This window comes from Ancylomarina subtilis (genome assembly GCF_004217115.1).
Lineage (GTDB): Bacteria > Bacteroidota > Bacteroidia > Bacteroidales > Marinifilaceae > Ancylomarina > Ancylomarina subtilis.
Genome location: NZ_SHKN01000001.1, coordinates 1,883,896 through 1,941,566 on the forward strand (window position 1 = coordinate 1,883,896; position 57,671 = coordinate 1,941,566).

The following is a 57,671-nucleotide window of genomic DNA, read 5'->3' on the forward strand; positions in this document are numbered from 1 at the left end:
CTCACCCTGACAAGCCGTCTGATTATCAATAGGTGCAAGGGTAGGTATTGGATGAACATCCTGAAATCCCAAACTAAAGTCGGTTCCACAAGCATTTGTAACTTCCACTCTATAATTACCTTCGTCTGCAAAATCAGCGTTAGCTAGATTTAAACTTTCTGAAGTTTCACCAGCAATAACTCCATCATTAAACTTCCAAAGAATACTTTCACCTGTGGTTGCATCGTATATAATTGGTCCTAAAATCAATGGTTCGTTCACACAAACACCTGTTAAAGCTTCAAGTCCTGCGGTAATATTTGGCACATCGTTGATAACAATATCAACTGTATAAGTTACATCTGTACCACAAGTTCCACTTACAACACAGGTATATGTACCTGCATTTTCCAAAACAACTCCGTCAATCTTAAGAGTCGCAACATTTCCAGGATTCGTACTTCCTGCAGGAATGGTCCATGTATATGTCGGATTATCCCCCGTCACCTTAGCTTCAAGTAACAAGGCGTCACCCACACAAAGAGGTCCATAATCCCAAGTTTCAGTCTTAACTATTTCATCAAATACATTTACAAAGCGTGTTGAACTCTTAGTTCCACACCCATCAGTCACTTCAACTTTATACAAACCCGTCTCAGAGTTATCAAGCCCCTTGATGTTATATTTTGCTTCATCAGTCGTTCCTGTTAAAGCTCCTCCGTCTTTAGTCCAGGCATAAGTCACAGAAGAATTAAATACTGGATCCAAAGCAATATCAACCTCAATATCTTCAGCCACATTATGACAGACAGGGTCGATATCTGTGATACCATTAATAACTAAATCATCGAAATGAGAAATATTAAAGTTCTTAATTTCAACAGGACAAACCCCAGCTTTTACTCCAATCGAATAAGTCCCATTTGTAGCTTCAGTTGCAATTAAGTTTAAACTTGAGTTAATACCAAGATCATCTCCAATATTATCTGCTCCTCTAATCCATTGATAAGTGTAAGGTGTAGAACCTGATAAACCATTCACACTAAAACTAGCACCCGAACCAATACAGATCTCTTTATCTGCAATAGGATCAAAACTTGCGGGAACATCAACCTGAACACTAACCTCACTTGAATAATTATCCGGAGCTGTAACTAATGCTCTAAATCTCCAACCATCCATAACAGCAGTAGCATTAGAAACAGTCAACGTACTCTTATCAGTCGTTCCATCAACACTCGACTTGACAGCTGTTCCTACTGTTGCAGCTGAATAGCTAACTCCATTATTTATACTGTATTCCCAAACACAATCGGTTGCTGAATTTTTATAAACAACTACAAATTTATAATCGGCCCCTTCACAAATAACTATAGGTACAGGTTGCTCTGTAATTTTAATGGCAGGATCAACTGTTAATATCGCTTCAGCACTTGCAACATCAGTTGAACAGGCATTACTCACTAAACATTTGTATTTGTGACCATCAAGACCTATAGTCGCAGGATCAATTGTCAAAGTTGCTGATATTTCTCCTCCCATCGGAAGATTATCTTCATACCATTGATAAGTAAAAGGTCCTGTCCCTTCAGCTTCTACGGTAAATGTAGCGACACCATCTTCGGCAATTGTTATGCTCACTGGATCTTTCTTAATCACCACATTTTTATTAACAGTCAAACTTGCCTTTTCAGAATCTATCGGATCACAATAATCCCCACTTACTTTACAATGATAAGATTGATTTTCGTTCCCCAATAGATTTGAAACAGTAAGATCTGTAGTTGTCGTACCAACAAAATCACCTCCATCGCTAATTAAGACATCGTCTTCATACCACTGATAGGATGGTGCATCTTCTGCTGTTCCCATAACTTTAAATGTTACTGAACCATCTCCCTCACATGGTGTTTCATCTGTCGGCTGTAATGTAATTTTAGCATGTTCGCGCACATCGACTGTAAAATCCACATTTACATTTCCACAACCATTTCCAGATATCAGTTCACAACGATAATCTCCTTCGTCAATTAATTCAGCAGCTCCTAAATCAAGGACCGTACCGGAGGATAATGTAACTGCTGGATCAGCTATATTAAACCAATTATAGGACAAGTCATCTCCGGTTCCCTTCACAATTAGACTTAACGGCTCACCAACACAAGGTTTAGGTGTAAGATCAGAGTTTGAAACAACTGCAATTGGTTTATAAATATAAACTTGAGCAGTCGTCTTTACATCACTACAAAACGCTGTGTTTGTAACTGCAGTATAAGTTAAAAGGTTACCCGAATATGTCATTCCAGATAAAGTATGATTTAATCCATCAGCTACCTTAGCTGATTCATCTGAATTCCACCAGGAAGATGTCGCAGGATCAATACTTGTAACAACCATATTTAAATCCACATCACCAACACAAGCATTAATCTGAGCAATTGGAGCAATGCTTGGCTTAGCATGAACCGTAACAACAAAACTACCTTCAGGATTTTCACAATCTCCTGTCAACTTATACGTGTAAGTATAAGAACCCGAAGCACCAATAATTCCAGTTGAAATTCTTGTTTCTCCCTCATAGGCTGTTAGCTCAGTATTGCCATTATCAAACCACTTAATAGAAGTTGGAGTGCCGGTCACATCAATTATTAACTCCGTTTGATCCCCCTCACATATGTCCAAAATTGCTGAAGGATCTTTAACAACAGAAATATGATCGTTCACGACTAATTGTCGTTGATATTTCAATACAGTCCCACAAGCAAGAGTTATATCACAATAGTAAATTCCCTCATTTGCTTTTTCAACAGTTGGGATTGTATAATGATCTAAAGTTGAAAGAGGAGCTCCAGTAGTTGTATTAAATCGCCATTCGAATGTTGGTGTTCCAACATAAGCAATATCAAAACTGTAATCTGTTGTTCCCTGACAAACTTCAACAGCTGGCGCTGTTAGAGCACTTGTCACACATTCAACACTTAAAGTCGCCGTAACAATTTTCTTATAACCACACTTATTTTCTATTTCACAAGTATAAATCCCTAAATCTTCTAACTGAACATCAAGGATATTAACAACATTTTTAGGATTAGGGTCAGCAACAACAATTGGATCACCATTGGGGTCTGTCCAAGTATATGTAAGTTCGGAACCAGTCGGTTTTGTTGCAATTTGCACTTCGAACTTTACATCTTCGCCATAACATGTTGTGATATTATTTAACGATGGATCAGAAAAATTATCTAATAAATTAATTGTAAAAGGTTCCTGATAAACCGTTCCACAATTGCCCTCTGCTGTAATTTCCCACTGACCTCTATTGACACTATTAGCTGCAAAAACAAATGGGTTAGCCATGGGATTAATTATTTGCTCCTGGCCTACAGTTACATTTTCTGCTTTATAAAAGTTTGCGTATCCATTATCAACTACGGTTATCGTCACATTTTCTCCATCGCAGTATGGGCCGACCTTATCAATCGTAATATCTGTCACCTCCATTTTTGGAGTAACAGTCAATAAACTTGTCGAATTCGAACTACCACAACGGTTAGTTACCGTTACTTTATAATTACCTGCCATTGCAGGTTTTATATTGATTAAATTAAAATCCGCATTTGTTTTATCCCCTGTTACTCCAACTGGCACCTCCCAATTATATATATAATAATCTCCGGATGTTTCTAATTCTGTTTTGTATAAATAAGATAATCCTTCACACAAAGTTACAGGCTCCAAAGCTGTCAATACAACCTGGGGATAAACCGCGTCTGCTGCTAAATTACTCACCAATTCATTTCCAACACAGGTATGTTCATCTAAACCTCCAATATTATAACGTGCCGCGACAGCTACTTTATAATAAGCATCACTCATATCCGGTATAATTGAAAACACCGCTAAATTATTGGTCTCAATTAAATTATTGTCTCGATACCATGAGTATTCCATCGTAGCGTCTGCCGGAACTGAACAAACAGCAGTTAAGTTCACTGATTCTTGATCACACAGATTAGTTGGAACTTGCAAATCCGTTAAATTAGGTTTTCCAAAAATCTCAATCTCGATTTCTCTTGATAAAGGTTGACAAGCATTTTCAACATCACAACGAATTGTATAAACCCCAGCTGAATAAGCCTTGTCCAGATTAAAATCGAAGACTTTACCTTCTGCTTTTTCAACACCATTTACTGACCATGCTATCCGACTATACTTGCCCTCAACATTCACTTCCAAGGCCTCAAATTCACCTTCACATAAATTAGATCCTTCTGTAAGTGATAAGATTTGAGCAAGCTCATCAACAACAACCTCAACCTCTACCTGGGCTGGCTCTAAAGCCATTCCACATTGCTGATATTCTTCCTTAAAATTAATTGAGCATCGGTATACACCTGCATTATCGTTAGTTATATTATTAAAAACCAAATTGTAACTATCAGTACCAGACACATTTGTTTCAGCAATCGGAATATAATCATTTTCCCCGTTTTTTCTTTCCCACACATAGGTATACCAACTGGTATCCCCGTTAGAAATATCAATATTCCCGGATAACTGCCCCAAGCAAAAATGTTGGGGTTTATTATAGGGTGTAAAACTGTAATTAGGAATAACTAAAGCATTAAACTCTGCGGAATCCTGAACTGCTGGAACAAAAGTGATACTATCAATTGCAAAAACACCGATATTACCACTGGCATTCGCATCGATTAAAGAAATGGTTGCTTTTTGATTATCCTTAGATTTCCAAAGAGCGGATGTTGACTTCCATTTACTGGCATCATCTATTAAAAAGTTGGATTTAACCCGTTCATCATTAATATAGACATCCAAAGATTGAGGTGCGACCTCTGGATTGGCTTGTGCCATTCGACCATGAACTTTTATAATATAATTCGAATTCCTTTCAATTGGAATATCCAATTTCTGATAAACAGTATCACCCGGGACACCACCCGACATAGCTAGAAACATCAAGCCCCCACCTTCCATATCATCAAAATCGACAAAAGAAGAATTTTCACTTTGGGGACTAAACGTTAATGCAAATTGACCTGGATATCTTAAATTTCCACTCACCTCTTCATAGTCTGTCTCGAAATTACCTCGACCACTACTAAAATCACCATTATATAATATATCTAAAGTCGGATCTCTATAGTATGCTTTCAGGATATATTTTGTAGGAACATCAGGCGCTAACTCGTTTAATTTTTCATTTTCGAATATTAAACTATCCGGGGTGACCTCATTTCTATACCACTCATAAAAATCCGGATCTGGGATTGACACAAAATCAACTACAATATTATCGTTATAACTCTCACAAATGACCGACAAATCCGTCTCAAGGTCAACATGCAGATCCGGAATTATTTTAGGAATTGCTTTAGAGAATCCAGAATAATATCCAGCAGAACCAACAACTCCCGTCTGAACCGTCCAGCATACATTCAATGCACGAGAACTTTGAAAACGAATATTACCCACAACAGCATCCATTCTATAACTAACCCATTCTTCAGTACCTAGAATTGTAGAAGCTTCTGAGGGCAAAAATTCTCTTTCTGTCGTTACACCATCTATAATATTTTCATACTTAACGGTAGCCCCTTTTTGTGCTAATATTGTTATCACTGAATTCACACTTTCTATCGCCAACTGATCTGCAAAAGGAATATCAACCTGATGCATCCCGGTAGCAGAAAGGGGAGCTATAAAATTCATTCCTACAGTAGGACCAATTTTAGATGAACTCCCGGACAACGTTTGATACACATAGACATTCTTCCCCTTGGTATCTATATACATCTTATCATTATAGTAATTACCTGTTGTTACAAGAAAAGGCTCTCCCGCATTCAATGGAAATGAATTGATGGGTGTCGAACTTCCATTCAGATAAATATCAGTTCCATCCTCCGTCGGCACAACGATAGGAACTTCAGTAGAACTATTTCCCTCTCCTTTGAGGACAATATATTTATCTCTGATTTGTTCGTAAGGCACAATCTGATCAATACCCATATCCTGCCCGGCACTTGATCCTGATGTCCAGGAACCTGTATTGACTACAATATCTTTATCTGATAGAATATGTGTTCCGTTCAAGGCATTCATATTACCTGTTCCGAATCCTTTTATGTCATGATCAATACCTATAACATAACTTTGCCCCTTTTGCAATAATACCGTAATGGTATCAAGTGCGGAGATGGCAAGAGGCTCTAAACTTCCAGCTATTAACTGAGTCAAAACTTCTGTTTTAATATCCGTGAACTTGACTGTGGTATTATCTTCGGTCGCCATAACTGAGAAAAAGTGAGCCCGTCTAAAAGTTGCTCCGACATTCGCCGTGTAAACATGACCTGTCCTAAATTCTTTTCCCATTGCAAAACGCCCCTTGGTCGTCAAAGATCCACCCTGGTCTTGTGTTATATGCCTCATATTAACATATATAGGCGCATCATAGGATATAAACTTAAGCCCTGCATCATCCAAAACTGTATTCAGTTCATTGGCACCCACAACACCTATTGGGAACTCATAATCCGTTGGATACGAATAAATCTCTCCATAATTATCCGCACGAGAGGTTTCAAAAACATAACGATATGGCTCAAATCGAGAAACTTGTATTTGAGCTAATAAATTATTATCCCCCTTATAAATCCATACATCAATCAACTCTCTACTATCAGTCGTAATTACGACCACATTTCTACCAATATCTTTATTGGTATTAGATCCATTATAAAGTGGTGGCACATAGTGGATATAATCCAACTGAGCAAAAACTTTGGGAGCGAAGAGACTCAATACAAAAAATGTAAAAAGTTTAAATAGAAGCGTAGAAGGTAACAACGTTCGCTTGTCATTCACAGTATTAGTATCCATATCCAGGTAGAGATGAGGTTAAAAATTACTCTTATTTAAAATAAATGATCGAAATAATAGATCTCAAGAAGACATAATTTATGTTAATACAATGTATTCAAAAAAAAGAGTATTCGTCTAATTTCTTACATAAAAAGCATATTCATGGTGATCAACAATTAATTTTATCGGACTAACTGATATAAACAAAGATACACAATTTATAGATTATATGACCTATAAAAAAAAGAGACATCCAAAAATGGATGTCTCTTCTAATTTTATATAATAGGAAAACCTAAGAAAGCACGGTGCTTTCTACTTCTTCAACTGTTATAGGAATTCTTTTTCCAATTAGCTGACAACCGTCTTCTGTAACCAACAGGTCGTCTTCGAGACGAATTCCACCAAAATCACGATACTCATTAACCTTATCGTAATTGATATAATCCAAATATTGCTTTTCATTCTGAAACTTATCGATCAAAGCCGGAATAAAATAAATACCGGGTTCATTTGTAATTACAAAACCGGGCTTTAACTCCTTACCTAAACGCAAATATGCAGTTCCAAACTCACTGGCACGCTGAATCTTATCATCATAACCAACATAATCTTCACCAAGATCTTCCATATCGTGAACATCTAAGCCCATCATATGACCTAAACCATGTGGCATAAATAAAGTGTGTGCTCCGGCTGCAACAGCAGCATCAGCATCACCTTTCATTAGCCCAAGCTTTATAAGACCAGAAGCAATAACCTTACACACTTCAAGGTGGATAGAACGATAATCTACACCAGGTCGAACCAATTCAGTCCCTTTATTTATTGCTGCCAAAACAATTTCATAGATCTCCTTCTGCTTTTGAGTAAACTGACCTCCAACAGGAATGGTACGTGTATTATCCGAAGCATAATGCGTATCCGTTTCAGCACCACAATCAACAAGTAGCAAGTCGCCTTTCTTCAACAAATTGCCATGTTCATGATTATGAAGCGTCTCTCCTCGCTTAGAAACAATGGCAGGGAATGAAAGCATTCCACCAGCACGTAGACTTATAGCCTCAACCTCACCAGCAACTTCTCTCTCGTAAACCCCATCCTGAGCCATTTTCATAGCTGTAACATGCATTTGATAACCAGTTTCAGCAGCTCTCTCAAGCTCTACAATTTCACAAGGCTCCTTAATTTCACGCAAAGCAACAATCGCTTTAATAAACTCTTCAGAAACATTCGCTTTAATATCGGCTGGCTTCACACCAACCAACTCTTCCAATAAAATTTTATTTTCTGCGCGATAAACTGGCAAGAAATGAATTTTACGACCCGCTTTCATTGCATCAGCAACAAAAGTGTTCAAATCTGAAAAAGAAGCCGTATTCTCAACACCAACCTGAGCTGATTGATCTTTTACTGAAGGCTGTGGTCCCATCCAAATGATATCATCAATATCGACATCATTTCCAAAAATGTAGTCTTTATCATTATCAATATCACAAACACCAGCGAAACCTGGATGATCTAAACCGAAAAAATACAGAAAATTACTATCCTGACGGTAGTGATAAATATTATGAGGACAATTCATTGGTGCATCCGGGTTGCCAAGGAATAATGCAATTCCATCTTTCATGGATTGACGCAATTTTTCACGTCTGTTAATATAAATTTCTTTTGAAAACATGATATGTTGTTTAAAGGTATAATTAGTTAAATCGATATGAGACTCCAATATTTTTCTTGCAAAAAAAGTACTCATTCCTGTCAAAACAGACGAAAGATAAAAATTTACTTGGAATATTCCTTATTAAAAAAGCTTAATCAAGACCTACAAAAAAAAGACTTCCTCAACGAGAAAGTCTTTTTATATATCATTCAGTTTTTAATTAACTACAAACGAATCTCCCTGTCAATAATTTGATCCAACGAGATAAATGTTTCGGTCTTAGAAACCCCAGGAACATTCTGAAGGGTATTAATCAACACATCCATAAGGTGCTGGTTGTCGCGACAGAGCATTTTAACCAGAAATGTGAAATTACCCGTCGTAAAATGACATTCAATAATTTCAGGTATAGCTTCGATACGGCCAACGACTTGCTTATACTGATGAGCATGATCGAGAAAAATCCCGACATAAGCACAAACTTCATACCCTAAAGCCCTTGGTTTCACAATGAATCTCGATCCATCAATAATTCCAGCATCTTCGAGTTTTTTTACTCTCTGGTGAATCGCAGCACCGGAAATACCACACTCACGTGCAATCTCTAAAAAAGGAATGCGCGCATTCTTTATCAGATAGGATAATATTTTCTGATCAACATCATCAATTTGAACCTTCATTCTCTTTTGTTTTTATAGCACCAACTGACATTTACAGCCGTCAGTTGTTAATTACAATTCATTACTTTAAAAGCAAAAATAGTAATAATTCATAAGCCCAACTCACTCCGAATTTGATTTTATGAAATTTAGAACGAATACAGGGAAGGTTTAATCTCCTGAATACCAACTCTGATCAATATTAGGTTATGATTAAAACGAATTTTAGAAATTCTTAGTCGAGTTCAAGGTCTCATATCCAATTAAACGATCGTAATTTTTTGCAATATCATGATAATAGACATAGATCATGTAGTCATTTTCAGTCTGCCAATGACTCCCCTCGATATAGGACAGATCTGGTTGACTAGCCCCCTTTTCAAGTAATGCGTAGGCATAATTATAATAGCCCTGCTTCAAATAAATACTTTTCTGATATGCCCTCAAATCATAATCGTAAACCATCCTATTGTTCTCGTTGCATTCCCAATTATTAAAAGCACCATATACGTACATATCGCCATGTTTTAACTCATTTTTAAAAGGCAAAGTAAAAACAACACGTGCATAATCGGCTTCGGTACTCGGTTCTTTTCTCTCATCTACTGAAACAACAGAGATACCATTATTATCTCTCCGATATATATAAGGATCAAACTGGCGAAGTTTCCCAGGGCTCAAATTTACCACAGTTTCATTATCAATATTTTCAATAGATCGGATATAGATCGATTGATAACGAAAACTCTTTAAATCGAAATAATGGAACTCATTATTCCCGGGAAATACATAGGCCATATTATTATCAAACACCATTTCGTCCTTACGGATAAACACAGGCTGAACCTTCATTTGACTTCCATCCGATCGATCATTCTGCCTTAAAATAACCGTAAGATCAGACTGTGGATTATCAATCATGAAACCTGGATGCAGAATACTGAACAAGACTTCCTGATGGGTCTTTCTGAGATCCATACTTATAGGATGCTTTACCTTACCTTTTAACTCCACTTTAGAATCTAAAAGCATAAAGCGTTGCCGAAGAACAACATTCTCGGTATCAAAATCCTGATAGACTTCAAGAATATAATTTCCAGACAGTTTCAAATTCACATCGTCATTGGGAAGCTTAAGCGAATAATGCACGTAGTCAACATTGGTATTGAAAGAAAATTCATAAGTCTGAATCTGATTTTCAGAAAAGCCTTCTAAATAGTCAAACTCACTTAAACCCGATGATTTCCAATCAGCATCACAATGAATTATTCGATAGGAGTAATCTTGAATATCTCTACCAATTTCATCGAAGGAAAACTGAAGTTGATTTTCTCCTTTTAATTCAATAATAGGGGGTGACATTTCCCACCCCATAGGAAAACATTGAACAGTATGAATACTAACTTTCTTTATCTCATTCTTATAAATGCTGATTCCTTCGGAGCCAAAAGCGCTTAGACAATAAGAGATACAGAAGTATGATATAAAAAAGACCTTTGAGAGGAACCTAAACATTTGGATATCTATATATGAAGTTTATAAATTATAAGAATTACTACAAATATATAAAATTGCTTTATATCTTTGTTTTCGATTTCCCAAGGCATTCTATCTAGTTATTAAGAGCTTTTAAATAGCATTTAAATGCCGATTTCTTTATAGAAATATTGCCTTGGATTTAGTTAATTTTTAAACAAATTAATCATATCAAATAGTTTAACATGTCTGAAGTTAAAAAGATCAAAAAAGGCTTAGATATTAAGCTGATAGGAAAGGCTGACAAAGTACTTGAAAAGGCTGATCGTTCTGAGACATTTGCAATTAAACCTACCGATTTTCCTGGACTTACTCCAAAATTAAAAGTAAAGGTTGATGCTGAAGTTAAAGCAGGTTCTGCTTTATTCTTCGATAAGTATCGCCCTGAAATTAATTTTACCTCTCCGGTTAGTGGTAAGGTTGTTGCCGTGAATCGTGGCGAAAGAAGAAAAATTCTTGAAGTCATCATTCAGGCTGACAATGAATTGCAATACGAAGAATTCAAGAAAGCTAATCCTGCTGACTTATCTCGCGAAGAAGTTAAAGAGCAGTTGTTAAAATCAGGTTTATGGGCTTTCCTTCGTCAGCGTCCTTACGACGTTATCGCAAATCCAGCTGATGCACCCAAAGCGATTCACATATCTGCTTTTGATTCTGCACCGCTTGCTGCCGATTTCGATTATTTAGTTGAAGGTGAAGCTGAAGCTTTCCAAATGGGTCTTGATGCTTTAACGAAACTTACCGATGGAAAAGTTCACTTAAACATCAATGCACAGAAAACGCAGTCGAAGGTTTTCACTGAAGCAAAAAATGTTGTTATCAACAAATTCGCAGGTGTACACCCAGCGGGTAATGTTGGTGTTCAAATCCACAAACTGGATCCTATTAATAAAGGAGATGTTGTTTGGGTGATTCGTCCTCAGGAAATTCTTTTCATGGGTAGACTATTCCAAAAAGGGATTTATGATGTGAGCCGTAAAATCGCTCTTACAGGATCTGAAGTAAAAAAACCTTCATATTACGATACCATTCTTGGAGCTTCAGTTCGTAACATTCTTAAAGCTCAGCTTAAAGATGATGATAAAATCAGAGTCATCTCGGGTAATGTTCTGACAGGAACACAAATTCCTGAAGATGGCTTCTTAGGTTTCTATGATTCACAAATTACGGTTATTCCTGAAGGAGATGAGTACGAATTCTTAGGTTGGGCACTTCCAGGCTTGAAGAAATTCTCTATGTCGAAGACTTTCTTCTCATGGTTGACACCAAATAAGGAATACCGATTAGATGCAAACCTACATGGAGAGCACCGTGCTTTTGTAATGACAGGTGAGTACGACAAGGTATTACCTATGGATGTACTTCCTCAGCAATTGATCAAATCTATTATGGTTGAAGATATCGATCAAATGGAACAATTGGGTATTTACGAAGTAGCTCCAGAAGATCTTGCTTTGTGCGAATTTGTTTGTACATCAAAAATTAATGTACAGGATATCGTTCGTCAGGGAATTGATCTGATGATTAAAGAAATGAGCTAAGAATAAACGGTAAATTATTTTATAATGAAAGCATTAAGAAAATTTCTTGATAAAAAGAAACCCTTATTTCAAAAGGGTGGGAAGTTTGCAAAGTTGCAATCCTCTTTCGAGGCTTTTGAAACTTTCCTATACGTCCCTAATACAACATCACATACCGGAACACACATTAAAGATGCTATTGATTTAAAGCGTACCATGTCTGTTGTTGTATTGGCTTTAATTCCAGCTTTATTGTTTGGAATATATAACACCGGTTACCAGCATTTCCTTTCTCTTGGCCAGTCTGCTGAGTTTATGGATATCTGCATTTACGGTTTAATTAAAATCCTACCTATTATCGTTGTTTCATACGTAGTTGGTTTGGGTATTGAATTTGCCTTTGCACAGATGCGTGGTCACCAGGTAAACGAAGGCTTCCTTGTTTCAGGGATGCTTATTCCTCTAATCATGCCGGTTGGCGCACCTCTATGGATGGTTGCTGTTTCTACTGCATTTGCTGTAGTCATTGGTAAAGAGGTTTTTGGTGGTACTGGAATGAATATTTGGAATCCAGCTCTTGTAGCTCGTGCCTTCTTCTTCTTCGCCTATCCATCAAAAATGTCGGGTGATGTGGTTTGGATTGCTGAAAAGGCAGACAGTTTCTCTGGAGCGACTCCTTTAGCCCATGCTGCAACTCTAGTTGATGCAACGGGTAATACAGCAACTTCAATCTACACAGATCACCTTTCTAACGTTTGGGATATGTTTGTTGGTTTAATCCCTGGATCAATTGGTGAAACATCAACTATCGCCATTCTAATTGGAGCTATTATTCTAATCGCTTCAGGAATTGGAAGCTGGAAAATTATGGCATCTGTTTTTGTTGGTGGTTATACCATGGGAGCAATTTTCAATCTTGTAGGCGCCAATGCCTATATGGAGTTAATTCCAGCATGGCAACACTTAATTATGGGTGGTTTTGCATTTGGAGCTGTCTTTATGGCTACCGATCCAGTATCAGCTGCTCAAACTGCTCGCGGAAAAATCATCTACGGTTTCCTTATTGGTTTCCTAGCTGTGTTGATTCGTGTGTTGAACGCAGGTTTCCCAGAAGCTATGATGCTAGCAATTCTATTGATGAATACCTTTGCTCCTCTTATCGATCATTATGTGGTTCAGGGTAATATCAAGAGAAGATTGAAACGTGTTAAGGTAAATGCTTAATTAAAAAAACGTTTAGAAAATGAATACTCAAAGCAATACATATACATTTCTTTATGCTGCCATCATGGTAGTGATTGTTGCGGCAGTACTTTCTTTCACATCATTGTCATTGAAAGGACGTCAAAACATGAATAAAGAAATTGAGAAAAAGCAAAACATTCTTAAGGCTGTGAATGTTGCTTCGACTCCTGCAAATGCGGTTGAGCTTTTCGACAAATACATTGTTGAAGCCATTATCGTAAACTCAGAAGGCGAAGTAAAATCAAATGATAAAGCTGAGACTTTTAAAGTTGATTTGAAAAATGAAAATAAGAAAGAACTTTCACAAAGAAATCTTCCTGTTTTTATTTTCAACGATACTAAAGTTGGTGAAAAACTAATTATTCCTGTTCGAGGAAAAGGAATGTGGGGACCAATCTGGGGATTTATCTCAATGGAACCCGATCGTAAAACCATTTACGGTGCCACCTTTGATCACCAAGGAGAAACGCCTGGTTTGGGTGCTGAAATCTCTAAAGCAGATTTCCAAAAGCCATTCACCGGGAAACAAATCTTTGATGATTCCAATGTTTTCACATCTCTAAAATTGGAAAAAGGAACAGCTTCTAATAATCCGCATGCATTCGATGCTGTATCTGGAGGTACTGTTACTTCAAAAGGTTTAGAAGCCATGCTTCAGGATAACCTTAGCAGTTATGAAAAGTTTTTAAAATCTTCAAAATAAGATAAAGATGAGCGATAAAGAACCATTATTCTCAGCTAAGAATCGAAAATTGCTGACCAACCCCTTGGGTAGCGATAACCCGATTACCATTCAGGTATTGGGTATCTGTTCGGCCTTGGCGGTAACTGCAAAATTAGAACCAGCAGTGGTAATGACCATTTCAGTTATGGCTGTATTGGCACTTGCTAATGTTATAGTTTCATTACTTAGAAACACGATTCCATCACGTATCCGTATCATTGTTCAACTTGTTATTGTTGCAGCATTGGTAATCCTTGTAGACCAAATTCTAAAAGCTTATGCTTACGATGTAAGTAAACAACTTTCAGTATTTGTGGGTCTGATTATCACAAACTGTATCATTATGGGACGTCTTGAGGCTTTTGCTTTAGGTAACCGTCCTTGGCCTGCTTTTCTTGATGGTATCGGGAATGCTGCCGGATACGGTATTATTCTTGTGATTGTAGCTTTCTTTCGTGAATTATTAGGATCAGGAAGTCTTTACGGTTTCCAGGTGATTCCTCAATCATTTTACGATATGGGATACCAAAACAACGGTTTAATGATATTACCTCCAATGGCATTGGTGACTGTAGGTATCATTATCTGGGTACAAAGATCTCGTAACAAAGCTCTAATTGAGTCCTAATTTTAAAGAAAAATCGAAACATGGAAAATCTGATTAATATATTTATCAAGTCGATTTTTATCGACAACATGGTGTTCGCATTCTTCTTTGGAATGTGTTCGTACCTTGCAGTTTCTAAAACTGTTAAAACTTCTATGGGACTAGGTTTAGCCGTAGTTTTTGTATTAGGAATTACAGTTCCAATGAACTACATGCTAAACAAATATATTTTGTCCGAAGGTGCTTTAACATGGATTTCTGATTCGATGAAAGATGTCGACTTAAGTTTCTTAAGTTTCATCATGTTTATCGCAGTAATTGCATCAATGGTACAATTGGTCGAAATGATTGTTGAGAAATTTGCTCCGGCACTTTACTCATCTCTAGGTATTTTCTTGCCACTTATTGCTGTAAACTGTGCAATTTTGGGTGGTTCTCTATTCATGCAGGAAAGAGACTATTCAACTTTAGCTGAAGCCACTTCGTTTGGTCTTGGATCAGGTATTGGTTGGTTACTTGCTATCGTAGGAATTGCAGCTATTCGTGAAAAAATCCGTTACTCTAACATCCCAGCTCCTCTTAGAGGTCTTGGAATTACATTTATTGTAACAGGATTAATGGGAATTGCTTTTATGAGCTTTATGGGTATTAAACTCTAAGCTGATAATAAAACAGTAAAATTTAGTTTAAAAAAAATTAATCGAACTAGAGATGATATTATTAACAACACAGGGAGCTGTTACAGGCACAAGTGATTCAGTTGTTATCGGAATTAGTATAGCAATTTTCTTACTTGTAATCCTGGTCCTAGTTTCTATCCTTTTATTTGCAAAGAAGAAACTAACTCCATCAGGGGAAGTAACGATTGATATTAATGATGGCGATCAAAAATTAGTTGTTGAGCCAGGAAACACCCTATTAGGCACATTAGGTGCAGCAAAAATCTTCTTACCATCAGCTTGTGGTGGTGGTGGAACATGTGCAATGTGTAAATGTCAGGTGCACGATGGTGCTGGAAGTATTCTTCCTACTGAAACGGGCTATTTTACTCGTAAAGAAGCTCAAAACAACTGGCGTTTGGCTTGTCAGGTAAAAGTAAAAGAAGACATGACCATGTCTATTCCTCAAGAAATTCTGGGAATTAAGAAATGGGAATGTGAAGTGGTTTCAAACAATAACGTAGCAACCTTTATTAAGGAGTTCGTTGTTAAGTTACCAGAAGGTGAAATCCTTGATTTCAAATCAGGTGGATATATTCAAATTGATGTACCTAAAATCGATGTTGATTTTAAGGACATGGATATTGAAGAACAATACCGTGGAGAATGGGAACAATTTAAGATGTTTGATCTTAAGATGAAAAATCCTGAGCCAACTTATCGTGCCTATTCAATGGCTAACCACCCTGCCGAGGGAAATATTGTAATGCTTAATATTCGTATTGCAACCCCTCCTTTCGATAGAGTTAGTGGTGGTTGGATGAATGTAAACCCAGGTATCTGTTCATCATTTATCTTCTCGCGTAAGCCAGGTGATAAGGTGACTGTTTCAGGTCCTTACGGAGAATTCTTCATCAAGGAGACGAATAATGAAATGATGTTTATTGGTGGTGGTGCTGGTATGGCTCCAATGCGTTCTCATATCTTCCACTTATTCCACACTGTGAAAACAGGTCGTAAGGCTACTTTCTGGTATGGAGCACGTTCGTTGAAAGAAGTTTTCTATGCAGAGCAATTTGATGCGATCGCAGCTGATTTCCCTAACTTCGAATGGCACTTAGCTCTTTCAGAGCCTCAGCCAGAAGATAATTGGGAAGGACCAACTGGATTTATCCATCAGGTGATCTACGATAACTACTTGTCTAAACATGACGAGCCAGAAGATGTAGAATACTACCTATGTGGACCTCCAATGATGAACTCTGCAGTAACAAACATGCTGTATGAATTAGGAGTACCAGACGAAATGGTTGAATTTGACGATTTCGGTTCATAAATCTTTTAAGCCTCGGATCTTCCGAGGCTTTTTTTATACATTCCTGCGAACAATATTTTTTACCTTTACAGCTTATTCATTTATCGATTATATTTTGAGCTTAAATCATCATGATTAAAAAAATTCAATTACTGGTTCTGGCAGCTCTCCTAATGTTTGCTTGTCAACCATCAAAAAAAGACTACCAGTTTAACGAAGGTTATATTTGGGGTACGATCTATCATATCATTTACGACAATCCTAAGGGCAATGATTTGCATGAAGAAATTAAGGTGAAAATGAATGAATTTGATCATTCCCTATCAACCTATAAACCTAATTCTATCATATCAAGAGTCAACAATAACGACACAACTGTAATTCTTGATCACTATTTTGAAACCGTTTTTAAACGTAGTCTGGAAATTTCTAAAATTACGAACGGAGCTTTTGATATGACAGTAGCCCCTTTGGTTAATGCCTGGGGATTTGGTTTTAAAAACAAACTGGAACCCGAGGATATTCCTGTTGACAGTCTTTTGCAAATTGTGGGATACAATAAAGTTAGTTTGCAGAATCATAAAGTTATCAAATCCGATCTCAGAATCATGTTTGACCCAAGTGCCATTGCTAAAGGCTACGGTGTTGATGTGGTTGCTGATTTTCTTGAAAGCAAAGGAATTTCAAATTACATGGTTGAAATCGGTGGTGAAATCAGAGTAAAAGGCGTGAGTGATAAAAATCGAAAATGGCGAGTTGGAATTGATAGACCCATTGACGATCCTAGCTTGCAAAAAAGAGAAATACAAGATGTGCTTAGTATGGAAGATGGCGCTATGGCAACTTCAGGAAATTATCGTCAATTCTACATCAAAGATGGTAAAAAATACGCCCATACCATCGATCCCAAGCTGGGTTATCCAGTTCAACACAGCCTCCTGTCTGCTTCAGTAATCGCGCCTGACTGTATGACAGCCGATGCCTATGCCACAGCCTTCATGGTTTTAGGTTTGGAAAAAAGTAAGGCCATCGTTGAGCAAGATCCAAATCTGGAAGCCTACTTTATTTACGCAGATGAAGAGGGAAAATACCAAACTTATTCCAGTGAAAAACTAAAGACTTTGATTATCCAGTAGAGATCATCGATTCTCTCGACGAGGTAAATAACAAATCCCCTATCAAATAAAATTGATAGGGGATTTTGTCTGTCTTTCAAACTGAAAACAGTAAATTAAATTTTCATAAGATAAAATAACTTATAAGCTTAAATAAATTATAATTGACCTAACTCCTTCTCTAAAATCGTCTCTTTACTGTACTGCCCTTTTTTATATGCTTTAGCTTGTTCAAGTTTATCTTGCGAAGTGGCACAACTAACACCTTCCTTCTTTAAAAATTCAGTTTTACCAATATGCGTTTCCGGGAATTGCCCATTTTTCTTGACAAGAATGGAAATCGCAAAACCAATAAATCCTATTCCTAAAATAACAACGCTAATTAAAATGAGTTTCAAAATCATGACTCTAAATGTTTATATTTTAGGCAAAAATACCATTTCCCTTAGATAATTCAAATTATTAAAGACTAAGAGGTCCTAAATAGTATAAAAATTCCTTCTTATTTAGAATAAATCTCCCTAAATTTGTATGGCTTAACAAAATGAGAGATAAAACTCTAGGCTTGCATGCAAACGTTTACAGTTTTTATCTCTATTAATCATTATTAGTTGTAAGTATGTCAGAAATATATAAGGATAATATTAAAACAGAAATTTCATTTGAGGACTTTAAAAAAGAAGTACTTGAAGATTTTCGAATTGCAAACATAAGTCGTCAACTCAGTTTATTAGGACGAAAAGAAGTACTCACAGGAAAAGCGAAGTTTGGAATCTTTGGCGATGGTAAGGAAGTTGCTCAGATTGCCATGGCAAAAAGCTTTAAAAATGGTGATTGGCGATCAGGCTATTACCGAGATCAGACTTTTATGCTGGCTACCGGCATGCTAACTCCAGAAGAGTTTTTTGCACAGCTTTATGGAGAAACTCAACTCGATAAAAATCCGGGGAATGGCGGAAGATTGATGAATAACCACTATGCATCAAGAAGTTTAAATGCAGATGGTACTTGGAAGAATTTAACAGAGCAAAAAAATTCATCTGCCGATATTTCACCTACTGCTGGACAAATGCCACGGCTTTTAGGTTTGGCATATGCATCAAAGATATTTAGAGAGAATAAAGATTTACACCCATATACTGAATTTTCAAACCAGGGCAACGAAGTTGCCTTTGGTACTATTGGCGACTCGAGCACATCTGAAGGGCATTTTTGGGAGACTATAAATGCAGCTGGCGTTCTAAAAGTCCCCATGGCAATGAGTGTTTGGGATGATGCCTGGGGCATATCAGTTCCCAATAAATATCAAACAACAAAATCGAATATATCAGAAGTCTTAAAAGGATTTGAGATTGATGAAAATGGCGATGGCTATCATATTTACAAAGCTAAAGGTTGGGATTATCCCGAACTTTGCAAAATGTATGAAGAAGGTGTTGCTAAATGTCGTAAAGATCATATCCCTACTCTATTCCACGTGGTAGAAATGACGCAACCACAGGGGCATTCAACTTCAGGCTCTCACGAAAGATATAAAACTGAAGAACGCCTGAATTGGGAAAAAGAATATGATCCTATTAAAAAGATGCGTGAATGGATGCTTGACATGGAGCTTGCTACCGAGGAGCAATTAGCTTCCGTTGAAGCAGAAAGTATCGACGAAGTCAAAAAGGCTAAAACACAGGCATGGAAAACATTCATTGAGCCTATTAAAAGAGAACGTGATGAATTAGTTAAATTGGTTAAAGCTTCAGCATGCAATTGCAAGAAACAAGAACGAATTGATGCAATTATTAATGACCTAAAGAAAATTATTCATCCTATCAGGAAAGATAATGTCAGTTCAGCTAAGAAGATTCTACGTCACATTTGCAGCTCTTGTTCAACTTTCAAACCTTTAAAATCGAAACTTCAAACTTGGTTGAAAAATACCATTGATGAAAATTACGAACGATACAGTTCTCATTTATACAGCGAAACCAATCAGCAAATATCTCAAATTCCCGCAGTAAAACCAGTTTATACAGACGCTTCGAAAACTGTGAACGGACGTGAGATTCTTCGTGACAATTTTGATCAACTTTTCAACAAGTATCCCTTATTACTAACCTTTGGTGAAGACACAGGCTTTATTGGTGGTGTAAATCAAAGTTTAGAGGGAATGCAAGAAAAATATGGCAAATTAAGAGTTAGCGATACCGGAATTCGTGAAGCAACCATCCTAGGCCAGGGGATTGGTCTGGCAATGCGTGGCCTTCGTCCAATTGCTGAAATTCAATATTTCGATTATCTCTTGTATGCCTTGCAAACGATGAGTGACGATTTAGCAACCCTACAGTACAGAACCAAGGGAGGACAGAAAGCTCCCGTCATTATTCGTACTCGTGGACACCGTCTTGAGGGGATTTGGCATTCGGGTTCACCGCTAAGTATGGTCATAAACTCAATTCGAGGTATACATGTTTGTGTCCCACGAAATATGACTAAGGCTGCAGGCATGTACAACACGCTAATGGAAGCTGATGAGCCTGCTTTGGTAATTGAACCTCTGAATGGCTACCGACTTAAGGAGAAAATGCCGGATAATCTTGGAGAATTCAAAACACCTCTTGGAATGCCGGAGGTTTTGGTAGAAGGGACCGACATTACACTGGTAACTTACGGATCTTGTGTTAAAATTGCTGAAGAGGCTGTTAAGCAACTTAAAGAGTTTAATATCTCTGTTGAACTTATCGATGTACAGACCCTATTACCATTCGATGTCAATCATATGATCGTAGAATCGGTGAAGAAAACCAACAGAGTCATTTTCTTCGATGAAGATGTACCGGGTGGCGCCACTGCATATATGATGCAGAAAGTTGTCGAAGATCAAAAGGCATATTTTCATTTAGATTCTGAACCTCGAACTATTACAGCAAAAGATCACCGTCCTGCCTATGGTACTGATGGCGATTATTTTTCAAATCCCAATGCTGAAGATGTGTTTGAGATTATTTATGATATCATAAGAGAAAGCGAACCTGATAAATTCCCCCCTATCTATAAGATTTAATCAATTGGTCAGGATAATTATAGAGGACGTTGTTTTTTTAATATTCAACGTCCTTTCTTTTTTCAAAATTCATTCTGAATCTTATAAATCAGACAAAAACGCCAACAAAATCTTAACAAAACAATATTTTCACTAATTTTAGCCAGTCGAACCACAGAACGAAATCTCAATATGGATAAATCGAAAATCAAATCAATTCTAATTAAGACTTTCAGTAACAAATTTGTCATTAGTTTCCTGATCTTCTTCTTTTGGATATTCTTTTTCGATCAACATTCCATTTGGGAACGCAAAGAATATAAAAGTAAGATAGAAGCTCTAAGCAAAGAAAAAGATTACTACCTATACCAGATCAAAAAAGATAAAAACAGAATTCATGAGCTAAAAACAAACCGTGAGAATTTAGAGAAATTTGCTCGGGAACAATATCTTATGAAGAAAAAAGATGAAGATATTTTCATTATAATTGAAAAGGAATAGTAAAAGCTATTCCTTTTTTTTGTATTTTACAGTATCATCAATAAATGCAAAACTCTAGCCGCAACTAAACTTATAACTTATCGTATAATTAGATAAGCGTTCTTTATGTACTGACCAACATTTAAAAATGAAGCGATTTATTTGAGATTATTCTATTAAACTTAAAAAATCCTAGCCATGTTACCTAAAAAGAAAAAGAGTGCCGATCTTGAAAATAAAAAAAGCTTATTCTTTGAAATTGGGCTAGCTCTAGCCCTTTTAATGGTATTTATTGCATTTAATTGGCGAGTTCAAATTCACGAAACCGAAGAAATTCACTCCGCACAGGAACTCACTGAATTGGAAGAAATTGTTCCAATCACCCGACAAGAACCCGAAACTCCAAAAATAAAACCTCCTGTAAAAATCAAACTTCAGGATGTCATCACCATTGTTGAAAATGACTCAAAAGAAGAGGCTAATATTGAGATTATTGAAGAAGATATTAGTCAGGAAACTGAAATTGAAACTCAACCCAAGGAGGTCACTTATGAAGATGAAGATGTTGATGAGACAGCAATTTTTGTTGTTGTTGAAGAAATGCCAATTTTTCGACCAGATATTTGCAAAACAATGACAGAAGGGAATATCGAACTTAATAAATACATCCAAAAAAGTATTCGGTATCCTGTAATAGCTCAAGAAAATGGAATTACAGGACGTGTTTTTGTAAGGTTCGTAGTAGGACGCGATGGTAGGGTGAAAAATGTCGAAGTTCTTAGGGGTGTTGATCCTTCACTCGACCAGGAGGCGATTAGGGTTATTAAAAATTTACCCCCTTTTTCCCCAGGGAAACAAAGAGGTGTCCCTGTTCAGGTAACCTACTCAACTTCAATCAATTTTGTTCTCCAATAATTTGAATTCAACAAACGAGCAGAAACAAAAAAGCATGGATGAAAATCCATGCTTCATATATTGTTTAATGCGTCTTTTCGTATTCTCTGTAAATTTCAAGTAATTCTTTTGCCGAATAAACTCCTTTGGTCGTAATACCCAAATCCTTGAGTAATAATTTGGCACTCACAATAACACTCTCCTCTTCCATAAACTGTTCATGAACATTGTTCAGGTATTTTAGAACTTTAAAAGCATTGAAAGCACCAAAAAATTTCTTTCGAAACGTATCTATTGAAGCACAATTGTTATTGATCTCGTCAAGTGCTTCGAAAAAATTATCCTCCTTCAAATAGCTTCTTACCGGACCAGGTAATTCAACGATCAATTTATTGATAAAAGTATCATAATCGACTCCAAAGAAATCATCAACCCGATCAAAGAATACTTTTAAATCCTTAAAGGCTGCATAATTGTAGTTCTTATAGTTGCTGATTCCTTCATTTACAAATGTAGACATCGCCTTTCCAGTTCCAAAAGGAACACGATCTGATGTACGAGGCGATGGAATGACCCGAGTATGCTTAATTTCATAAAACTTACCCAAAGCAATGATCTTTTGAAGAAAATAAAAATCTTCACCAGCCTGTCGGCGATTCATTCCCCCTTGTTTGATATAGGCATCTGCCGTTACAGCAAAACTCGATCCGACCGTATGAAAGGCATGTGGATGCCCGGCGAATCGCATAGCCAGCATATAATAGCGTAAATACAATTCGTACTGAGCAATCGAATTATAAATGAGTTCATCAAATTCATCCCCCTCAAGTGGATGTTCATAAAATAGATTAGCCCCATTGGCCTTAGGGTACTTTTTAAATAGTTTCTCTATCTCAGTAAAATAGTTGGTATCACAAGACGAATCTGCGTCATAACCCGTAATAATACCATGAGAATGACCAATTTTATTAAAACGACTTACAGCCTCATCCATGGCGATTTTTCGCGCCAGGCCAACTCCTGCGGATTTTTTTGGCAAATTGGGTTGATGGATCAGATAGAACTGCAGTTTTTCATCTTTATGCTGAGAAATCCACTCCTGAGCATCAGCTATGGTTTTTGCATTCTGTTTTAAAACTTCTTCAGACGCTTCTTCACCGGAATTGACAATAACAATAACTTCAACATTAAAACTTGGACGATCACAAAGCCACAAAGCCTTTAAACTTGAAACCAAATCGGGTTCATCAAAACAAGGAATTGTAACAACGAGCCCTAAATTCTCCGGTACATCAGTATTTATATAATCCGGAAAAACTTGCTGTTTTTTTAGGTATTTATCTGCGAAACTCATTAATCAACTTTGTAGGTTTTAAACTGCGATTGCTTCAGGATAACAGGATTTAAAAATCATTATCAGGCACAAAGATAAAAAAAGGGCAGAAAGCTATCAGCCTCTGCCCCTTTATTCAATATTTTTTTAATCTTACTTCTTATATCTGGCATTCAAACCGTCAATAATATCTTTAGTAATATCTAAACCTTTAGCAGAATGAAGTACAGTTCCACCTTTTGTAGTGCTAATAATTAAACTGTACTTATGCTTTGCATTATACAATTCTAAATAGTTTGTAACACTATCAAATAAACGCTTTGAATTCTCGTTTTGCTCTGCCATCAACTCAGAACTTAACTTTCTGTCAAGCTGATCTAAATTTTGCTTTTTTTCCATTAACTCTCTCTGTGCCTTCTCTGCGCGCTCACGGTTTAAGAATCCTTTGTTTTGAAGTTTACGCTGGAATTCTACAGCCTCTTTTTCTAATTTTTGAGCTTTAAAATTAAAATCAGTTCTAGAATCTTCTTGTTTCTTAAGGAATTTTTCATTCAAATCCACTGAGAAATTGTAGCTTGACAATAATGAATCTGTATTTACATACACGACAGCACCTTCACCAGCAATGGTTTTAACTTCAGCTTTATTCCCACCTGAGAAATGTAAAAAGAATAAGATTCCAACAGCAACAATTAAAATTGCATTAAGAACAATGGATAAATTTTTCATGTTTTTCTAGTTTGATTTTAAATAGCCATCCCTGTCAGAAATAAATTCCAATCAGGAAAATGTCCGGGAATATCACCCCAAACGAATCGTAGCGTATATTAATTGATTTTAGGTACTAATTTATTCAATACACAGATTAAAACTGTGAATCTGCCTCATTTTAACTAAAGCCTAGCAAATATAAGTTTTAAATGATAATGGAAAAATTTCTGAGTTAAAATTTTCTAATGATAGAAGAAATAACATGAAATTCAAAATCGATCAAATTTACTGATAAAGGTCATTCTTTTTAATTTACATGATGTCTACATTTAGCCAACAATAAACCCAAAATTAACCCATAAAAACCACTAGAGATGATTAATAAAATGATAGCAGCAACCCTGCCTTACATGCCAAAAAAATTAGTTTGGTTATTTTCCAAAAGATATATTGCAGGAGAAACCATCGAAGATGCAATAAAAGCGTCACAGGAACTAAATGCTCAAGGGATTAAGGTTACAGTAGATCTATTAGGTGAGTTCATTAAAGATTTGAGTCAGGCAACTGAAAACAAAGATGCCTATCTTAATATTATTGAAGCTTTCGAAAAAAATAAAATTGATGGGAATTACTCTGTAAAACCGACTTTCTTCGGTTTGCTTATCGATCCTGAAGTCTGTTATCAAAACATCAGAACTGTGGTTGCTAAAGCCGCTGAATACAATAATTTCGTACGAATCGATATGGAGGATTCTCCTTGTGTCGATGAGGAAATTAAAATGTTCAGACGATTGAAAAAAGAATTCCCAAAGAATGTTGGACTTGTTGTGCAAGCCTATCTAAAGCGTACCCTTCCTGATTTGGAAAACATGATGGATATGCAAAACGGAACAGGGCTTAACTACCGACTGTGTAAAGGGATTTATGTAGAGCCTGCTGAGATAGCATACAAGAAATATGAAGAAATCAACGAGAACTATATTAAGGATTTGGATTTCATGCTTAAGAATGAAATTTATCCTGGTATTGCTACTCATGATAAAAACTTGATTCAACCAGCTTACGACTTAATCAAAAAATACAATGTCCCTAAGGATAAATATGAGTTCCAGATGCTTTATGGTGTCACACCGGAATTAAGACAATCCATCATTGATGAAGGGCATACCATGAGAGTGTATGTGCCATTCGGAAAAGATTGGTTTGGCTATTCGACTCGCAGACTTAAAGAAAATCCTAAAATGGCAATGCTGATAATAAAAGCACTTTTCAGTAGAGGTTAAGACAAAAAAAGCGGTGATAAATCACCGCTTTTTTTATTCCTTTTTTACACCATATCGATACATCTGCTGAAGAATTTTCACCTCATCATCTGTAACAATTGCATCTGATATTTTCATTTTTCGCTTTCGTTTCAGCCTCTTCAACTCAGGTAAAGTGCGGGTCGTACTCACCCCAGCTGTCATCTCAGTAGGAATCATAGTTTTGTTTTCAATGGCACTCACATGATTCTTAATAAGCATATCGGTATTGGCTTTGGCATCCATTTTATCCGGCCTTTGTGTTAAGGCCTCATAGGTCGCCGAATTGACATTATTTTTGGCTCTGACATACTCCGGCGTATTGACTTTAGCATTCATGAAAGCTTCTTTGAAATCACCAAAGCGAGGTAAAATCAAAACTTCCTGAAGCGCGATTGTATCTTTAGTAAGAAATACACCAAACAAATAATCATCCTGTTGTAAAGTGTCACTCACAATCACCTGAACACCATGGTAACCAACAAATGAATATTGAATGGTATCCCCGGAGTTTACCCAGAAAGAAAATCTTCCATATTCATTAGTCGTACCTCCACGCTCCTTGTTCACTCTAAAATGTGCATAAGGTAAACCTTTCAAATCCGCTTGATCCATGACGGCTCCGGTAAAAAATATCGAATCAAGATTGTATCTCTGAGCCTTGGAATCTTTAGAAAAAAAGAAAGCCAGGATCAAAACTGTGCAACAAATTAATTTTCTCATAATATATCGTATTTCAGTCTATAATTCATCAATAACAATATCGTCAAGACGACGCTTAGGAACATGATGCACCCCTTTTTCGTCTCTCCAATATTTAATATCATCATCTTTCATTTCATCCAAAACCACCTGTTCTTTGGGTTTTCCAAGAGCAACCACCTGAATCATCGAATAATCCTCAGATATATTTAATAATTCTCTCAAATTCTTTTCTTTAAATGCTCTCAAGATACAGCCCCCAAAACCGTCTTCGACTGCACCTAATAGCAAATTTTGTACCGCTATGCCATCATCACAAAAATAATTTTTACTCAAGCGTTCATCATTCAACATGATGACATAAGCTGCAGGTTGCTCACCTTCAACAGGTCCAGCCCAATCGCTCAAATAGCCAGCCCATGCCAAATTTTCAAACACCTGCTTACACAAGTCAGGGTCAGCTATGGTAAGGTACTTTAAACTCTGTGCATTTCGCCCGGAAGCTCCAAGTCGAGCCAAATCAATCCACTCTCTCAATTGCGCTTTACTGATTGTTTCGTTTTGATAAAAACGACGATAACTTCTATTCTTTAATACTAATTCCTTTAACATTCGAATTCTATCTATTATACGTTTGCCTATGAAGATATGATACAATTACATTCAAAAAATGAAATCGTCCATCTATTTACTCATGTTCTTTTTAAGGTAAGGATAATCTTACTTTTCATCAAGAGAGTAATGCTATTTAAAATGAAAACTCATTCTGGAAAACAAAATCAATCTCTAAAAATTACGATAGAACTAATTAACTAAAAAATATAATAGGAAGTACTAATCTAAAATAAAAAAAGCTGCTACATAAGTAACAGCCTATTTAAACATATAAAATAGCATTATAAATTCTCGAAACGCGTTTCTATTAATTCCCAATTAATCAGTTCCCAGAAATTTTCAATATACTTTGGCCTTGCATTTTGAGTATCTAAATAATAGGCATGCTCCCAGACGTCAAGAGTCATAATTGGTACCAAATCGTCGCATAGAGGATTAGCAGCATTGGCTGTTTGCACGATTCGCAGTTTATTCTTTTTATCAGCAACCAACCACACCCAGCCAGAACCAAAGAGCGTTGCCCCCGCCTTTGAAAACTCGGCTTTAAAATTTTCAAACGAACCAAAGGTATAAACTAAAGCATCATACAATTTACCTCGAGGTTTTCCTCCACCACGTGGTTTAAAAGCCATAAAATAAAACGTGTGGTTATAAACTTGAGCCGCATTATTAAAAATGCCTCCATCCGATTTCGTAATTATATCAACGAGATCAGCATCTTCGAATGAAGTGCCCTCAATCAAGTTATTTAAATTATTCACATAGGCTTGATGGTGTTTTCCGTAATGAAATTCAAGAGTCCGTTCGGAGATAAAAGGCTCTAATGCATCTAATGCATAAGGTAATTTAGGAAGTTCATGTTTCATAATTTTGTTTATTTGATTCACTCTAATTTCGCCAAAAAGATCGAATCAGCAAAAAAAAAGATCGACCTCCGAATAAATCCGAAAGTCGATCCCAAAATCAAAAAAACAATAAACAAAACTAATCCTGAAAGCGCTTGAACGCTTCCTCCCAATTAACAACTTCAAAAAATTCTGAAATGTAATCGGGCCTTCTATTTTGAAACTTCAAATAGTAAGCATGTTCCCAAACGTCCAATGCTAAAATTGGCGTTCCTTTTACTTCTGCATCATCCATCAATGGATTATCCTGATTGGGTGTAGAGCAAATTTTCAAACTACCGTCCGATAGTTTTACCAACCATGCCCAACCCGAACCAAAACGTGTTGCAGCTGCTTTAGAAAATTCATCTTTAAACTGTTCAAAACTGCCAAAGTTATCTTCTATAGCTTTTAATAATATCCCTGAGGGTTTTCCACCTCCGTTAGGTGACATCAATTTCCAAAACAAATCGTGATTATAATAACCACCTCCGTTATTTCTAACAGCTGCAGTGTGCTTTGAGACACTCGCAAGAATTTCCCCGATACATTTTCCATCGAGATCAGTACCGTTAAGTGCTGCGTTTAAATTATTCGTATAACCAGCGTGATGCTTTGAATGGTGAATCTCCATAGTTCTTGCATCAATATGTGGCTCTAAAGCATCATATGCATATGGTAATTTAGGTAATTCAAAACTCATATATAACCGTTTTAATCCGTTAAATTAAACTATTAAAAACACTATCTTTATTTAATCTTGTTTTCAATAACAAATCTATACTATAATTAAAACTCTTCCAAATATTTTAAGACTTATTTGTCTTTTATTTAAAAAATTCTTTAACTCAAAACCTTCAAACTTTTTTTATCCTTTTTATTAGAAGAAACTTAAGCTAAATTTCAGCATCTAAACACTTATTTCTTCATGACAATTCTGTAATTTCGTGCCCAATTAAATATTGAAAAACAGACAAGTGAATAAGAAAATATTAGATATCGCACTTCCTAATATCATTAGTAACATCACCATTCCTCTTTTGGGAATCGTCGATTTGGCCCTGATGGGACACTTGGGCGAAGTCGATTTTATAGGAGGAATAGCTCTGGGTGGAACAATTTTCAATTTTCTATACTGGGGTTTCGCCTTCCTTCGGATGGGAACCAGCGGCATTACAGCTCAGGCTTATGGTGCACGCAACCTGAACGAAAGTATCCTTTCACTGGGAAGAGCATTGCTTGTTGCTGCTGCCGGAAGTATTCTCATATTGTTGCTTCAAAAACCTATCGCCTTATTAAGTTTCAATTATATCGACTCCGAAGCTTCTGTTGAAAACATAGCCCTTTCCTATTATAATATTCGGATTTGGGCAGCTCCTGCAACCATCTCCTTATACGCCCTAACGGGGTGGTTTATTGGCATGCAGAACTCCAAAATTCCGATGACAATAGCCATTATCTGTAATATAATCAACATCAGTCTATCCGCTTTTTTTGTATATGGCTTGAATCTTGATGCAAGAGGTGTGGCTCTGGGAACTGTGATTGCCCAATATTGTGGCCTTATTTTGGCATCCTATTTTATATGGAAATACTACCGAAGACTATTTAAGTACTGGACAAATAAAGGTCTATTGAAAATAGCTGAACTGAAACACTTTGTGTTGATAAATAAAGACATCTTTATTCGTACACTCTGTATCATTTTTGTATTTACTTTTTTCACTACAGAATCGGCAAGTAGCAATAAAACCATACTCGCGGTAAATTCTCTTTTGTTACAGTTTCTCTTTATCTTCTCTTATCTGATGGATGGTTTTGCTTATGCAGCGGAAGCGCTTGTAGGCCGGTTTGTTGGAGCACAAAACCGCAAAAACCTAATTACGACTATTCGGTACTTATTTATTTGGGGAACAGGAATAAGTCTTGTATTTACATTCATTTATGCCTTGGGTGGGAACTGGATTCTCAGCATGCTTACCAATAACTCAGAAACCATTCATGCAGCAAGTCCCTATCTGAAGTGGCTAATTCTACTTCCTATTTTAAGTTTTGCATCATTCCTCTACGACGGAATTTATATTGGTGCCACGGCCTCGGTGTATATGCGAAAAACCATGATGGCTGCGACACTCCTTGTTTTCATCCCCGTTTATTTCGGCTTGAAAGATATTCTTTTAAATCATGGTCTATGGATTGCCATGTTATCTTTCATGCTATCGAGAGGCTTGTTCCAGGCTTTTTATTTTAAGAAAGCCATCCTGATAAAATTTAAATAAACGCCATTGTTTCACTTAGCTTTTTAATAATTGAAACTGATACAATTTCACCAACAAATCTTCCAGGACTTCGGTGATAGTATTAATTTCCTGATCATCTATACTTAGGTTGTCAGTCGCATTTTCGAGTTTCCCGGCTACATACGAAAGTTGAATCAAATCGGTATTCGATTCCAAACAAGCATACAGAACAGCAGCTCCATCTGAACTGATCACCTCAGGGTAATTTTTGATGTAAATCTCACCAATTTGAAACAGATTGGCAGGAATGGTATTGCACGTCATCCCGCTAACTTTTCGGAATGAGGTCAGAATTTCAGAATAATCCGAGGAATTCTCAAGAATTCCATGATTAAACGGATGCTCACTCTTCGAAATCAAATCAATATCAAAAAATGATTGAAAGCCGGAATCAATAGAGAAGCCCATATCACCAAAATAATCATCGATAACATTCACTAAGCTCCCAACCTCAGATTTATCATTTAAAGAAAATGACCGCCCAATATGAATAACCAAATCGTAGTTTTTACGCTGGATAGCTTTATTCAACCAATGGCTAACAATACTGCCGCCATAGCCCGATATTAAAATATCAAATTCATTTTCAGCCAATTGAAAACGGGCATAGTTTTTCCCATAATTATCAATCAATTGAAGTTGACTAATGAATTTTTGTAAGGAGATAAAAGTGGGACTGACAATTAAAATATCCATAGATGCAAGTACTTAGCAAAAACAAAGCTGACCTAAATTTGCTCAATCGACAAAAAATATACTTAAATTTGCAAGCTTAAGCTATAAATTGATACCTCGAATTGAAAAGGGAATCAATTGATTTTATCTAACGACTGTATTTAAACACAAATTATAAGATGGAATTTTCAATTAACGGAACAGAAAATAAAGGTTTCACAAAAATAGAAAAATTCAACCAGGAAACGACTGAGGAACTCATGTTTCACTACAAAAAAGTATTGGAACTACTGGGCGAAGATGTGGAGCGAGAGGGACTTGAAAAAACCCCGTTAAGAGTCGCTAAAGCGATGCAATTTCTAACTCAGGGTTACCATGTTAAACCTGAAGAAATTTTACAATCGGCAATGTTTAAAGAAGATTATCGCCAAATGGTAATCGTTAAGGATATTGAAGTTTATTCGATGTGTGAACATCATATGCTCCCTTTTGTAGGTCGTGCGCATGTTGCTTACATTCCTGATGGCACCATTACCGGACTAAGTAAGATTGCTCGTGTGGTAGATGCCTTTGCACGTCGTTTACAAGTGCAGGAAAGACTAACAACTCAAATTAAAGATTGTATTCAGGATACGCTTAAACCTCTTGGTGTGGCTGTCGTTATTGAAGCACAGCACATGTGTATGTCGATGCGTGGAGTTCAAAAACAAAATGCAATTACAACGACTTCTGATTTTACCGGAGCTTTCGAAAAAGTCGCTACACGCGAAGAATTCATTCGACTGATCTCTGCAAAAACTATATAAATTACTAATTAACGGTTGATAACTATCAATCACTAATTGAAAGCTATGAAAGCATATGTATTCCCTGGGCAAGGAGCCCAATTTGTTGGTATGGGTAAGGACCTGTACGAAAACTCTGAGCTAGGTAAAGAATTATTTGATAAAGCCAACGAAATTCTTGGTTTCAATATTACTGAGCTGATGTTCAATGGTACCGATGAAGATTTAAGACAAACTAAGGTTACACAGCCTGCTATCTTTCTTCACTCAGTTATTTTAGCTAAAACTTTAGGTGACGATTTCAAACCTGAAATGGTTGCAGGTCACTCTTTAGGTGAATTCTCAGCATTGGTCGCCAATGGTGCTCTTTCTTTCGAAGATGGATTAAGATTGGTTTCTCAACGTGCTATGGCTATGCAAAAAGCTTGCGAAGTTGAGCCTTCAACAATGGCTGCTATCATCGGTCTTGACGACGATACTGTAGAAAGAATCTGTGCTGAAATCGAAGAAATTGTTGTTCCTGCAAACTTCAATTGCCCTGGTCAATTGGTAATTTCTGGTAGCATGAAAGGTATCGAAATTGCATGTGAGAAATTAAAAGAAGCGGGTGCTAAGCGTGCTTTGCCTCTAAAGGTTGGTGGTGCATTCCATTCTCCACTGATGGAGCCTGCACGTGTTGAGCTTGAAGAAGCAATCAAAAACACAACTTTCTCGACTCCAACTTGCCCAGTTTACCAAAACGTAAACGCCAAGCCTGTTAGTGATCCTGAAGAGATCAAGAAGAATCTTGTGGCACAATTAACAGCTCCTGTTCGCTTTACTCAAACAATGGTTAACATGATTGCTGATGGTGCTAGCTCATTCACTGAAGTTGGTCCTGGTAAGGTTATCCAAGGTTTAGTTAAGAAAGTAGACCGTAAAATGGAAACAGCTGGTGTCGATTCATACCAAGCATAAGCCCAAATAAATACTGATCTTAATGATCAGAAAACAAAAAGAGATCTCGATTAATCGAGATCTCTTTTTTATTAGACGTAGTTGTAAAAACTATTTAAAGCTAATGACAGAAATCTGTTTTTTGCCATCCATCAAAATTTCTAAAGGTTTTGCAAAACGAACATGTTTAAAGTAGTGAACATGTTCAACAAGCTCTTGTTGATTCAAAATATCTTCATTTACAAAGCTGGTTGCTAAATTTGATTTTACAGAGAAATAGCCAACATTCATCGATGTGACGTTATGGAAAAAATGCGATCCCAATGAAGCATCCAGAGGAAAATCTTCAAGCCCCTGCTCAACAATCACCTTGGCATTCGAAATCTGTGACCAAAGCACTGGAATTCCTGTAAATCGATCTTTGGTTCCCCATCTTCCTGGACCAATAAGGACATACTCTCTATCCTGCTCCTTCATTTTTTGATTCAATAAAGCCATTTCCTCAGCCATCTCTTCGGTTTTGGTTCTGTCAAATTTACTCACATCCATAAAGATAACATCACGAACATGATCAATTTTACCATTCCCCATTCCTTTATCAGCCAAGAGAACTAACTTATCCTTATCAACTTTTGACATATCAATCTCAACACTCATCTCCTGACGAATAAGAGGCTTAATCTGTAACAAATTGAAGGTTGGTAAGCCATTCTTTCCTTTTGAAAGATCAACAGCAAATTCAATTTCAACCGGTGCCCCCATGGCTTGTTTAAAGATATTCAGAAGAATACTTAAGGTTTGAGCCAATGGCATCTGGCTGTATTTCAGGATATTTGCAAAATCGACAACGCGAGGACCTCGCAAGTTCAAATCAGGCTCGATCCTATCATTACGTCCGTCGTAAACTGAAGCACAATGCAGTAAGTTGCCATCCTTTTCAGCGACTGCCAAATCATATTTATGAGTAGCTGCGTCCTCACCATCTTCAAGCAAATTCAACTGATCAGATTCCATATTTATGGCATAGAAATAATTCTGTGAATCCTTCACCTGATCTTCGATAGATGCCAATTGTAATTTTGGGTGCTCAGGACAAAAACGATGGGTTTTCTCTCCTCCAACCACATATTTACCCAAGCCTAATCCAAGCACGGCAAAACCATCCTCAGGTTTCATATACGAGAATGGATAATAATTGTAGGATTGGGCTACCCCACTAATATTAGGATAAAACTTACCATTGTATTCCTGACCAACCACTTCTTGCAAAATAACGGCCATCTTTTCTTCTTCGATTTTATAATCAACTGCAGAAAAATATGCTTTAGCCTCGGGGGTGAAAATTGAAGAGTAAACCAGCTTAATAGCCGTTACCAAGTGTTCAAATCTCACCTCAAAATCCTCGTGATTATTAGGCAACAAATAAGTTGCGTACACACCAGCAAATGGCTGCATCAGTGAATCTTCGAATAAACCTGAGGAACGAACCGCAAGGGGCATATCCATTTTTTCAAGATAAAGACGCAATTTTTTTCGAAGTTTTTCCGGCAACTGTGCATCCAAAAACTGTTTCTTTATTTCATCGTAGTTTTTCTCGTTATATATTTTATCCAAAAGATTATTGGCCTCTAAAAAATTATCGTATTCATCAACACCAATAATCGCTGTTCGTGGAATTGTAATATTAATGTCTTTGATCAGCTTCTGAAAACTAATATTTTCAGTAAAATTACTCAAGAAAGCTAATCCACGACCTTTTCCTCCAACCGAACCTCTACCAAGGCGAATAACATAGTGATTCGAATTAGCCAAACTAGGTCTGAACTTGATAATTCGCCCCCGAAGTTGTTTCAATCGAGATGCTTCAAACACGTCCAAACAGAACTGGCGCAATTCACGAACCGTTTTAAAGTCGGAAATTTGATAACGGCGAAGTTTTTTAGCAATATTAATTTCCCCACGAGCCATCAACCAGGTTGAAATCCCATTTCTTTTTGAATGAAAAAGTAAAGACTCATCCGGAATGTATTTCAACTTTTCCTCAAAGTCTTCAAGCGATTTAGCCATTGCGACTTGTGTTCCACTCTGATTTCTAAAAACAAAATCGCCAAAGCCTAATTTTAGATGAATAAAGTTAAATATATCCAGTGCCAAAGTATCGCTGTTTTTATTGATAAAATCAGCATTTACCTGAAAGGCTCGCATGGCATTATCGGTATCGTGCGATTGCATCACACAAGGAATTCTCAAATGTTTATCCTGCACGTAGGAAATCAAATCCACACCAGCATCATCATTTAACTTACCGTCTCTGGCAAAACGAACATCGGAAATCACACAAAGTAAGTTCTCGAGATATTTGTCGACAATCTCAACAGCATCCTCATAACTACTTACCAGAATGACCTTAGGACGAGCCCGCATTTTTAAAATCTTATGCATTTCGTCAATATCATCTTCATCAGAAATAACCTTCTGAGTCTGAGTCATAACCGAGGTGTACAACAAAGGTAGATATCGTGAATAATATTTGACTGAATCTTCAACCAAAAGCATCACACGCACATCACCAATCTTACAGTCAGGGGCAAGGTTCATTTTGTCCTCAATGTATTTTGTCATGGCCATGAAGATCTTAGTTGATCCATTCCAGACAAATACCCTTTCGATATTATTTTTAATTTTATCAGCGGCCTTATCAAAATAAGCCAAATCGCTGTTGTTATTCACAAGAACCAATACAGGCAGATCAGGCTGCTTCTTTTTAATTTCCTGGCTTAACTCCAAAGGAGATTCCTTATCGAGTCCAGCCATCAGAATAACAATATCAAAGTTACGCTCATCCATTGCCTGAAGCGCTTCTTCGTTGGTGGCCACACTTGTAAATCGTGGTGCTGTATATAAATTCAACTGTAGATATTCCCCAACAATTTTATCAGAGAACTGCCCTTCTCTAACAATGGTATAAGCATCGTAATACGTTGCAACAAGAAGAATCTCTTTAACCTTAAAAGGCATCAACTCCTGAAATATATCTCTGTCGTTCTTCTTCCGTTTATAAATTTTCGAAATCGCAATTTCTTCCATCTTACTTCTATGTTTGTGTTTAACGGATGAAAGTAATAAACAATTAACAATTGATAACAAGGATTGTGCTATAAATAAGGCTTTACAAGCAAAATGATTCTAATTTTAGACTTCAAATTCCAAAAAATGAACCTATTAAAACAAAAAAATCCTGTCTGATATGAAATCAAACAGGATTATATATTTCAGTAAATTGAACTAGTCAACAACCCAAGTGTCTCCACTGTTAAGCAGATCATCCATACATTTAAATGAAGCCTCAGCCTGAACATCTTTAATTTGCTGAACCATCTTCTCATCATAAGAGGTTGAATCAACATCGCGAATGACCCCAAGAGCTACGGGATATTCCGGTGCCATCATACTGGATAGCAACCAGTGCATATGTGGATTCTCAGTATGTGCATCGTGAACCAAAATATCATCCTCAGTAATGCCATTTTCTCCGATGGTAACCACAATAAGTTTACCATTACCACCTAAGATAAGACCTTTGTTTTTCTCAATACCAAAAATCATCGGCTTGCCGTGTTCCAGGATCAATTGATAATCCCCCTTAGTGGCCTTATCAGTTACCAATGAATGCGTCCCATCGTTATAGATAACACAATTTTGCAAAATCTCAACAATAGATGTTCCCTTATGCGCTGAAGCTGCTTTAACAACCTCTGAAGTCAGTTTAATGCTTGTATCAATAGAACGGGCATAAAACTTAGATTGAGCTCCCAGCGCTAACTGAGCAGGCTTAAAGGGCTCTTCAATTGTTCCAAAGGGCGATGTTTTGGTCACCATACCCTGATTCGAAGTTGGTGAATATTGCCCTTTTGTCAAACCATAAATCTCATTATTAAAGAGAAGAATAGTCATATCGATATTTCTGCGTACTGCATGAATAAAATGATTCCCTCCAATTGCAAGCGCATCGCCATCTCCTGAAACCTGAATAACTTCCAAATTTGGGTTAGCACATTTAACGCCCGATGCAATTGCAGCTGCACGACCGTGAATGGTGTGAAAACCATACGTATTCATATAATATGGGAAACGTGAAGAACAACCAATACCAGAAATAACGGCATAGTCTTCCTTCTTGTAATCCATATCTGCCATTGCTTTCTGAACAGAATTTAAGATTCCGTGGTCACCACAACCAGGGCACCAGCGATTCTCCTGATCACTTCTAAAGTCTTTAGCACTTAGCTTCTTAAAATTAGGTGTATTTAATAATGTATCAGCCATGACTTATTTCTCCTCCAGTAATTGATTAAATCTCTCTTTTAATTCCAGAACAGTAAATGGTAATCCCATTAACTTATTGTGCTGTTCAAACTTGATATCCTGAAATGAACTTCTTAGATACTCAGCAAACTGACCATCATTCAATTCGCACACAATAATCTTCTTATAACGACTGAATACTTCAGCCGTATTTTTTGGAAGAGGGAAAATGTAATTGAAATGAGCCAAACTAATAGATTTTTCTTCCTTTTGTAACTCTCGTACAGCGGTAATTAAATGACCAAAAGTACCACCCCAACCTACGACAAGAACATCGGCTTCTTCGTTTCCTTTCACCTTAAGTTCAGGAATATTATTAGCAACAAGCTCTACTCTTTTCTTTCGAATATCACTCATGACCTGATGATTCTCCGGCACGTAAGACACCGTACCGTCACGATCCATCTTTTCAAGACCACCAATTCGATGCTCTAAACCTTTTGTTCCCGGAATAGCCCATTTACGGCTCAATCGCTTCTCTTCACGAGCATATGGAAGGTAATCATCTCCCTCTTTTGCTATAGGGGCTATAATTTCTGGCAATTCAGACATGCTTGGAATTCTCCAAGGTTCAGCGCCATTTGCAATGAATCCATCAGTTAAAAGAATTACCGGAGTCATATGTTCGAGTGCAATTCGACCTGCCTCAAACGCATAATGAAAACAGTCAGAAGGTGTACTTGCAGCAATTACAGGCATAGGACACTCACCACTACGGCCATGAATGGCCTGAAGTAAATCGGATTGTTCCGTTTTAGTCGGAAGACCTGTAGATGGTCCCCCACGCTGAACATTTACGATTACCAGAGGTAATTCGGTCATAACAGCTAGACCGGCAGCTTCGGTTTTCAATGCCAAACCAGGACCTGAAGTCGTTGTTACAGCAAAATCACCTGCAAAACTGGCTCCAATTGCAGTACAAATACCTGCAATCTCATCTTCTGCCTGGAAGGTTTTAACACCTAAATCTTTACGAGCTGCCAATTCCTGAAGAATTTCAGTTGCCGGCGTAATTGGGTATGAACCACAAAACATCTCAAGCTTAGCTCTTTCTGCAGCCGCCATCAACCCCCAGGCTGTTGCCTTATTACCCGTAATATTGCGGTAAGTTCCCTTACGAATCTTGGCTGGTGCTACACTAAAATTGTAGGCCAAAGCTTCAATTGTTCTGGCAAAGTTATATCCCGCACGCAACACCTTTTTATTGGCATCAACAACCTCAGGATACTTCTTAAATTTCTTATCAATAAAGGCCTCTGTATGCTTAAAGGGACGATCAAACATCCAATACACCATACCCAATGTAAACATATTCTTACATCGTAGAATTGACTTCTGGTCAAGTGTCGAATCCTTTAAACACTCACGTGTTAAAGTCGTCACTTTAGCCTTTATCAAATTATAATCGGCAAGTTTGTCGTCTAATAATGGATCAGAATCATACCCCGCTTTTTCCAGGTTTTTATCTGTAAAACTATCCTCATTTACAATGATTGTACCACTAGCTTTCACCCACTTTAAATTCGCTTTTAAAGCAGCGGGATTCATCGCAACTAATACGTCTGCAAAATCGCCTGGCGTATTAATTTCCTGATGACCAAAATGCAGTTGGAAACCCGAAACACCACCTACTGTACCTTGAGGGGCGCGAATTTCTGCCGGATAATCAGGAAAAGTTGCAACATCATTTCCAAATAGTGCTGAAGTATCGGAAAACTGTGTTCCCGTTAATTGCATCCCATCTCCGGAGTCGCCCGAAAATCGAATAACAACCTCTTCTTTTTTAATGATTTTTGTCTTTTGACTCATGACTGTTTGATTTAACGATGAGTTAAATTCGTAGTTTGTTTAGTTGTTTGGTTTTATAGTCGTAAAGTCAGAGAAGGAAGAGAGTCGAATTGAAAAGTAATATATGAGTCGTTTTTTGAATTTTCACGATAATTCGACATTTAGCTTGTCACTATCAAATTCCACACAAGATTTAGGAGGAATTGGATGAAAATATCTCAAAAAAGAATAGACCTTAACTACAAATACAAACCTTTATGAACTTTCAACCAAGCTATTAACTCTACTTGTTTGGTTTTCTGTTTTAGAACAGTTCTTAATAAACATGTTCTATAACAGTGGGTAAAGGTAATGATTACCGGAACTTAGGCAAGAAAATGAAAAAAAATTTTCGGGAAAAGTGCAAAGGTTTGCAAAAGAGAAAGAGTTGGCTTTTAAAAACTAGTTTTTGAGAAACAAAAAAAGGCCGCACAAGGCGGCCTTTCTAAATTATCAAGATTCGAAATTAACTATCGTAACCTGGATTTTGTTTCATATTAGGATTGGCATCCAATTCAATTCTAGGAATTGGTTGAACAATCTTATGAAAAGACATTTCAATTGTCTTATTTAGTGTTCCCCAATAATCGCTACCTCTAACAATAGTCATATTATTACGAACTAAGTCAAAAAATCTATGACCTTCCGAAACTAACTCTAAACGTCTTTCTTCAAGAACTGAACTCAAAGTAATATTTGCAGCTGTTACCGTAGGAATATCAGTTAAATGATTAAATAGGATTGTAGTTCCGTCAGTATCAAGAACATCCTCTGTTGGATAAGCTCTTTCAATTACAGCATTCAAATAATTTGCAGCTTTAGTTTTATCTGTACCTAAAGCAGCTTCAGCAGCAATTAAATAAACCTCAGACAGACGGATAACACGAGTATTCGTAGTGTAAGCAGGTTGATCTGGTTTTCCAGGGAATTTAAGAATACGTCCCATTCTGTCACCTTTTTCATCAGAACTCAGCTCATCTTTAGCTAGTAACTGACTTCTAACATCATAAGGGGCAGCCTGTAGTTTAGCAATAAAATCATCAGATGCTGCAAACTGACCATATCCGTTAGGATCTGATAAATATCCTACAGTCTCATAGCCTCCACCTGTATCTTCAGAAGAGTTTACTAGTTCGAATAAAGACTCAGACATACCATTGGCAGCCCACTCAGAAATGTATTTATCGCGAGGCATTAATTTTATACCTGAATTGTTGATTACTTCCTCAGCATAAGTTAATGCATTAGCCATATCACCTTTATAAAGGTATACTCTAGCCAAAATAGCTTGAGCAGCAGCCTTATTAATATGGCCTAGATTGACATCTTTTTTCAAAAGAGAAATACCTTCTTTTAAGTCAGAAATAACTTGTGTATAAACCTCCTCAACTGTATTTCTAGCAGGTTTAGCATCAAACTGAACTACGTCAGTTACAATTGGTACACCAAGTGCTGCAGGACCTCCTGCATGAGTGTAAGCCTTACCAAAAGTCTTAACTAAATCAAAGTGAATAAGCCCTCTTAATGCTAAAGCTTGTCCTTTAATATCATTTCTTGCAGCAATCTCATCATCACCTTCAACAGCAATATCATCAATAACAGCCATTAAAGCTGCAGTATTTTTTAGAGCCTCATAAGGACGCTCCCACATAGTTGCATCAGAACTTTCTGTATAAAAAGAATAATCATAGTAGGTGTCTAAACGACCTGACTGAGTCACTCTCATATCATCAGCCATAACATCAAAGTTACAGATATAATCACCATTATAGTACTCGTCATCAGTCATCTGATTATAAATACCATCAACTGCATATTGTGCCTGACTAACATTCTGTACACTTCCCTCAGAAGATAACTTATCACTTGGATTCTCGTCTAACCAAGACTCCGAGCAAGATGCATTAAACAGACCTAGACCTACTAATGCGTATATAAATTTATTTTTCATTTTAATCAAAATTATTTGTTAAAAACTAACGTTAACACCGAAAGTAACAGTTTTCACTGTAGGAATTTCATAAGTAGTAGACCCATGAACAGGCTGTTCAACATCAACTACATCCTGAGAACTGAATGTTAACAAGTTGGTTCCAGTACAGTAAAATTTAACATTAGATAAAGACAATTTATTAACCACTTCAGAAGGCAAGTTATACCCTAGAGTTAATGACTTTAATCTTAAGTAATCATTTTCTAAAAGACGTCGAGAAGAATTCCAATTAGACTTAGTATCAGCTCCCCAGTAACGTTTAGGATTAGGTGATTTATCACCTGGTTTTTGCCATCTATCTAGTTGGGTTTTCATAATTCCTGAATAATCAGTATTACCATCAGACTCCATTGTCGCAGTCGCTGAATTATAAATATCACCTCCAATTGAGAAATTCAATAAGAAACTCAAGTTGAAGCCTTTATAAGAGAAGCTATTGTTAATACCTCCAGTCAAGTCTGGATCAGCTTTACCTACAATAGTTTTAGCTGCCTCAGAAGGATTTTCAGTAACCTTATATGTACCATCATCATTCTTAACTCGATGACCATCTTCTATAATATACCATTGAGCGGCACCATTAGCAGAATTCACTCCAGCCCAATCTCTCAAATAGAAAGAATTATAAGCTTCCCCTTCTTTTCTGATATATGGGAAATCAAAAATTGCTTCACCATTATTCATTTTGGTAATTTCATTGGAATAATGAGACATGTTAAAAGAAACATCCCATTTCAATTCTGAATCACGAAGTACATCAGCATTGAATGTGAATTCCCAACCCTTATTTTCCATTTCACCAATGTTTTGCCACATATCTTCAAAACCTGTTACTCTAGAAAGAGGTACTTCCATTAACATAGATTCAGTAGTTTTAACAAAATATTCGAAACCACCAGAATATCTATCCATAAAACGGAAATCTATACCAAGATTTAAATTTTTACTTTCTTCCCAAGATAAATTAGGATTAGCAACTTGAGAATAATCTAAAGCAGGCTGAAAGTTGTATGCTTCAACTGCATAAAGTCCCATATGACCATACCAATCGTCAGGAAGTGTACCATTTGTACCATAAGAGGCACGTAATTTCAGGTCATCCAACCAATCAAGATCAGATAAAAACGCCTCTTCAGAAGCTCTCCATGATCCTGATACAGACCAGAAATTAGCCCAACGCTCATCAGTTCCCAATTTAGAAGAACCATCACGACGAATACTAGCCGATGCATAATACCTGTTCATGAAATCATAATCAACTTTAGCCAAATAAGAAAGTAGCTTGGCTGTGTCGTCATATCCAGAAGTTCCATTAGGTTTTGCAGCTGCATTATTAACTTTCAAACCAACTGGCACATTATACCCCTCAGCAGTCATTGAAAAACGGTTCTCTTCTTCTATTTCGTAACCAGCTAAAACATTAAAATGGTGATCTTCATTTATTGTTTTATCAAAAGTTAAAATATTAGATGATGTCATCACCTTTCTCTTTCGGTTGTTTTGCCAAACCTCACCCTTATTTCCTTCACCGGCACGAGATTCGGGAGAAGAATAGCTCAAGTTATCAGTATTAATCCAATCGTAAGCAAAAGTAGACTTAAAGGTCAAACCTTCAACAATTTTATATTGTACTGATGAATTAATACTGTTTCTCCAAGTCTCAGAAGAACGCTCATTTAAACTAAACTCTCTAGCCATGTTATAAAATCCAAACTCTGACTGTTTAGTCATACTTCCATCAGCATTATAAATCTTATCTGTTGGCAACAAGAAAATACGAGCAGAAGCAAATGGGTTAGCATAATAAGAACCACCTAAGGCAATATTTTGCTTAACAGAACCAAAAGATAGGTTAGTAGTGAAAGTTAATTTATCATTAAGGTTATGAGTAAGATTAACACGACCAGTGATTCGTTCCATGTCAGAATTCTTAGCTACTCCATCAGTTTGGTTAGCAGAAATTGAAGCAAAGAAAGTTGTTTTCTCAGTACCACCCGAAGCAGATAATTCATAGTTATGAATTTCACCCTTTCTTAACAAAGCATCATCCCAATCAGAAAACTTACCATCTGCAGGTGTTGGATAATACTCAGCCATATTGGCATCAACATAATCAGTAACAGCCGTCCCCTTTAATCCCTTTTTATCAATGGCAGTATTGGTCATAGCCTCACGCTGAAGCATAATAAAATCCTCACCGCTTACGGTTTCGTAATTATCCATTGCCAAGTCAGTGATACCATGGGAAGTACTGAAATTAATTTTTGTTTTCCCTGATTTACCCTGCTTTGTAGTAATCACAATTACACCATTTGCAGCACGAGATCCATAAAGAGAAGAAGCAGCCGCATCTTTCAAAACAGTAACAGAAGCAATATCTGCAGGGTTGATTGTCGAAAGTGGAGTCATTGTCTCTCCCTCTTCACCTGTTTGTTTCATACCTGTTGAAGATGTCGTTACTGGTACACCATCAATTACGTATAAAGGATTCTGGTTAGCAGAAAAAGAACCAATACCACGAATACGAATCTCTGAAGAAGCACCTGGTTGACCAGAGGCACTTGAAACCTGAAGTCCTGGAACATTTCCTGATAAAGCTTTCTCGAAAGAAGTCACAGGCGTACTAGTCATTTTTTCAGCATCAACTGATGCAGCAGAACCGGTAAAACTTGACTTCTTTGTTACTCCATAAGCAACAACCATAACCTCGTCCATACCAATAGACTCAGACTCCATTACCAAATTAATGACATCTGTATTGGCTAGCAATTCAGTAGTTTTCATTCCTACGAATGAGAAAACAAGAGTTTGTCCTTCTTCTGGAACAGAAATGGTGTACTTTCCATCAAAATCGGTAGTTGTACCAATAGTTGTACCTTTGATAATTACAGAAACTCCAGGAATTGATAGTCCATCATCAGCTGATGTCACAATACCTGAAACTTCTCGACCTTGAGCCATAAGACTCTGTAGCCCTATAAGACATAGGACTAACATCGAAAATAGATTTTTTTTCATGAATTTTTAGTTAGTGGTTAATTCTATTATTCGATTTACATTAACAAAAATGCTAACATAAATCATTCCTTATACGCTAAAAAACAATTTACTAAACCATCCAAAGTCCCTAGTTCCGGACAATTCAGCACTTTCGTGAACAAAGTTTTATTTTTAAGCGAAGCCAAAAGTGTAAAAAAAACTTAAACCAACAAACTAAAATCACTCTATTAAAAACAGTAACATATTTCTCAAAAGAAATCACATTACTTAATAGAAAAATAAACAAGGCTCATAAAAATATGAATTATGAAACACATCATGTGTAATGCATACAAACATAATCATCACCTAACTTATTAAACAAAGGCTTTGTAAATTCTTATTTTCACATTTATTAACAATATATTCATCAAACGACACAGCTGTATATTATGTAATATAACAAGTGATAATATTGCTATATAATATTACTCACGTGTTTTATGACATATCATTAAATAACAAAAAATATTATTTTTTATCTCTAACAGAATTCGCAAGTATAACTGACCAGAAAAATATTATGATTGGATCTACTGCAATAATTTAAGCTTTGAGTAAAAAATAAAAAAGGCTGTCCCAATAGGCAGCCTTAAATAAAAAGAATTAAATAATTCTAGTGAGAGTCTTCAGACAAAGAGGAGATCTTCATTAAGATCTCCTCATTTTTTTTATAAAAATAGGTATAGAATCTATAAATGAATATGTTTTTTATTAAGATAATCAATAAACTGAATCAAGCTATTTTCATTCCTTGGATTCATTTTGGTTTCGTTAATATAATTATAAACAAAAGTATTATGCTTAAACTGTCTCTTTAGTTTTTTTCTTGTTTTTTGCAATTGAGCTATTTTATTATCAGCATACAAATAGTAATATTTCTTTTTAACTATTTGTGGTTTTTTACTTCCAACATCCATCTGAATATTATAATTTGAACTTCTCAACTTAGTCTCATATCTACAAAGTAATGAATTATCAGAATCAACTATAATTTTATAAAACCCTTTTATTTCAGACTTAATAAATTGTTCAGTTACAAAAACTGAATGAGATTTAGGATAAACAACACATTTGATACTAAAAGTAGGTAATACCTTAATGCCATCTTTACATTTTACTTCAAGCATATTATTTCCAAGATCAATTCGTGTATCAAGACCTTTCATCACCATATTGTCGTTTTGAAAATAAATATCAGTCTTGTTCCATACCGAATCAAGAAAAAACGAACCTTTAACATGCTTAGAGTAGGCAACATCATCAATTTCTGAATTATTTTTAATTTTCCCTCTTAGACTATGAAACGTAAGAATATCAGCATCACTCCGAAAAGATTGACCAAAACTAGAGTGACAAAACAAGAATAAAAACAGACTTATAATGCAAATTTTTGATTTTAAAAAGCAAAAAGTCTGTTTTACTGACAATAAATAATTTACATTCATCTTTAACATTTTCACATAAAACAATTATTAAAGGTAAATATAAAAATTTCTGGCGAGTATAAATACTATTATAAAATATCAATTTGCATAACAAGTAATATTAAAAGCTGGAGTGAAATACTAGTAATAACAAGGAATCGAAAATTTATAACAACTTGTATAAGTACAGCGCCATTTATCAAATCTGGATCATACTAATGTAAAACTATACATTCTTATATACTCATCGATTTCTAAGAAATGAATTCACGATCCATAAATTCGGAAATTAAAAAAGGGGCACAAGGCCCCTTTTGTAATAAAATCGATATCAAATTGATTATTAGTCATCTTCAGGAAAACCTGTATAACGATTTCCAGAAATAACAACAGTTTCATCTTTTGTTGCATCATGAGCTACATCAACAAACACCCACTCAAACTCTTCCACATCTGGATTAGCTCTATACTCTGTAGGAACAGAAGCACTTTTGAAGTTTACGGTACCACTGTACAATACAACCTTCATATAGATGCTATCCGCAACATTACCAGCTTCAGTAGTCATTCCTTTTGGTAAAATCTTACCTTCAGTAATAGCAGCTTTAATATACCAAGTTTCAGGAGATGCTGTTTGATCCAATCCTGTTGGAGCCGTTTCAGGCTTAGCATCAGCAATTGCATTTTCATTTAAAGCTAAATCAGCAAAATCAATCGATTTTGATTTAAAGTTAGAGAAATCACCATCTAATGAAAATTTAGATCTCAACTCTATTGTTCCATTATGATCGTCAATGATAACTTCATTCTCTACATTAGCAGCTGTATTATAAATTTCGATCATATCATGATGAACATTGCCATCAACATCAGTAAGATCAACAACATAAGTACCTGAATAATCAAGAACAGCACTGTCCCAAATTTCAATGTCATCGTTACAAGCAGTCAATCCAATAAGACCTACCACAAGTATATATAATAATTTCTTCATATTATTCCTCTTTCATTTTCATGTTTACATAAAAAACCATACCAGCATATCCAGCTTCCCAATAAATCGTATTATCAGCAGGAGTATATGCAGCGTTATCTAAAGCACTTAAGGAGTCACCCCATCCTGGAACCAAACTAGAAAGTATAGCTATTGAATTATCCTCTTTCAATTGAATATAACCAGACGCAGCATATCTATCACCATAACCAACATGGTCAGAATAATATCCCCCAATTAAATTAGATACACTAAAAAATCCAGGTGCGATTTGTTTAATTACAACTTCAGTTTCAGAATAGTCTGTTCTTACACCTTTACGGATTCTATGTGTACCTTCCTGAGTTACATATGTTCCAGAGATATCAGTAGTAATAGACATATCTGCAACAATCACTTCACGCTCAAGCGAAATAGTTTCTCCATTAGGAATCGTGTAAGAATACTCAACCATATACAATCCTACCGTATTAGGATCAACAGCTCCTTCAACTACAACTTTATCAGTTACGTCAGATCCAGCATAAATTGCCTTATATCCTGGTTCACTATAAGGATCACCTAACTGAACTATTAAATTTGATCCCTCTGTCAAATCAAGACTATACTCTACCGAAATATCTTCAGTATCATATTCATCACAAGCTGTAAAGAAGCATAGCGATGAAATTATAGCCCATAACATTATATATTTTCTCATGTCTTTATTTTTTACTTAAAATTACAATCCAGGTTTTTGATTCCACCATACCTTCTCTAATAAATCAACTTTCTGACTTGGTGCATTCTCGTTACGAGTTAATACACTTAAAGGATAAATTGGAGAAACGGGTAATTGAGCATTTGTCTTAGCTCTACCATTAACAGAAATAGTAATAAAACCAGGCACAAAATCGTCATAAGCAGTTTGACGATCTTTACGAATGTCAATGTTATTAACAGCAGGATACTTAGTTCTATTTCTTTCTAAGAAAGATTCAATATGCTGATAATTGCAGTTAGCTACCCACTTTTGCATAGCAATTTGTTTTACACCTGCTTCAGCATCACCATCTACCCATTTAGCATAACCATTAACAATAATATCGTTATCAGCAACACCATTTTGAGCCAAAGATGCTTCAACTCCAAGCTCATAATACTCTTTAGCTTTGGCATTATTACCTGCACGAGCATAAACCTCTGCAATAAAGAAATTCACTTCCCAAGTTGACATGATCATCAAATCCATATCTCCTTTAAAAACAGGAGTACTATATTTCTCATCAGCATCATCTGTTCCGTCACCATCAGTATCTTCTTTAGAATCAAAATCTCCAAAGAAAGCACCTTCATGAGTATCTCCACCTTTTGCAAACAATACATCTAAACGAGGATCATTACCAGCTTTTAGATAATCAATAAATGATGTACAACCAATAACATTAGTTGATAGATTATTAGCCCCACCTGCTTCAAATTCACGCATAGGATGTCTCTTACCTTCTTGTCCATCAGCCCATGTAGTACCAGGAATCATTGCCGATTTAGAGATAAATTCATTAGCCTCAATAAAAGACAAAACAGCTGCATTATCATAGCCAGAAGTTTCACTTAATCGCATCATCAATTTTAATTTTAATGATGTTGCAAAAGCTTTCCAGCTAGTTAAATCTCCTTTATAAATGAAATCATAGTTTTCATCTAAAGTAGAAGTCGATAAATCAAGAGCTAAAAGCGCATCAATACGAGCTAAAAGATTAGCATAAATAGCAGATCCCTCATCAAATTTTGGAGAATAAATACCTTCATGCCCTGTTAAAGCTTCTGTATAAGGAATATCCCCCCACACATCAGTCATTATTTGCCAGGTAAAGATTGATAAAGCTTCAGCTACATAGTAGTTGCCTTTATTTACATCATCTTTTGAAACAGTTTTCATTCTCTCTAAATCATTAAGAACACCAGCGGTAAGCTCACTATAGGCATTAGAGAAACTTGTTTCATTATACTCGCAAAGAGATTTAAATTGAGAAGCATCATATGACTGAGTCCAATATTGAGTCCAATAAGCTCCACCAAATCCAAAATCCCATCCCATCAACTGATTTCCTAATCCAATCTCAACGGCTGGTAGTAATACCTTTGCATCAGGAATCTCGTTAAGAACGTTTGGATCCTGATTTATATCTAAATAATCATCACAGCTCCATCCTACAACAGATAAAAGAGCTAATGAGATTGCTATAATATTTTTCTTCATAATTTTCTTTTTTTTACAAGCTAAAACTTAATCCAAAAGTAATCATTTCGTTACTTGGACCTGCACCATACTCACCAAACTTCGCATCGATACTGTTACCAAAAGTAGTCGTTTCTGGATCGATATAGACATTCTCATCAGGAGTCCAAAGTAGAATATTAGCTGCAGTTATCGAAAATCTCATATTATTAACATGAATTTTTTCGCAAAGACTTTTAGGTAATTGGTAAGCCAAGCTTACATTTCTAAGTTTCAAGTAAGAACGATCCAACATTGAATCTTCGTCTCCATTGAATCCTCCACCATCACCATAGAAAGTGTGAAGTTTAGTAGGATCTACAGCAGTTGTATTCTCAACATACCCTCCTCTACCATCAGAAACAACAGAATTTGGTACTAAGAAAGTTTTTCTATCATTAAAAACCGACTCTGGATTTGCTCCAGTCCAATTCAAATAATCTTTAGTGTATGAGTACATATAACCACCATGACGATAATCAAATGTAGCACCTAAAGAAAGACCTTTCCAAGTAAAATTAGTATTAAAACCTAAACTGAAATCTTCATTTACATCTTTATCTAAAAATTCCATATCAGTTGTTTGCTGAGGCATACCTGAACCATCAACAACAGTTTTCATTACACCGCCAACGTCAACTTTTTTAACGCGAGCCATTTTGAACTGACCCATCGCCTTACCTTCAACAGCATAGATACCAGCTCCACCAAAACCACTTAAGAAAACTTCATCAACACCATTTAGTTTTTCAACTTTATTGTCATTTGTAGCGAAGTTCACAGACATATCCCACTGGAAATCTCCTTTTTTAATCACTGTAGCATCAAGCACAAGCTCAATACCAGTGTTACGGACATCACCTAAGTTAGCCTGCTGTGCAGTATAACCACTTGAAGGGTCTTTAGGTAAACTTGCAATAAGACCTTCTGTTAAACGGTTATAGTATGAGAAATCAATTCCGAAACGGTTATTAAACAAACGAGTCTCAACACCAAATTCAAATTCTTTAGTTAACTCATTTTTCAAATCAGGATTTCCTAATTGATTTGAAGCCATATATGAGTTCACACCACCAAGAGGGAAAGAAAGATCATCGATTTTAGGGTAACCAGGATTTCCTGAAAAAGCAGACACATAACGGTCGTACACATAGTAAGGATCAGTATCTTTACCCGTAGAACCATAAGCTGCTCTTACTTTAGCAAAACTCAAGATTCCAGTGTCGATATCGTTATATTTCATGAAATCAGTAATCAAGAAACTACCAGTAACACCTGAATAAAAGAAATCGTTATTATCAATAGGTAGAGTAGATGACCAGTCATTACGAGCAGTTACTGTTAAGTATGCATAGTTTCTGAAACTTAAGTCAACATTAGCATATAGACCCATCAAACGTCTCTCCTCTGTTTTTTGAGATGAAGTAGAAGGAGATAAACTGTTATTTAGATTATAAAAATTAGGAATATCAATAGAATTGATTGAACCTCTTAACCAATCATAGGTACGCTCATTCATATTGAAACCAGCAATGGCATTCAATGTAAAATCATCATTTAGTGATTTATTATAAACAGCCATCACATCATGATTCACTTGAATTCTAGTTCTTCTCCATTCCTCATAAGAACCCGGATTTGAAGAACTACTACCATCATTGGGAGCACCAGGAGTGAAATTTATTACAGCAGTATGTGTTTCAGAACGAGAAGTTTCGTAGTCACCACCAAAGCGGTAACTCAATTTAAAATCATCTGTAAAATCATAATCTAATTGGAATTTCCCAAAAAGTTTCTTCTTATTCTGAACAGCACCATCCTCATTTAACACATAATAAGGATTTACACCATAAGGCGTAAAATAATTATCAAGATTATAAAACTTATTTTTGTAATCTTTCATATCTACAATAGAAATATCATTTGCAGATTCGTAAAGAGATCTAAATACAGATGTACCCTGTCCTGAAGGAACAGCTTTAGTTTTCTCTGTACTAAAGTTTACATTAGCACTAATAGTTAATTTTCCAGCTTTATGAGAACCTTTAGTAGAGATAGTACTTCTCTTATAAGAATCACTATCTGTTGGCATTACACCATCTACATCATTATGAGATAAAGACAAGAAAAAGTTAGTGGTAGCATTACCTCCATTTAATGAAACAGAATGCTTCATATTTTTCCCATAGTCGTAAAAATCACGAACTCTATCCTCTAGGAAAGAATAAGGCTTAACCTGTAAGCTATTATTAACGTTATTACCCCAAACACGATCTTTACCATCGTAAGCAGGTCCCCAGTTACCATTCTCATCAAGAGCTCTATCGCCAGACCAACCTTGACCGAATTGTTTCTGAACTTCTGGCAAACGACCTACGCGAGAAATGGTCATAGAACCGTTATAGTTCACATTTATCTTACCTTCTGTATCCTTACCTGATTTAGTCGTAATCATGATTACACCATTTGCAGCACGGGAACCATACAACGCAGTCGCAGCAGCACCTTTTAGTACAGTCATATCTTCGATATCATCAGGATTCAAAGAGTTAATACCAGAACCGAAGTCAACCTGAGAATTCAAGTTATCACCAGAACGGTTTTGCTCATTTGTCAATGGCACACCATCAACAATATAAAGAGGCTGTGAATCACCAAAAGAAGAAGCACCACGAATGATAACATTCTGAGTAGATCCAGGACCTGGAGCAGAAGAAATGTCCACACCAGCAACTTTACCTTGTAATGCATTCATTGGGTTAATCGCTTGAGATTTTCCGATCTCTTCACCACCTACCGATGTAGCTGCATATCCAAGAGCTTTTTTCTCACGAGTAACCCCCATAGCTGTTACAACAACTTCATCCATACCAATAGATTCAGACTCCATTACTAAATTAATGGTATTAGAATTAATTGGTAATTCTACTGTTTTCATACCTACAAAAGAGAAAACCAGGATTTCCCCTTCTTCTGGTATGCTAATAGCATATTTCCCATCAAAATCGGTCGTTGTCCCGATTGTGGTTCCTTTAATTACAACTGAAACTCCAGGAATTGATAGCCCATCATCAGCTGATGTGACAACCCCTGAAACTTCTCGACTTTGAGCGAACACGCTCTGCAATCCTATTAGACATAGGATTAACATCGAAAATAAATTTTTCTTCATAAATTTTTAGTTAGTGGTTAATTAATTGCCGTCAGATTTACCTAACAAATGTTAAAATAAATCTTTCAAGTTTTTCTTTCATAATAATAACTTAGGACTCCAACTCTCTACATCATTAATAAATACAGGCATTAGAAGCATCCCCTAATTAAATTACGAGGAACCAAAAGTGTGAAAAAAACTTAAAATGGCAAATGAAATTTGTAATTTCAAAAACACTACTAACATAACATCATGATAAATTTTACTTAAAAAAATAACAAGTTATAAACAAACAAAAAATACTTATGTATAAATTACAAGAGAAATCTATTCAAAAAAAAAACAGATCATTAAACCCATTAAATACTATCAGACAAAACGTTAAAATAACTATATAAAAAAGTTAATATTAAATAGAGACTTAAGACTCATAGAAAAATATAACGGAAATAAACTTGTAACTTTATAGTCTTTATAAATAAGCAACTGAAATTAGAAGTAAATATCACAACCAATTAAAATTATTTTATAAGAAAACACCATAATTAAACAACGTAACCAATATGGAACTCTTAAAAAAACACAAACAAGTCATAAATTCAGGATAAAAAAAATTTAAGCTGTTATTTTTTTAAGTGCACTCAAACACTCTCACGAATATTACCCATAATACAAAGATGTCAAATAAACAATGAGGCCCCTAGCCCCCTCATTAAATAAAAATAGAAATCACACCTCAAGTGACCAATACACTCTATGACAAAAAAAAAAGGCTATCGAAAAATATCGATAGCCCCTAAATATTACAGACTCTATTTAGCTATTAACTAAATTAAAATTGCTTGTTATTGTGGCAAATTGTCAAACCAGTTTTCATTCTGCTCACATTTGTAGCCAGAATTAATTTCATCTGCAGGGATAGGATATACAAACTTTTGTACGTCAAAATTCTCATATTTCCCATTTGAAACAGTAATTAACTCACCAGTTCTACGAGCATCATAAAAACGGTGCCCCTCTTGGAAAAACTCTCTTTTACGCTCTTTGGCAATAAAAGCCAACAAAGCATCTTTAGTAGTAGGCAAATCAGTTACAGAAACTATTTCATAATTTCTTTTAGCCGTAAACAACAAGGCTTCTCTAGCATCATCTAAAAGATCTAATCTGGCACTAGCCTCAGCAATAATTAACTTCATTTCAGAAACCCTGAATTGAGGAATATTACTAGTAGAAGCAGAACTTTCGATACCATCAAATTTCTTAGGATGGAAATCATCCATATTAATTAATTTTAAACGGTAATCATTTTCATTAAAATCAGCAACCAAACTAGATGTTAGTTTTCCACCATATGAACCATAAAGCGTATTCAATGAATTGGCTGATAGATTATCATCCTCACTCTTTGCAATACTGAAAATCTCTTCATCTGAAAGAGTAAGACTCTTCCACATACCAAGATACCCTTCCTCATTCATTTCTTTAACACCTCTTAAAGTCAAGGACTGGGTTGCAGCATCGATAGCCAACTGATCATTTCCCATAAATAAAAGCACACGAGCTTTTAAGGCATTTACAGCAGCTTCATTAAAGTAGAATCCATTGGTTTTAGTACTGGTTAACTCATAAGCTTTAAGAGACGAACTAATATCAGTCAATATTTGCTCATAAGTCTCCTCAACAGAACTTCTAGAAACATTTTCCATAGGTAAAATCGCCTTATCGCTCATCAAAACTAAACCGCCATGAGGATTGGAATCAGTTCCATAAGGTAATCCAAATACATTTACAAGATGAAAATAAGCCAAGGCTCTCAAACCATGAATTTCTGCTTTATACAAATTAAGTTCATTTTTCACAGCATCAGTTAGGCTTGCATCTGTCAATAAATTGTCTATTGCCAATAGAGCCTGAGTAGAGGTGTTGATAACAATATAACCATATTCCCAAGTATCCTGGAATTCAGAATCGTAATCCCCAACAGAATAAGTATTGATACTCACATAATGACCTGAACTACCATCAGCAACAGCAATATCAGAGGCAAAATCACCCAAGGCAAGAATATTGGTCCCACAAAATTCATCTTGCCCAAGATTACGATAAAGACCATTTCTTGCAGCTTTTATATCGTCAACCGTTTTAAATGCATCCTGAGAGTCTATCGAATTGTAGGTTTCAGACTCCAAATACGAATCACAACTGCTAAGCAACAGTAATGACATACCCAAAGCACATAATATATTTTTAAACATAGTATTCTTTATTAAATTATCATTAAAAATTAACATTTACACCAAAAATAAATGTACGTGGAGCAGGGTAATTCCACCATTGAATTCCACTAGCTCCAACTCCAGCTGGATCGAATCCTCTGTAATTTGACTTTGTAAATGTATATAGATTACTTGCACTTGCATAAAATCTCACATTCTCGATTTTCATGCTGTTTGTCAACTGAGAAGGCAAGGTATATCCCAATACAACATTTTGAATTTTAAGATAATCACCATCCATTAAAAACTGAGAAGAATGCTTATTCGATTCAGTCATCGCAAATCTAGGAACATTAGTAATATCTCCAGGATTTTGCCATCTGTTTTTATAAACATATTTGGTAGTTGATTGATTTAAACTTCCACCATGCTGTTCATCATATCTAAGGTTACTACCATATATCTTTCCTCCTACAGAATAATTCATTTGAACTGACAAGTCAAAATTCTTATATTTCAAATTTGTAGAAAAACTTCCTTGAAAGTCAGGGGTTGCAACACCTAAGTAACGCTTTGAGGCCTTATTATAATTAGTTGTTGTTTCATCACCTTTCTCATTCAAATAATACAAAGCTTCACCAGTTTGAACATCAACACCTGCAAATTCTTTCATCTTAAACTGAAAAATATCATGACCTACTTCTCTAATAGTGTATGTATTTTCAATTGGCATGTCAGTACTTAACTTGGTAAGTTCATTGGTATTTTTAGAAAGCACGAACGAAGCATTCCAGTTAAAATCTGCTTTTCTTATAATGCTTGCATTAAGAGAAAATTCAAAACCTTCATTCTGCAACTCACCAACATTCATTGGAAGATCAGTAAAACCACTGGTAAATGACATTGGCACTCTAAACACCATATCCTTGGTAAGGTGCTTGTAATAATCAACAGTTACATCAAAGATGGAAAAAAGAGTTGCATCAACTCCAACATTGAATTTGGCCGTTTGCTCCCATTGCAAGTCTGCATTCCCATATTGTTCAGCAGCACTACCTCCATTAGAGTTATAATTATAACCATATCCGTATAAAGGTCTTGAAGCGTACCAGCCACTCTGAATTGCACCAGAAGTTATACCCACAGCCTGATTACCTGAAGTACCATAACTAGATCTAATAGTTAAATTATCCAACCAGTCAGAAGTGGATGCCATGAAATCCTCAGCACTTAAACGATATTTCCCTCCAACAGACCAAAATCCAGCCCATCTGTTATTTTCACCAAAACGGGAAGAACCATCATAACGATAACTGGCTGACAAATAATACTTACTCTTATAGTCATACTGCCCATTAAAGAAAAAAGAAGCTAATCTTAACTCATATTTATCAGTTGAAGCACTACCTGGAGTTGCAGCCAATGAAACTACATTTTTATCTGGAACAGGATAATTAGAACCAGATAGATAAGCTTTATTCAAATTTGTTGAAGACATTTCCTGACCGAATAATAAATTCAAATTATGAGATTCATTAATCGTTTTCAAATAATTTATTGTGTTGGTAAATGTAATGAGAGTCTGATCAGAATTCGTATTTTCACCCATACCTCGCATATCCTTGCCCTGTGGTTGTAGGAAAGACCAATATCCAAACTCACCCATAGACATATAATCAAGTCCCATACGAGTTGTATATGTCAATTCAGGTAAAAGATTAATAGTAAGAAATGGCGAAACCATGGCGCGATAGGTCTTATTTTCACTCTTGTCCCCCAATGCACTTCTCTGAGCTACTGGATTGTACCCATTTACCGTATTGAAGTTCCAGTCTCCATTCTCATCCTTTACAGGAGTTAAAGGTGACTGCATGTAAGCCTGTGTTATAGGGTCAGAAAAATAACCTCCACCAGCGCCCATATTGGTCTTGGTGTATGATAATGATGAATTTACACCATAAGAAAGCCAATCTGTAGGTTTTTGATCAATATTGAAACGAAAACTGTAACGCTCAAAATCCTTGCCTTTGATAAAAGCTTCATTTTTTAAATAACCTAAAGACAGGTAGACTCTTGGAGCAGATTTTTCAGAACCTGCTGCTTGTACGCTCAAGTTATACTCCTGAACCATACCTGTGCGAGTAATTTCATCCAACCAATTAACATCTGCCAAATTATCTTTGGAAAGCCCCTGGTCAGGCAACGAATAACCATAAATTGATCCTTCATAATACTCCTTGGCAGCTTCTTCATTAGACACTTCAAGATAATTCTGCCATCCCTCTATTTGCAATTCGTTATACTCATCTGCATTTACTGTCTTATAGTCATCAGTAAAAGGTGCAATCTCTTCAATACCATATTTAGCACTAAATGAAACTTTGGTTTTAGCACCAGCAACACCTTTTTTAGTCGTAATTACAATAACACCATTCGCCGCACGCGCACCATAAATCGAAGTCGCAGTAGCATCTTTTAATACTGTAATATTCTCAATATCGTTAGGGTTAATACTACTTAACGGAGAAAACTCCGCCCCTTCACTCTCACGAGATCCCCAAGAACCGGCTTCCATTGAAACACCATCAATTACATACAAAGGCTGAGTTCCCGAATTCAAGGAATTACGACCACGAATATAAATAGATGAAGGTGCTCCTGGTTGACCAGATTCTGAATTAAGTTGTAGACCTGCAACACTTCCTTCCAATGCCTTAATCGGATTGGACGATACCTTATCAGCAATCAATTCACTGCCTACAGTAGAAGCAGCACCAGTAAAGGCAGCTTTCTTGGTAATACCATAACCTGTGACAATAACTTCGTCCATACCAATAGATTCAGACTCCATTACAACATTAATAGTATTAGAATTGATGACCACTTCCTTTTGTTTCATTCCAACAAAAGAAAAAACTAGGATCTTACCATCTGTTGGAACCGAAATTGTGTATTTACCATCAAAATCAGTAGCCGTACCTATAGTCGTACCTTTTACAATTACTGAAACTCCAGGAACAGACAAGCCATCATCGGCTGATGTCACGACCCCTGAAACTTCTCGATTTTGAGCGAATACGCTCTGTAATCCTATTAAACACAGGATTAACATCGAAAACATTCTTTTTTTCATAAATTTTAAGTTAGTGGTTAATTAACATTTATTGACACATCGCATCTTATACTGATCTTGGATAACTGCTAAGAAAAATATAAAAGCGATGTATAATTCACTAATAATCGGATAAAAGCCTTTAGAAAATGGGCATTACATCTTCTTATAGAACTTTTAAATTCGATTAAGCGTCACCAAAATTGTGAAAAATTCTTAAATATTCAAAGTATTTAAAAGAACAATGCTACAAATTATATTAACATTTAAAATCCAAGAAGAAAGATCATAATCATTTAATTAAGTTTGAATTAATATCATAAATATTCTTACAACCTCTAAATGTTCGCTATACTAGCTTAAATGCTATCCTTAGATCATATTTCTTCATTTGGGTTTCGAATAATTGTAATCTCTTTTTTTTATTTAAATTTGTATTTAAATTCAAACTAAATAAGAAAATAACGAATATGGCTTATATAATAGATCTAAAAGGGAAGTCTCCAAAAATGGGGAAAGATTGTTTCCTTGCTCCTAATGCGAGTATTATTGGAGATGTTGAAATGGGGGATGGATGCAGCATCTGGTTCGGAGCAGTTCTCCGTGGTGATGTGCATTACATTAAGATTGGGAACAATGTAAATATTCAAGACAATGCAACCATTCATGCTACATACCAAAAGTCACCAACCAATATTGGCAATAATGTATCAATTGCACACAATGC

39 protein-coding genes (2 of these 39 only partly in view) are annotated in these 57,671 nt (G+C 36.1%); 15 read left to right on the forward strand and 24 right to left on the reverse strand.

The window, feature by feature from the left end:
- The 4 genes from EV201_RS07610 to EV201_RS07625 form a co-directional block, all read right to left on the reverse strand.
- Nucleotides 1-6,879 carry the 5' portion of a T9SS type B sorting domain-containing protein gene (locus EV201_RS07610; RefSeq protein ID WP_130307001.1) on the reverse strand. Its footprint begins 3,138 nt before the window's first position, so only the first 6,879 of its 10,017 coding nucleotides appear in the window; the start codon lies at nucleotides 6,877-6,879; its stop codon lies off the left edge, out of view.
- Between the two features lie 277 nt (nucleotides 6,880-7,156).
- Entirely contained in the window at nucleotides 7,157-8,545 is a 1,389-nt protein-coding gene (locus tag EV201_RS07615) for an aminopeptidase P family protein (protein ID WP_130307002.1), read from the reverse strand.
- Nucleotides 8,546-8,751: 206 nt separating this feature from the next.
- Nucleotides 8,752-9,207, reverse strand: a complete 456-nt coding sequence (locus tag EV201_RS07620) for an Lrp/AsnC ligand binding domain-containing protein (protein WP_130307003.1) — start codon at nucleotides 9,205-9,207, stop codon at nucleotides 8,752-8,754.
- 204 nt (nucleotides 9,208-9,411) lie between these two features.
- Entirely contained in the window at nucleotides 9,412-10,701 is a 1,290-nt protein-coding gene (locus EV201_RS07625) for a type IX secretion system plug protein (RefSeq protein ID WP_130307004.1), read from the reverse strand.
- A 206-nt stretch (nucleotides 10,702-10,907) separates the two neighbouring features.
- On the opposite strand from EV201_RS07625, the gene EV201_RS07630 reads away from it, so the two are divergent.
- From EV201_RS07630 to EV201_RS07660, 7 genes are all read left to right on the forward strand, one after another.
- A complete protein-coding gene (locus EV201_RS07630; RefSeq protein WP_130307005.1) occupies nucleotides 10,908-12,263 on the forward strand; it encodes a Na(+)-translocating NADH-quinone reductase subunit A in 1,356 nt (451 codons plus the stop codon).
- A 24-nt stretch (nucleotides 12,264-12,287) separates the two neighbouring features.
- The gene (locus tag EV201_RS07635; RefSeq protein WP_130307006.1) at nucleotides 12,288-13,466 is read left to right on the forward strand and encodes an NADH:ubiquinone reductase (Na(+)-transporting) subunit B; all 1,179 of its coding nucleotides are present in this window, start codon (nucleotides 12,288-12,290) and stop codon (nucleotides 13,464-13,466) included.
- A gap of 19 nt (nucleotides 13,467-13,485) precedes the next feature.
- A complete protein-coding gene (gene nqrC / locus EV201_RS07640) occupies nucleotides 13,486-14,190 on the forward strand; it encodes an NADH:ubiquinone reductase (Na(+)-transporting) subunit C (protein ID WP_130307007.1) in 705 nt (234 codons plus the stop codon).
- A gap of 7 nt (nucleotides 14,191-14,197) precedes the next feature.
- Complete coding sequence (locus EV201_RS07645; protein ID WP_130307008.1) at nucleotides 14,198-14,839, forward strand: NADH:ubiquinone reductase (Na(+)-transporting) subunit D; 642 nt, start codon at nucleotides 14,198-14,200, stop codon at nucleotides 14,837-14,839.
- Nucleotides 14,840-14,859: 20 nt separating this feature from the next.
- On the forward strand, nucleotides 14,860-15,477 hold the full coding sequence (nqrE, locus tag EV201_RS07650; RefSeq protein WP_130307009.1) for an NADH:ubiquinone reductase (Na(+)-transporting) subunit E: 618 nt from the start codon (nucleotides 14,860-14,862) through the stop codon (nucleotides 15,475-15,477).
- Between the two features lie 52 nt (nucleotides 15,478-15,529).
- Nucleotides 15,530-16,813 carry an NADH:ubiquinone reductase (Na(+)-transporting) subunit F gene (gene nqrF, locus EV201_RS07655; RefSeq protein ID WP_130307010.1) on the forward strand — a complete coding sequence of 428 codons (1,284 nt, stop codon included), beginning with the start codon at nucleotides 15,530-15,532 and terminating at the stop codon, nucleotides 16,811-16,813.
- A 110-nt stretch (nucleotides 16,814-16,923) separates the two neighbouring features.
- Nucleotides 16,924-17,928, forward strand: coding sequence for an FAD:protein FMN transferase (locus EV201_RS07660; protein WP_130307011.1), 1,005 nt, complete (start codon nucleotides 16,924-16,926; stop codon nucleotides 17,926-17,928).
- A 137-nt stretch (nucleotides 17,929-18,065) separates the two neighbouring features.
- On the opposite strand, the gene EV201_RS07665 is transcribed toward EV201_RS07660, so the two are convergent.
- Nucleotides 18,066-18,311 (reverse strand): hypothetical protein, encoded by a 246-nt coding sequence (locus EV201_RS07665; RefSeq protein ID WP_130307012.1) that lies wholly within the window; start codon nucleotides 18,309-18,311, stop codon nucleotides 18,066-18,068.
- Between the two features lie 215 nt (nucleotides 18,312-18,526).
- Here EV201_RS07665 and EV201_RS07670 point away from each other — a divergent pair, with 215 nt between their 5' ends.
- The 3 genes from EV201_RS07670 (at nucleotide 18,527) to EV201_RS07680 (ending at nucleotide 22,336) form a co-directional block, all read left to right on the forward strand.
- Nucleotides 18,527-20,962 carry an alpha-ketoacid dehydrogenase subunit alpha/beta gene (locus EV201_RS07670; protein ID WP_130307013.1) on the forward strand — a complete coding sequence of 812 codons (2,436 nt, stop codon included), beginning with the start codon at nucleotides 18,527-18,529 and terminating at the stop codon, nucleotides 20,960-20,962.
- Between the two features lie 171 nt (nucleotides 20,963-21,133).
- Nucleotides 21,134-21,442 (forward strand): FtsB family cell division protein, encoded by a 309-nt coding sequence (locus EV201_RS07675; protein ID WP_130307014.1) that lies wholly within the window; start codon nucleotides 21,134-21,136, stop codon nucleotides 21,440-21,442.
- 177 nt (nucleotides 21,443-21,619) lie between these two features.
- Nucleotides 21,620-22,336, forward strand: coding sequence for an energy transducer TonB (locus EV201_RS07680; protein ID WP_130307015.1), 717 nt, complete (start codon nucleotides 21,620-21,622; stop codon nucleotides 22,334-22,336).
- Between the two features lie 64 nt (nucleotides 22,337-22,400).
- On the opposite strand, the gene EV201_RS07685 is transcribed toward EV201_RS07680, so the two are convergent.
- Complete coding sequence (locus EV201_RS07685) at nucleotides 22,401-23,669, reverse strand: glycosyltransferase family 2 protein (protein WP_130307016.1); 1,269 nt, start codon at nucleotides 23,667-23,669, stop codon at nucleotides 22,401-22,403.
- Between the two features lie 132 nt (nucleotides 23,670-23,801).
- Entirely contained in the window at nucleotides 23,802-24,377 is a 576-nt protein-coding gene (locus EV201_RS07690) for an OmpH/Skp family outer membrane protein (RefSeq protein ID WP_130307017.1), read from the reverse strand.
- A 356-nt stretch (nucleotides 24,378-24,733) separates the two neighbouring features.
- On the opposite strand from EV201_RS07690, the gene EV201_RS07695 reads away from it, so the two are divergent.
- Complete coding sequence (locus EV201_RS07695; RefSeq protein ID WP_130307018.1) at nucleotides 24,734-25,642, forward strand: proline dehydrogenase family protein; 909 nt, start codon at nucleotides 24,734-24,736, stop codon at nucleotides 25,640-25,642.
- Nucleotides 25,643-25,675: 33 nt separating this feature from the next.
- On the opposite strand, the gene EV201_RS07700 is transcribed toward EV201_RS07695, so the two are convergent.
- The 4 genes from EV201_RS07700 to EV201_RS07715 form a co-directional block, all read right to left on the reverse strand.
- A complete protein-coding gene (locus EV201_RS07700) occupies nucleotides 25,676-26,383 on the reverse strand; it encodes a carboxypeptidase-like regulatory domain-containing protein (RefSeq protein ID WP_130307019.1) in 708 nt (235 codons plus the stop codon).
- Nucleotides 26,384-26,401: 18 nt separating this feature from the next.
- The gene (locus EV201_RS07705) at nucleotides 26,402-26,974 is read right to left on the reverse strand and encodes a nitroreductase family protein (RefSeq protein ID WP_130307020.1); all 573 of its coding nucleotides are present in this window, start codon (nucleotides 26,972-26,974) and stop codon (nucleotides 26,402-26,404) included.
- A gap of 284 nt (nucleotides 26,975-27,258) precedes the next feature.
- Nucleotides 27,259-27,843 carry a superoxide dismutase gene (locus EV201_RS07710; RefSeq protein ID WP_130307021.1) on the reverse strand — a complete coding sequence of 195 codons (585 nt, stop codon included), beginning with the start codon at nucleotides 27,841-27,843 and terminating at the stop codon, nucleotides 27,259-27,261.
- A gap of 118 nt (nucleotides 27,844-27,961) precedes the next feature.
- Nucleotides 27,962-28,564, reverse strand: a complete 603-nt coding sequence (locus tag EV201_RS07715) for a superoxide dismutase (protein ID WP_130307022.1) — start codon at nucleotides 28,562-28,564, stop codon at nucleotides 27,962-27,964.
- A gap of 274 nt (nucleotides 28,565-28,838) precedes the next feature.
- Here EV201_RS07715 and EV201_RS07720 point away from each other — a divergent pair, with 274 nt between their 5' ends.
- Nucleotides 28,839-30,140, forward strand: coding sequence for an MATE family efflux transporter (locus EV201_RS07720; protein WP_130307023.1), 1,302 nt, complete (start codon nucleotides 28,839-28,841; stop codon nucleotides 30,138-30,140).
- Nucleotides 30,141-30,155: 15 nt separating this feature from the next.
- On the opposite strand, the gene EV201_RS07725 is transcribed toward EV201_RS07720, so the two are convergent.
- On the reverse strand, nucleotides 30,156-30,857 hold the full coding sequence (locus EV201_RS07725; protein WP_130307024.1) for a nucleoside phosphorylase-I family protein: 702 nt from the start codon (nucleotides 30,855-30,857) through the stop codon (nucleotides 30,156-30,158).
- Between the two features lie 158 nt (nucleotides 30,858-31,015).
- On the opposite strand from EV201_RS07725, the gene folE reads away from it, so the two are divergent.
- Nucleotides 31,016-31,642, forward strand: coding sequence for a GTP cyclohydrolase I FolE (folE, locus tag EV201_RS07730; RefSeq protein WP_129253074.1), 627 nt, complete (start codon nucleotides 31,016-31,018; stop codon nucleotides 31,640-31,642).
- 45 nt (nucleotides 31,643-31,687) lie between these two features.
- Nucleotides 31,688-32,578 carry an ACP S-malonyltransferase gene (gene fabD, locus EV201_RS07735; RefSeq protein ID WP_130307025.1) on the forward strand — a complete coding sequence of 297 codons (891 nt, stop codon included), beginning with the start codon at nucleotides 31,688-31,690 and terminating at the stop codon, nucleotides 32,576-32,578.
- A gap of 90 nt (nucleotides 32,579-32,668) precedes the next feature.
- Here the strand turns inward: fabD and EV201_RS07740 are convergent, their stop codons facing one another.
- From EV201_RS07740 to EV201_RS07795, 12 genes are all read right to left on the reverse strand, one after another.
- The gene (locus EV201_RS07740; protein WP_130307026.1) at nucleotides 32,669-35,644 is read right to left on the reverse strand and encodes a PEP/pyruvate-binding domain-containing protein; all 2,976 of its coding nucleotides are present in this window, start codon (nucleotides 35,642-35,644) and stop codon (nucleotides 32,669-32,671) included.
- Nucleotides 35,645-35,842: 198 nt separating this feature from the next.
- The gene (locus EV201_RS07745) at nucleotides 35,843-36,883 is read right to left on the reverse strand and encodes a 2-oxoacid:ferredoxin oxidoreductase subunit beta (protein WP_130307027.1); all 1,041 of its coding nucleotides are present in this window, start codon (nucleotides 36,881-36,883) and stop codon (nucleotides 35,843-35,845) included.
- Between the two features lie 3 nt (nucleotides 36,884-36,886).
- Nucleotides 36,887-38,731, reverse strand: coding sequence for a 2-oxoacid:acceptor oxidoreductase subunit alpha (locus tag EV201_RS07750; protein WP_130307028.1), 1,845 nt, complete (start codon nucleotides 38,729-38,731; stop codon nucleotides 36,887-36,889).
- Nucleotides 38,732-39,215: 484 nt separating this feature from the next.
- The gene (locus EV201_RS07755; RefSeq protein ID WP_130307029.1) at nucleotides 39,216-40,700 is read right to left on the reverse strand and encodes a RagB/SusD family nutrient uptake outer membrane protein; all 1,485 of its coding nucleotides are present in this window, start codon (nucleotides 40,698-40,700) and stop codon (nucleotides 39,216-39,218) included.
- Nucleotides 40,701-40,718: 18 nt separating this feature from the next.
- Nucleotides 40,719-43,760 (reverse strand): SusC/RagA family TonB-linked outer membrane protein, encoded by a 3,042-nt coding sequence (locus EV201_RS07760; RefSeq protein ID WP_130307030.1) that lies wholly within the window; start codon nucleotides 43,758-43,760, stop codon nucleotides 40,719-40,721.
- Nucleotides 43,761-44,473: 713 nt separating this feature from the next.
- Entirely contained in the window at nucleotides 44,474-45,229 is a 756-nt protein-coding gene (locus tag EV201_RS07765) for a hypothetical protein (protein ID WP_130307031.1), read from the reverse strand.
- A 322-nt stretch (nucleotides 45,230-45,551) separates the two neighbouring features.
- Nucleotides 45,552-46,202 carry a lipid-binding protein gene (locus tag EV201_RS07770; RefSeq protein WP_130307032.1) on the reverse strand — a complete coding sequence of 217 codons (651 nt, stop codon included), beginning with the start codon at nucleotides 46,200-46,202 and terminating at the stop codon, nucleotides 45,552-45,554.
- Between the two features lies 1 nt (nucleotide 46,203).
- Nucleotides 46,204-46,902 (reverse strand): BT_2262 family domain-containing protein, encoded by a 699-nt coding sequence (locus EV201_RS07775; RefSeq protein WP_130307033.1) that lies wholly within the window; start codon nucleotides 46,900-46,902, stop codon nucleotides 46,204-46,206.
- A gap of 21 nt (nucleotides 46,903-46,923) precedes the next feature.
- On the reverse strand, nucleotides 46,924-48,444 hold the full coding sequence (locus EV201_RS07780) for a SusD/RagB family nutrient-binding outer membrane lipoprotein (protein ID WP_130307034.1): 1,521 nt from the start codon (nucleotides 48,442-48,444) through the stop codon (nucleotides 46,924-46,926).
- A 13-nt stretch (nucleotides 48,445-48,457) separates the two neighbouring features.
- On the reverse strand, nucleotides 48,458-51,634 hold the full coding sequence (locus EV201_RS07785) for a SusC/RagA family TonB-linked outer membrane protein (protein WP_130307035.1): 3,177 nt from the start codon (nucleotides 51,632-51,634) through the stop codon (nucleotides 48,458-48,460).
- 827 nt (nucleotides 51,635-52,461) lie between these two features.
- The gene (locus tag EV201_RS07790; RefSeq protein ID WP_130307036.1) at nucleotides 52,462-53,871 is read right to left on the reverse strand and encodes a RagB/SusD family nutrient uptake outer membrane protein; all 1,410 of its coding nucleotides are present in this window, start codon (nucleotides 53,869-53,871) and stop codon (nucleotides 52,462-52,464) included.
- Between the two features lie 22 nt (nucleotides 53,872-53,893).
- Nucleotides 53,894-56,965, reverse strand: coding sequence for a SusC/RagA family TonB-linked outer membrane protein (locus tag EV201_RS07795; protein ID WP_130307037.1), 3,072 nt, complete (start codon nucleotides 56,963-56,965; stop codon nucleotides 53,894-53,896).
- Between the two features lie 449 nt (nucleotides 56,966-57,414).
- Here EV201_RS07795 and EV201_RS07800 point away from each other — a divergent pair, with 449 nt between their 5' ends.
- A protein-coding gene (locus tag EV201_RS07800; RefSeq protein ID WP_130307038.1) for a gamma carbonic anhydrase family protein crosses the window boundary here: on the forward strand, nucleotides 57,415-57,671 show its 5' portion. 256 nt of this gene lie beyond the right edge of the window; only the first 257 of its 513 coding nucleotides appear in the window; its start codon is at nucleotides 57,415-57,417; its stop codon lies off the right edge, out of view.

Bases quoted from the DNA above. Each gene is read 5' to 3' on its own strand.
- fabD (WP_130307025.1), top strand. From the start codon at position 31,688: ATGAAAGCATATGTATTCCCTGGGCAAGGAGCCCAATTTGTTGGTATG.
- EV201_RS07705 (WP_130307020.1), bottom strand. From the start codon at position 26,974: ATGTTAAAGGAATTAGTATTAAAGAATAGAAGTTATCGTCGTTTTTAT.
- EV201_RS07685 (WP_130307016.1), bottom strand. From the start codon at position 23,669: ATGAGTTTCGCAGATAAATACCTAAAAAAACAGCAAGTTTTTCCGGAT.
- EV201_RS07790 (WP_130307036.1), bottom strand. From the start codon at position 53,871: ATGTTTAAAAATATATTATGTGCTTTGGGTATGTCATTACTGTTGCTT.
- folE (WP_129253074.1), top strand. From the start codon at position 31,016: ATGGAATTTTCAATTAACGGAACAGAAAATAAAGGTTTCACAAAAATA.
- EV201_RS07725 (WP_130307024.1), bottom strand. From the start codon at position 30,857: ATGGATATTTTAATTGTCAGTCCCACTTTTATCTCCTTACAAAAATTC.
- EV201_RS07780 (WP_130307034.1), bottom strand. From the start codon at position 48,444: ATGAAGAAAAATATTATAGCAATCTCATTAGCTCTTTTATCTGTTGTA.
- EV201_RS07620 (WP_130307003.1), bottom strand. From the start codon at position 9,207: ATGAAGGTTCAAATTGATGATGTTGATCAGAAAATATTATCCTATCTG.
- EV201_RS07795 (WP_130307037.1), bottom strand. From the start codon at position 56,965: ATGAAAAAAAGAATGTTTTCGATGTTAATCCTGTGTTTAATAGGATTA.
- EV201_RS07740 (WP_130307026.1), bottom strand. From the start codon at position 35,644: ATGGAAGAAATTGCGATTTCGAAAATTTATAAACGGAAGAAGAACGAC.
- EV201_RS07785 (WP_130307035.1), bottom strand. From the start codon at position 51,634: ATGAAGAAAAATTTATTTTCGATGTTAATCCTATGTCTAATAGGATTG.
- EV201_RS07690 (WP_130307017.1), bottom strand. From the start codon at position 24,377: ATGAAAAATTTATCCATTGTTCTTAATGCAATTTTAATTGTTGCTGTT.
- nqrE (WP_130307009.1), top strand. From the start codon at position 14,860: ATGGAAAATCTGATTAATATATTTATCAAGTCGATTTTTATCGACAAC.
- EV201_RS07680 (WP_130307015.1), top strand. From the start codon at position 21,620: ATGTTACCTAAAAAGAAAAAGAGTGCCGATCTTGAAAATAAAAAAAGC.
- EV201_RS07760 (WP_130307030.1), bottom strand. From the start codon at position 43,760: ATGAAAAAAAATCTATTTTCGATGTTAGTCCTATGTCTTATAGGGCTA.
- EV201_RS07670 (WP_130307013.1), top strand. From the start codon at position 18,527: ATGTCAGAAATATATAAGGATAATATTAAAACAGAAATTTCATTTGAG.
- nqrC (WP_130307007.1), top strand. From the start codon at position 13,486: ATGAATACTCAAAGCAATACATATACATTTCTTTATGCTGCCATCATG.
- EV201_RS07625 (WP_130307004.1), bottom strand. From the start codon at position 10,701: ATGTTTAGGTTCCTCTCAAAGGTCTTTTTTATATCATACTTCTGTATC.
- EV201_RS07750 (WP_130307028.1), bottom strand. From the start codon at position 38,731: ATGAGTCAAAAGACAAAAATCATTAAAAAAGAAGAGGTTGTTATTCGA.
- EV201_RS07630 (WP_130307005.1), top strand. From the start codon at position 10,908: ATGTCTGAAGTTAAAAAGATCAAAAAAGGCTTAGATATTAAGCTGATA.
- EV201_RS07755 (WP_130307029.1), bottom strand. From the start codon at position 40,700: ATGAAAAATAAATTTATATACGCATTAGTAGGTCTAGGTCTGTTTAAT.
- EV201_RS07695 (WP_130307018.1), top strand. From the start codon at position 24,734: ATGATTAATAAAATGATAGCAGCAACCCTGCCTTACATGCCAAAAAAA.
- EV201_RS07645 (WP_130307008.1), top strand. From the start codon at position 14,198: ATGAGCGATAAAGAACCATTATTCTCAGCTAAGAATCGAAAATTGCTG.
- EV201_RS07700 (WP_130307019.1), bottom strand. From the start codon at position 26,383: ATGAGAAAATTAATTTGTTGCACAGTTTTGATCCTGGCTTTCTTTTTT.
- EV201_RS07765 (WP_130307031.1), bottom strand. From the start codon at position 45,229: ATGAATGTAAATTATTTATTGTCAGTAAAACAGACTTTTTGCTTTTTA.
- EV201_RS07615 (WP_130307002.1), bottom strand. From the start codon at position 8,545: ATGTTTTCAAAAGAAATTTATATTAACAGACGTGAAAAATTGCGTCAA.
- nqrF (WP_130307010.1), top strand. From the start codon at position 15,530: ATGATATTATTAACAACACAGGGAGCTGTTACAGGCACAAGTGATTCA.
- EV201_RS07665 (WP_130307012.1), bottom strand. From the start codon at position 18,311: ATGATTTTGAAACTCATTTTAATTAGCGTTGTTATTTTAGGAATAGGA.
- EV201_RS07745 (WP_130307027.1), bottom strand. From the start codon at position 36,883: ATGGCTGATACATTATTAAATACACCTAATTTTAAGAAGCTAAGTGCT.
- EV201_RS07675 (WP_130307014.1), top strand. From the start codon at position 21,134: ATGGATAAATCGAAAATCAAATCAATTCTAATTAAGACTTTCAGTAAC.
- EV201_RS07715 (WP_130307022.1), bottom strand. From the start codon at position 28,564: ATGAGTTTTGAATTACCTAAATTACCATATGCATATGATGCTTTAGAG.
- EV201_RS07775 (WP_130307033.1), bottom strand. From the start codon at position 46,902: ATGAGAAAATATATAATGTTATGGGCTATAATTTCATCGCTATGCTTC.
- EV201_RS07660 (WP_130307011.1), top strand. From the start codon at position 16,924: ATGATTAAAAAAATTCAATTACTGGTTCTGGCAGCTCTCCTAATGTTT.
- EV201_RS07635 (WP_130307006.1), top strand. From the start codon at position 12,288: ATGAAAGCATTAAGAAAATTTCTTGATAAAAAGAAACCCTTATTTCAA.
- EV201_RS07770 (WP_130307032.1), bottom strand. From the start codon at position 46,202: ATGAAGAAATTATTATATATACTTGTGGTAGGTCTTATTGGATTGACT.
- EV201_RS07710 (WP_130307021.1), bottom strand. From the start codon at position 27,843: ATGAAACATGAACTTCCTAAATTACCTTATGCATTAGATGCATTAGAG.